At 71.1% G+C, this 57671-nt stretch carries 48 protein-coding genes; 27 read left to right on the top strand and 21 right to left on the bottom strand.

What is annotated here, in order from left to right; all coding sequences use genetic code 11:
* Window positions 1-14 precede the first annotated feature (14 nt).
* Together JKJ07_RS46630 and JKJ07_RS46625 are read right to left on the bottom strand one after the other, a co-directional pair.
* Window positions 15-1427 carry an SDR family NAD(P)-dependent oxidoreductase gene (locus JKJ07_RS46630; protein ID WP_203078227.1) on the bottom strand — a complete coding sequence of 471 codons (1413 nt, stop codon included), beginning with the start codon at window positions 1425-1427 and terminating at the stop codon, window positions 15-17.
* Between the two features lie 2804 nt (window positions 1428-4231).
* Complete coding sequence (locus JKJ07_RS46625; protein ID WP_203078226.1) at window positions 4232-5146, bottom strand: LysR family transcriptional regulator; 915 nt, start codon at window positions 5144-5146, stop codon at window positions 4232-4234.
* 71 nt (window positions 5147-5217) lie between these two features.
* On the opposite strand from JKJ07_RS46625, the gene JKJ07_RS52125 reads away from it, so the two are divergent.
* Both JKJ07_RS52125 and JKJ07_RS46615 read left to right on the top strand, forming a co-directional pair.
* Window positions 5218-6099, top strand: coding sequence for a DMT family transporter (locus JKJ07_RS52125; RefSeq protein WP_203078225.1), 882 nt, complete (start codon window positions 5218-5220; stop codon window positions 6097-6099).
* A 90-nt stretch (window positions 6100-6189) separates the two neighbouring features.
* Window positions 6190-6927, top strand: coding sequence for an SDR family NAD(P)-dependent oxidoreductase (locus JKJ07_RS46615; protein WP_203078224.1), 738 nt, complete (start codon window positions 6190-6192; stop codon window positions 6925-6927).
* Between the two features lie 5 nt (window positions 6928-6932).
* Here JKJ07_RS46615 and JKJ07_RS51440 read toward each other — a convergent pair whose 3' ends face one another.
* Window positions 6933-11930 (bottom strand): MMPL family transporter, encoded by a 4998-nt coding sequence (locus JKJ07_RS51440; protein ID WP_307834807.1) that lies wholly within the window; start codon window positions 11928-11930, stop codon window positions 6933-6935.
* Window positions 11931-11993: 63 nt separating this feature from the next.
* A complete protein-coding gene (locus JKJ07_RS46605) occupies window positions 11994-12872 on the bottom strand; it encodes a hypothetical protein (protein ID WP_236031357.1) in 879 nt (292 codons plus the stop codon).
* Window positions 12873-13102: 230 nt separating this feature from the next.
* On the opposite strand from JKJ07_RS46605, the gene JKJ07_RS46600 reads away from it, so the two are divergent.
* Window positions 13103-13711, top strand: a complete 609-nt coding sequence (locus JKJ07_RS46600) for an FKBP-type peptidyl-prolyl cis-trans isomerase (protein ID WP_203078223.1) — start codon at window positions 13103-13105, stop codon at window positions 13709-13711.
* Between the two features lies 1 nt (window position 13712).
* Here the strand turns inward: JKJ07_RS46600 and yaaA are convergent, their stop codons facing one another.
* Together yaaA and JKJ07_RS46590 are read right to left on the bottom strand one after the other, a co-directional pair.
* Entirely contained in the window at window positions 13713-14510 is a 798-nt protein-coding gene (gene yaaA, locus JKJ07_RS46595; protein WP_203078222.1) for a peroxide stress protein YaaA, read from the bottom strand.
* A gap of 9 nt (window positions 14511-14519) precedes the next feature.
* Entirely contained in the window at window positions 14520-14864 is a 345-nt protein-coding gene (locus JKJ07_RS46590; RefSeq protein WP_203078221.1) for an STAS domain-containing protein, read from the bottom strand.
* Window positions 14865-15059: 195 nt separating this feature from the next.
* Between JKJ07_RS46590 and pgm the strand changes: the two genes are divergently transcribed.
* On the top strand, window positions 15060-16703 hold the full coding sequence (gene pgm / locus JKJ07_RS46585) for a phosphoglucomutase (alpha-D-glucose-1,6-bisphosphate-dependent) (protein WP_203078220.1): 1644 nt from the start codon (window positions 15060-15062) through the stop codon (window positions 16701-16703).
* Between the two features lie 73 nt (window positions 16704-16776).
* Window positions 16777-19128: a putative bifunctional diguanylate cyclase/phosphodiesterase gene (locus JKJ07_RS46580; RefSeq protein WP_203078219.1), complete on the top strand. Its 2352-nt coding sequence runs from the start codon at window positions 16777-16779 to the stop codon at window positions 19126-19128.
* On the opposite strand, the gene gnd is transcribed toward JKJ07_RS46580, so the two are convergent.
* Window positions 19125-20564 carry an NADP-dependent phosphogluconate dehydrogenase gene (gnd, locus tag JKJ07_RS46575; protein WP_203078218.1) on the bottom strand — a complete coding sequence of 480 codons (1440 nt, stop codon included), beginning with the start codon at window positions 20562-20564 and terminating at the stop codon, window positions 19125-19127. The genes JKJ07_RS46580 and gnd overlap by 4 nt on opposite strands.
* Window positions 20565-20739: 175 nt before the next feature.
* Between gnd and JKJ07_RS46570 the strand changes: the two genes are divergently transcribed.
* The 3 genes from JKJ07_RS46570 (at window position 20740) to JKJ07_RS46560 (ending at window position 25029) form a co-directional block, all read left to right on the top strand.
* Window positions 20740-21054, top strand: coding sequence for a type II toxin-antitoxin system PemK/MazF family toxin (locus JKJ07_RS46570; protein WP_203078217.1), 315 nt, complete (start codon window positions 20740-20742; stop codon window positions 21052-21054).
* A gap of 187 nt (window positions 21055-21241) precedes the next feature.
* Entirely contained in the window at window positions 21242-23122 is a 1881-nt protein-coding gene (locus JKJ07_RS46565) for a SpoIIE family protein phosphatase (RefSeq protein ID WP_307834806.1), read from the top strand.
* Window positions 23123-23151: 29 nt separating this feature from the next.
* On the top strand, window positions 23152-25029 hold the full coding sequence (locus JKJ07_RS46560; RefSeq protein ID WP_203078215.1) for a substrate-binding and GGDEF domain-containing protein: 1878 nt from the start codon (window positions 23152-23154) through the stop codon (window positions 25027-25029).
* On the opposite strand, the gene JKJ07_RS46555 is transcribed toward JKJ07_RS46560, so the two are convergent.
* Window positions 24983-25882: a ricin-type beta-trefoil lectin domain protein gene (locus JKJ07_RS46555; protein WP_203078214.1), complete on the bottom strand. Its 900-nt coding sequence runs from the start codon at window positions 25880-25882 to the stop codon at window positions 24983-24985. The two genes, JKJ07_RS46560 and JKJ07_RS46555, sit on opposite strands and share 47 nt — an antisense overlap.
* 139 nt (window positions 25883-26021) lie before the next feature.
* Between JKJ07_RS46555 and JKJ07_RS46550 the strand changes: the two genes are divergently transcribed.
* The 4 genes from JKJ07_RS46550 (at window position 26022) to JKJ07_RS46535 (ending at window position 29291) form a co-directional block, all read left to right on the top strand.
* Window positions 26022-27191 carry an acyltransferase family protein gene (locus tag JKJ07_RS46550; RefSeq protein WP_203078213.1) on the top strand — a complete coding sequence of 390 codons (1170 nt, stop codon included), beginning with the start codon at window positions 26022-26024 and terminating at the stop codon, window positions 27189-27191.
* Window positions 27172-28425 (top strand): erythromycin esterase family protein, encoded by a 1254-nt coding sequence (locus JKJ07_RS46545; protein WP_203078212.1) that lies wholly within the window; start codon window positions 27172-27174, stop codon window positions 28423-28425. Before JKJ07_RS46550 ends, JKJ07_RS46545 begins: the two co-directional genes overlap by 20 nt.
* A gap of 72 nt (window positions 28426-28497) precedes the next feature.
* The gene (locus tag JKJ07_RS46540; protein WP_203078211.1) at window positions 28498-28839 is read left to right on the top strand and encodes an ArsR/SmtB family transcription factor; all 342 of its coding nucleotides are present in this window, start codon (window positions 28498-28500) and stop codon (window positions 28837-28839) included.
* Window positions 28836-29291, top strand: a complete 456-nt coding sequence (locus tag JKJ07_RS46535; protein ID WP_307834805.1) for an SRPBCC family protein — start codon at window positions 28836-28838, stop codon at window positions 29289-29291. Before JKJ07_RS46540 ends, JKJ07_RS46535 begins: the two co-directional genes overlap by 4 nt.
* 10 nt (window positions 29292-29301) lie before the next feature.
* Here JKJ07_RS46535 and JKJ07_RS46530 read toward each other — a convergent pair whose 3' ends face one another.
* Window positions 29302-29715 (bottom strand): nitroreductase family deazaflavin-dependent oxidoreductase, encoded by a 414-nt coding sequence (locus JKJ07_RS46530; protein ID WP_307834804.1) that lies wholly within the window; start codon window positions 29713-29715, stop codon window positions 29302-29304.
* 391 nt (window positions 29716-30106) lie between these two features.
* Between JKJ07_RS46530 and JKJ07_RS46525 the strand changes: the two genes are divergently transcribed.
* The 4 genes from JKJ07_RS46525 to pstS all read left to right on the top strand — a co-directional run bounded on the left by JKJ07_RS46525 (window position 30107) and on the right by pstS (window position 33837).
* Window positions 30107-30526 carry a hypothetical protein gene (locus tag JKJ07_RS46525; RefSeq protein WP_203078210.1) on the top strand — a complete coding sequence of 140 codons (420 nt, stop codon included), beginning with the start codon at window positions 30107-30109 and terminating at the stop codon, window positions 30524-30526.
* Window positions 30527-30995: 469 nt separating this feature from the next.
* Window positions 30996-31313: an STAS domain-containing protein gene (locus tag JKJ07_RS46520; protein WP_307834803.1), complete on the top strand. Its 318-nt coding sequence runs from the start codon at window positions 30996-30998 to the stop codon at window positions 31311-31313.
* Window positions 31314-31397: 84 nt separating this feature from the next.
* The gene (locus JKJ07_RS46515) at window positions 31398-32702 is read left to right on the top strand and encodes a GlnX family signal transduction membrane protein (RefSeq protein ID WP_307834802.1); all 1305 of its coding nucleotides are present in this window, start codon (window positions 31398-31400) and stop codon (window positions 32700-32702) included.
* A gap of 91 nt (window positions 32703-32793) precedes the next feature.
* A complete protein-coding gene (pstS, locus tag JKJ07_RS46510; protein WP_203078209.1) occupies window positions 32794-33837 on the top strand; it encodes a phosphate ABC transporter substrate-binding protein PstS in 1044 nt (347 codons plus the stop codon).
* A gap of 135 nt (window positions 33838-33972) precedes the next feature.
* On the opposite strand, the gene JKJ07_RS50840 is transcribed toward pstS, so the two are convergent.
* From JKJ07_RS50840 to JKJ07_RS46480, 6 genes are all read right to left on the bottom strand, one after another.
* Window positions 33973-35229: a helix-hairpin-helix domain-containing protein gene (locus tag JKJ07_RS50840; protein WP_236031351.1), complete on the bottom strand. Its 1257-nt coding sequence runs from the start codon at window positions 35227-35229 to the stop codon at window positions 33973-33975.
* Window positions 35230-35505: 276 nt separating this feature from the next.
* Window positions 35506-35769 (bottom strand): GlsB/YeaQ/YmgE family stress response membrane protein, encoded by a 264-nt coding sequence (locus JKJ07_RS46500; protein ID WP_203078208.1) that lies wholly within the window; start codon window positions 35767-35769, stop codon window positions 35506-35508.
* A gap of 48 nt (window positions 35770-35817) precedes the next feature.
* The gene (locus tag JKJ07_RS46495) at window positions 35818-36594 is read right to left on the bottom strand and encodes an ABC transporter ATP-binding protein (RefSeq protein ID WP_203078207.1); all 777 of its coding nucleotides are present in this window, start codon (window positions 36592-36594) and stop codon (window positions 35818-35820) included.
* A 29-nt stretch (window positions 36595-36623) separates the two neighbouring features.
* Window positions 36624-37388, bottom strand: a complete 765-nt coding sequence (locus JKJ07_RS46490; RefSeq protein WP_203078206.1) for an ABC transporter permease — start codon at window positions 37386-37388, stop codon at window positions 36624-36626.
* Window positions 37385-38140, bottom strand: coding sequence for an ABC transporter permease (locus tag JKJ07_RS46485; RefSeq protein WP_307834801.1), 756 nt, complete (start codon window positions 38138-38140; stop codon window positions 37385-37387). The genes JKJ07_RS46490 and JKJ07_RS46485 overlap by 4 nt, the downstream gene beginning before the upstream one ends.
* Window positions 38137-39063: an ABC transporter substrate-binding protein gene (locus JKJ07_RS46480; protein WP_236031350.1), complete on the bottom strand. Its 927-nt coding sequence runs from the start codon at window positions 39061-39063 to the stop codon at window positions 38137-38139. The genes JKJ07_RS46485 and JKJ07_RS46480 overlap by 4 nt, the downstream gene beginning before the upstream one ends.
* Window positions 39064-39211: 148 nt before the next feature.
* Between JKJ07_RS46480 and JKJ07_RS46475 the strand changes: the two genes are divergently transcribed.
* From JKJ07_RS46475 to JKJ07_RS46465, 3 genes are all read left to right on the top strand, one after another.
* The gene (locus JKJ07_RS46475; RefSeq protein ID WP_203078203.1) at window positions 39212-39991 is read left to right on the top strand and encodes an IclR family transcriptional regulator domain-containing protein; all 780 of its coding nucleotides are present in this window, start codon (window positions 39212-39214) and stop codon (window positions 39989-39991) included.
* Between the two features lie 304 nt (window positions 39992-40295).
* Window positions 40296-41633, top strand: coding sequence for a glycoside hydrolase family 10 protein (locus JKJ07_RS46470; RefSeq protein WP_203078202.1), 1338 nt, complete (start codon window positions 40296-40298; stop codon window positions 41631-41633).
* A gap of 1 nt (window position 41634) precedes the next feature.
* Window positions 41635-42921: an extracellular catalytic domain type 1 short-chain-length polyhydroxyalkanoate depolymerase gene (locus tag JKJ07_RS46465; protein ID WP_203078201.1), complete on the top strand. Its 1287-nt coding sequence runs from the start codon at window positions 41635-41637 to the stop codon at window positions 42919-42921.
* Window positions 42922-43025: 104 nt separating this feature from the next.
* Here JKJ07_RS46465 and JKJ07_RS46460 read toward each other — a convergent pair whose 3' ends face one another.
* The 3 genes from JKJ07_RS46460 to JKJ07_RS46450 all read right to left on the bottom strand — a co-directional run bounded on the left by JKJ07_RS46460 (window position 43026) and on the right by JKJ07_RS46450 (window position 45881).
* Entirely contained in the window at window positions 43026-44153 is a 1128-nt protein-coding gene (locus JKJ07_RS46460) for a hypothetical protein (RefSeq protein ID WP_307834800.1), read from the bottom strand.
* Window positions 44150-44866, bottom strand: a complete 717-nt coding sequence (locus JKJ07_RS46455) for a TIGR03943 family putative permease subunit (protein ID WP_203078200.1) — start codon at window positions 44864-44866, stop codon at window positions 44150-44152. Before JKJ07_RS46455 ends, JKJ07_RS46460 begins: the two co-directional genes overlap by 4 nt.
* A gap of 73 nt (window positions 44867-44939) precedes the next feature.
* Window positions 44940-45881 (bottom strand): permease, encoded by a 942-nt coding sequence (locus JKJ07_RS46450; RefSeq protein WP_438871518.1) that lies wholly within the window; start codon window positions 45879-45881, stop codon window positions 44940-44942.
* A 298-nt stretch (window positions 45882-46179) separates the two neighbouring features.
* Here JKJ07_RS46450 and JKJ07_RS46445 point away from each other — a divergent pair, with 298 nt between their 5' ends.
* Window positions 46180-46746: a Uma2 family endonuclease gene (locus JKJ07_RS46445; protein WP_203078198.1), complete on the top strand. Its 567-nt coding sequence runs from the start codon at window positions 46180-46182 to the stop codon at window positions 46744-46746.
* A gap of 6 nt (window positions 46747-46752) precedes the next feature.
* Here JKJ07_RS46445 and JKJ07_RS46440 read toward each other — a convergent pair whose 3' ends face one another.
* Together JKJ07_RS46440 and JKJ07_RS46435 are read right to left on the bottom strand one after the other, a co-directional pair.
* A complete protein-coding gene (locus JKJ07_RS46440; RefSeq protein ID WP_203078197.1) occupies window positions 46753-47910 on the bottom strand; it encodes a 4-hydroxybenzoate 3-monooxygenase in 1158 nt (385 codons plus the stop codon).
* Window positions 47911-47949: 39 nt separating this feature from the next.
* Entirely contained in the window at window positions 47950-48681 is a 732-nt protein-coding gene (locus JKJ07_RS46435) for an IclR family transcriptional regulator (protein ID WP_307834799.1), read from the bottom strand.
* An 81-nt stretch (window positions 48682-48762) separates the two neighbouring features.
* Here JKJ07_RS46435 and pcaH point away from each other — a divergent pair, with 81 nt between their 5' ends.
* The 7 genes from pcaH to JKJ07_RS46400 all read left to right on the top strand — a co-directional run bounded on the left by pcaH (window position 48763) and on the right by JKJ07_RS46400 (window position 55013).
* Window positions 48763-49488 (top strand): protocatechuate 3,4-dioxygenase subunit beta, encoded by a 726-nt coding sequence (pcaH, locus tag JKJ07_RS46430; protein ID WP_203078195.1) that lies wholly within the window; start codon window positions 48763-48765, stop codon window positions 49486-49488.
* Entirely contained in the window at window positions 49485-50027 is a 543-nt protein-coding gene (gene pcaG / locus JKJ07_RS46425; RefSeq protein ID WP_203078194.1) for a protocatechuate 3,4-dioxygenase subunit alpha, read from the top strand. Before pcaH ends, pcaG begins: the two co-directional genes overlap by 4 nt.
* A 79-nt stretch (window positions 50028-50106) precedes the next feature.
* A complete protein-coding gene (locus JKJ07_RS46420) occupies window positions 50107-51345 on the top strand; it encodes a lyase family protein (RefSeq protein WP_203078193.1) in 1239 nt (412 codons plus the stop codon).
* Window positions 51345-52697: a bifunctional 3-oxoadipate enol-lactonase/4-carboxymuconolactone decarboxylase PcaDC gene (pcaDC, locus tag JKJ07_RS52500; RefSeq protein WP_268919447.1), complete on the top strand. Its 1353-nt coding sequence runs from the start codon at window positions 51345-51347 to the stop codon at window positions 52695-52697. The genes JKJ07_RS46420 and pcaDC overlap by 1 nt, the downstream gene beginning before the upstream one ends.
* 79 nt (window positions 52698-52776) lie before the next feature.
* Window positions 52777-53433, top strand: coding sequence for a 3-oxoacid CoA-transferase subunit A (locus tag JKJ07_RS46410; protein WP_203078192.1), 657 nt, complete (start codon window positions 52777-52779; stop codon window positions 53431-53433).
* Window positions 53434-53470: 37 nt separating this feature from the next.
* The gene (locus JKJ07_RS46405; RefSeq protein WP_307834798.1) at window positions 53471-54112 is read left to right on the top strand and encodes a 3-oxoacid CoA-transferase subunit B; all 642 of its coding nucleotides are present in this window, start codon (window positions 53471-53473) and stop codon (window positions 54110-54112) included.
* Window positions 54113-54251: 139 nt separating this feature from the next.
* Window positions 54252-55013 carry a phosphatase PAP2 family protein gene (locus JKJ07_RS46400; RefSeq protein ID WP_307834797.1) on the top strand — a complete coding sequence of 254 codons (762 nt, stop codon included), beginning with the start codon at window positions 54252-54254 and terminating at the stop codon, window positions 55011-55013.
* Here the strand turns inward: JKJ07_RS46400 and JKJ07_RS46395 are convergent.
* Window positions 54979-56520 (bottom strand): amidohydrolase, encoded by a 1542-nt coding sequence (locus tag JKJ07_RS46395; RefSeq protein WP_307834796.1) that lies wholly within the window; start codon window positions 56518-56520, stop codon window positions 54979-54981. The two genes, JKJ07_RS46400 and JKJ07_RS46395, sit on opposite strands and share 35 nt — an antisense overlap.
* Between the last annotated feature and the right edge of the window lie 1151 nt (window positions 56521-57671).

Raw genomic sequence — 57671 nt, 5'->3', positions numbered from 1 at the left:
GGCTCGTTCGCGTCCTACCAGGCGACCGGCGCGTAGTCCTTCAGGAAGACGCCGTACAGGTCCTCGCCGGCCTCGCCGCGCACGATCGGGTCGTACACCCGGGCCGCGCCGTCCACGAGGTCGAGCGGGGCGTGGAAGCCCTCCTCGGCCAGGCGCATCTTTGTCGGGTGCGGCCGCTCGTCGGTGATCCAGCCGGTGTCCACGCTGGTCATCAGGATCCCGTCGGAGAACATGTCGACCGCGCTCGTGCGGGTCAGCATGTTCAGCGCGGCCTTCGCCATGTTCGTGTGCGGGTGCCCGGCCCCCTTGTAGCCGCGGTTGAAGATGCCCTCCATCGCCGACACGTTCACCACGTACCGCCGGGGGAACGGCGACAGCTTCATCGCGGCCCGCAGCCGGCTGACCAGCACGAACGGCGCCGTCACATTGCACAGCTGAACCTCGAGCAGTTCCAACGGGTCGACCTCGTGCACCCGGTCGCTCCAGCTGTTCGTCGGCGTCGTGTCGGGCACCAGCCCACCCGCGTCGATCGCGACCGACCGCGCGGTCAACGCCATCTCGGTGACCTGCTGCGGCGTCAGCACCGGCGCCCCCGTGGTCAGGGCCGCCGCCGGCGACACCCCCGCGGTCCCGAAATACTCAAGCTCGGGAAGCGGCCCGTTCGGCAACGACTCCGACTCGGCAGCGGCAATGGCCGAATAAGAGCCGGGCGTACGCCGTACGGTCTGCGCCGCGTTATTGATGATGATGTCGAGGAACCCGCGCGCCGCCACCGAATCGGCCAGCCCCACCACCTGAGCCGGATCCCGCAGGTCGAGCCCGACCACCCGCAGCCGGTGCAACCACTCGGAACTGTCCGGCATGGCAGTGAACCGCCGCACCGCATCGTGCGGAAACCGCGTCGTGATCGTCAGATCGGCCCCGTCCCGAAGCAACCGCAACGCGATGTACATGCCGATCTTGGCCCGCCCACCCGTCAGCAGGGCCCGCCGCCCACTCAGGTCGGTGCGCGCATCCCGCCGCTCGTGGTTCAGCACCGCACACTCCGGGCAGAGCTGGTGATAGAAGGCGTCAACCTGCGTGAACCGCTGCTTGCAGACGTAACACCCACGCGCCTGATGCAACACCCCCGCCGTCGCGGCCCGGGCCGTACTACGCAGCGGAATCCCCGCCGTCTCATCGTCGATCCGCCCCGGCGCCCCCGTAGCGGTAGCCTCGGTGACCGCCCGATCGTTGGCCAGAATCGCGTCCCGCCGCTCCCGCCGCCGCTTGTGCTTGACCGTCTTGAAGAGCGCGGCAGTGGCCCGCCGCACGGCCACCGCATCGGGGTGCTCCGTCGGCAACGCCTCCACCTCAGCAATCACCGCAAGACACAGCGCCAGCCGCTCAGCATCCACCCCAGCGGTCGTTACCGCTTCGCCCGTCATCCGACTGCCCACCCCTAAATTCCCGACCCAACGCTGGAACTTTACTGAGCCCCCCACCAGATCGACCCCCCAAGCCCCCGCTGAAGACATCCACCCCCTCCCTCCACCCCTTCTCAGCGGCCCTTTTCGCCAGCAGCCCGCCCGAGCTAGTCGCTCCTTCTCGGCGGCCCGTTTCGCCAGTAGCTCGCCTGAGCTCGTCGCCCCTTCCCGCGGCCCCGGCGCCGGGGTGGGACCGCACGGACTGGCCTTGCCCTTGCCCGCATGGCCAGCCGAAGTAAGTAAGTACTCACAAACGGGGTTCCTCGTCTGTTCTGCGTATGCCGACGCTCGTCACGCTGCTTGAGGGTGTTGGTGGTGGCCCCCCGAAGGGTGTCTGTGGTGGCCCTCTCGAGTCGTCCCGGGGCGTCGGGAGGTCTTCGCCTCACCGAATCCGACCTGGTGTTCAACGACGACGATCGAGTGGGGGCGTGGAGCGGCGGCCTTGACGATGTCACCCCGCGACCTGGTGCTGCGGCCCGAGCCGACGGCAGACGGCAGACGGCAGTGAGTAAGTACTCACAAACTGCGCTGGGGTCCAGGAGTTGGCGAAGCGCGGACAGAGGCCGTCGTTGTGCAGCCCACCCACCTCGGTTCGCCGACGTTCCAGCCTGGACGCAGTGGTGGGCCAGGAGCAGCGTTGACTCGCCATCGCGGCCTCGGGTTCCATCGCGAGGGGCCGCCCGCTGGCCGCGGTCGACAAGGCCGTTGCCGGGGTGCCGACCCCCCCCGGACGCGGGCCGGTCGGCGCCTGGCTCCGAAGGCCTGCGCCACAAGAAATGGATCGGTCCACGGGCCGGAGGCCAACGCCGTGCCAAACCCTTCGGGTCGACGTAGACGCCTCCGGCAACTAACCGCCGACAAACTCCGCCAGGTGACGTCAGCCCACCGACAGCGCGGAACCCCTTGCCGCGACCCGAGCGAGCGACACCAATGCGCCGGCCAGATCCAACCAAAATCGCATTGACCCGGCCACCCAACTTCCGCGCGCCAAACAAACCGTCCATTCTGTCAACCTTGACCACAGCATGATGAGTTGCACCCACCGAAACCCTGAAAACGGCATCGAGTTTCACCGCAACCACCCGCAGGCAGCAACCACACAATCTCATTAAAATGCAACGAGCGCGAGCCAGACGCAAAACCGGAAGCGGCACCCCCAACGGAGTCGACCATCGACTACACACAACGGGTCGCGACGACGTATTGACGGCTGACCGCACAGGTTCAGCGGACGTTTTCACCGAGCGCTGCACGACCGGGCTCCGAGCAGGCACATCGCGCAAAGAAGGACTCACAGTCGGAGGCTGCCCAGACGGCCAGACCTTGTCAGGGTTCCGCTCCGCCCACCGCACCTTCTCCGCATGCCGCCGCTGCAAACCCCACGCCCGCCGCCGCTCATGCTCCCGCCGAAACTCATCATTACCCGGCGAATAATTACGCCTCTTGGTCCGATCCCGCATCCCAGCAATAGTGGCCCGGCTGAACAACGACATCTGACCCATGCGTATATTATCCGCCCGCTGACACGCGTAACGTCAGTGTCGATCATGCCATTCTACGGGGATCATGAATGGCTCGAAGCGCGACGTGGATCGGTGCGGTGATGTCGAATTCCGCGTGGCTTGGCGAATTACATAACGGCGATAGTGAGGGCTGAAGGAAGGTGAGGAGTGAGGGAGAACAAAGGGTGAGGCGGAAGCGAGGGGGTGAGGTCGAGGAGGGGTGAGGGCGAAGGCGAGGAAGGGGGCGAGTGGCGGGGTGTGCGCTGCGGGCGAGAGGGAGCGGTGAGGGGTGAGGGAGAACAAAGGGTGAGGCGGAAAGCGAGGGGGTGAGGTCGAGGAGGGGTGAGGGCGAAGGCGAAAAAGAGAGCGAGTGGCGGGGTGTGCGCTGCGGGGGAGAGGGAGGGGGTACGGACTGAGGGCGGACCTTCGGGCGAGGGTGCGGGCTGAGCCGTGGGGCGGGGGGCACTGCGGGCGAGAGGGAGCGGTGAGGGCTGACGGCGAAGGGCGAAAGGTGAGCACAGCGAGCTGAGGGCGAGGGACGGGGTGCGTGCTGACGGACAGAGTGAGCGGAGCTGGCTGAGGGCCGACGTTAGGGCGAGGCGTGCGGACCGAGGGCGGACGTCAGGGTGAGGGCGCGGGCTGAGGGCGAGGGGCGAGGGGAGGGCTGAGCGCGAGAGGTGAGGTCAAGGGGTGAGAAGTGAGGGCGCGGGCTGAGGGCGACGGTGGAGGGCGAAAAAGCTGACGGTGGGAAGCAGGTAAGGGCGCGGGGAGTGCGGCATAAAGGGCTAAGTCCCGGTGGCGGGCGGCGCTGCGGGGTGAAGGTCTTAGCGGAAGGGCCGGGGGCGGTGGGCTCGTGGCAGGTGACCGGAAGGCGGGGTCGCGGCCGGCGGTAGTGGGTCGGACGGGCTGATGTTCTCGGCAGGTGGCGGTAGGCGGCGTAGGGGGAGTTAGACCGTGGTTGGTGAGCGTGGAGGAGGGCGCCTGTCGCCTACGACAGGGGCAGGGGGCGGGGTGGCAACCGATATGGCGGCCATGCAGCTGAGTCGACGGTGGTGGAAATAGCGAGGCCGACGGTGGTGTGCGGTGTGGGCGGAACGGAGGGGGTCGGCTGGTGGCGAGGGCGCAAGAGCTGACGGTGGCGGGCGAGGCTGCGGAGGTGGTCAACGGCGGCAGAAGGGCAGCGAGCCCGGCGGAACGGCAGGAGCGGCGCAAGGCGGTGATGAAGCCCGCCCGCGGCGGTTGACCAGAAGGGGCGCGGCGTTGTCAGGCGGGGACAGGCAAGGCGGCGACAGTCTCCCGCAATGACTGGACCAGGGCGTCGGTCAGTGGGTTGGGGCGGCGGCGTTGGGGTGTGACGATGCCGATGTAGCGGCACGGGCAAGGTGGGGCCAGTGGCACCGTGGCCAGCCCGCCCTGGGCGGCCGTCAATGCCACCTGGGGGATCATGCTGATGCCGACCTCGGCGCGCACCAGGGACTGGGCGAAGACGTAGTCCGTGCCCCGGCATGCGGTTCGGATCTCGTAGCCGGCCAGGGCCGCGTAGTGGTCGAGCATGTCGACTATTTCGAGGCAGCCGTGGACCCAGCGTTCGCCTGCCAGTTCGGCGATCGTGAGGGATTCGCGGCCGGCCAGGGGGTGGGCGGCGGGGAGCACGATCCACATGGGGTCGTCGAGCAGGGGTGTCCAGGTCAGGCCGGAGCGGTCACCGGGGCGTACGGGGGGAAGGTCGTCGAAATGGTAGACGAGCGCGAGGTCGGCCGCGCCCGAGCGCACCAGGGGCAGGGCGTCGGCGGGCTCGTTCTCGAGGACCGTCAGCTCGACGCCGGGGCGGTCGAGGGCAAAACGGGTCAGCGCCGGGGGCAGCAGGCGTTGGCCGCCGCTCGTGAACGTGGCCACCGTGAGGCTGTCGGGCGTTCCCAAACGGGCGATCTCGCGCTCGGCCTGGGACAACTCGGCCGCGATGGCGTCGCCCGCGTCGACCAGCACGCGGCCCGCCGCCGTCAAGGTCACCCCGCGCGTGCTGCGTTGCACGACGGCCGTGCCGCCCAATTCGCGTTCGAGCGCGCTGATCTGCTGCGACACCGCCGACGGGGTCAGCATGAGCGACACGGCGGCCTGGTTGAAGCTGCCGAGCCGGGCGACCTCCCGCAGCACTGCCACACGACGTACGTCGATCATAAGCTCACCTAACGACGACCTCAGCAAGTAACTACTACCGCTTACTACGGTACGGGGGCAAGGTCGTGGGTGTGAATCGTCGCGCCTGGCTTCTTTTCCTCACCGTCTCGGTGCTCTGGGGCATCCCCTACTTCCTGATCAAGGTCGCCCTCGAGGACCTGTCGCCGATGCTGGTCGTGTTCGGCCGTGTCGCGATCGCCGCGCTCGTGCTGCTGCCGATCGCCGCCGCCCGCGGCTCGCTGGCCAAGCTGCGCGGCCGCATGGGCTGGGTGACGGTGCTGGCCGTGGTGCACATCCTCGGCCCGTTCCTGCTCATCACGTACGGGGAAACGCACATCAGCTCCTCGCTGACCGGCCTGCTCATCGCGGTCGAGCCGGTCGCGATCGCCCTGCTCATGGCCCGCACCGAGCGGCTCACCCCGATCCGGGTGGCCGGCCTCGTGCTCGGTTTCGGCGGCGTGGCGCTGCTGGTCGGGCTCGACCTCTCCGGCGACCGGCTGGGCCTGCTGGGCGCGGGGATGGTGCTGGTCGCGGCGCTCAGCTACGCCGTCGCCACCATGATCGTGCAGCGCCGCCTGTCCGACGTGCCCGCGGAGTCCCTGGTCGGGGCCACGACCGGCATCACCGCGCTTGCGCTCGCGCCGTTCGCCGCCTTCTCACTTCCTTCCCACCCCGTACGGCTTGAGGCCTGGACGTCCCTGGCGGCGCTCGGCCTGCTGTGCACCGCGCTGGCCCTGCTGGCCTTCTACCAGCTGATCGGCGAGGTCGGCTCGACCCGGGCCGGTCTGGTGACGTACGTGAACCCGGTTGTCGCGGTCCTGCTCGGGGTCGCGCTGCTCAACGAGAGCTTCGGGATCAGCACGTTCGCCGGATTCGCGCTGGTCGCCGCCGGATGCTGGCTCTCGACCCGCCCGGTGCCCGAGACGGTCGAGCTCGAACTTGCCCGCGTCTAGCACCCCGGACCGGCGTGGCCGAGCGACCCAGCGCCAGCGGGCCGCTCGGCCACGTCCCATTTTGTCGATCGACAGCTTATGGTGACCGGCATGGGGCAGCGGATTCTGGTCACCGGGGCGCGGCGGGGCATCGGCGCGGCCATCGCCGTCGGGCTGGCCCGTCCCGGGCACAAGCTCGTGCTGCATCACCTGGCCGCCGCCGACGAGGCCGAGGGCGTCGCCCGGCTCTGCCGCGACCTCGGCGCCCAGGCCACCCTGCTCGACGCCGACCTGGCCGACCCGGGAGCCGTCCGCGACCTGGCCGAACGGGCCGGCCCGATCGACGTGCTCGTCAACAACGCGGCCAAAGCCTCCAACGTGGACTTCGCGAAGCTCCCGCTGGCCGAGTGGCAGCAGACGTTCGCGGTCAACGTCACCGCGCCGATGCTGCTGGCCCAGGCGCTCAGCGTGGGCATGGCCGAACGGGGCTGGGGCCGCATCGTCAACGTCGTCTCGCCGACCGTGCGCCTGGGTGGCCCGTCCGGTCCCGCGTACGTGTCGAGCAAGGCCGCCCTGATCGGGCTCACCCGTTCGCTGGCCCGCGCGCTCGGCCCGTCCGGCATCACCGTGAACGCCCTGTCGCCGGGCGCGATCCGCACCGAGGGCGAGGTCGAACTGGCCGCGGGCCGCGACGAGCAGGCCCACGCGCCGCTGGTGGCCACGCAGGCCCTGCCCCGGGCGCTCGTGCCCGAGGACGTGGTGGCCGCCGTACGCCTGCTGGTCTCGGACGGCTCCGGCGCCATCACCGGCCAGGTGCTCGAGGTCGGCGGCGGCCTCGTCTTCCGCTGACGGACCTACTCGGCGGGCTCGTCACCCTCCGGCTTGCGGCGCGGCGACGTCACCTGGTCGGCCAGCGTCGCGGGCCGGCGAGCGGGCTTGTGCTCGGCCAGGCTCTCGGGGCGCTTGCGTTCCGTCGTGGGCCGCCGGGTGTATTGGGCCAGGTCGGCGGGGCGGGTTTCGCGCAGGTGGTCGCCGAGGTCGGCCGGCCGCGTCGTGCGCAGGTGGTCACCCAGGTCGGCCGGGCGTCGCTGCGCGGGAACAGCGGGCGCCTGCGGCACGGGCGGCTCGGCCTGCTTCCGTACGGGGAGGGGCTGCTCGCCGACCTGACGCCTGGGCAGCGGCTCCCGCACCGGCGGCGTGCTCGCTGCGGGCTCGGTCACCGGTCGCGTGTTCGCTGCGGGCTCGGTCACCGGTCGCGTGTTCGCTGCGGGCTCGGTCACTGGCCGCGTGTTCGCTGCGGGCTCGGTGGCCGGTCGCGTCGCCGCGGGTTCCGTCACCGGTCGCTTCGGCAGGGACTCGGCCGGGCGGCGCTTCGGGAGCGGGTCGCCGGCTCGGCGCTGCGGCGCGGGCTGGGCGGTGCGGCGGGGGAGAGGCCCGTCGTACGGGGCCGGGCCCGGATCCTCGGGCACCGGCGCGGGCTCGTCGAAGATCGTCGGGCGGCGCTGCACCGGGGGTGGGGTGGGCTCGGACGTGCGCCGGGCCGGGAAGAGGTCGGAGAGGCGGCTGGCCGTGCCGCTGCCGCTGGTGGGCGGCTCGATCAGCGACGACGACGGCGGCTCGGCGGGCCGCACCGGACGCTTCGGCAGCGGTTCGGCCACCGGCTTGGCAACCGATTCGGCGCCCGGGCTGGCTGCCGGCTCGGCCACCGATTCGGCTCTCGGGTCGGCTACCGGCTCGGCCGAGGCGACCGGCACCGGCGGCGCGGTGGGCGTGCCCGGAATGATCGGCGTGGACGGCTTCGACGGCGTCTTCGGCTCGGCGGGCGGGGCCGACGACTCGAGGCGGCGGGCGCGCGCGATGTCAGGCGCGGCCATCCGGCGGGTCGACTCGAGGCCGGGCAACGTGAGCCGGCGGGTGGCGTCGAGATCGGGGGCGTCGAAGCTGCGGGTGACGGCCGGATCGGCGTCGTCCCCCGCGGACACCGGCTCCTCGGCCGGCTCGGGCCGGGAGACCGGGTCGGACTCCGGGGTGACGATGACGCCGGAAGTCTCCGGATCCGGGGACTCGAAGGCCCGTACGGCCTCGCGGTTGGGCGCCTCGAAGATCGCGGTGGCGTCCAGGTCGGGCGCGTCGAAGCTGCGGGTCAGGTCGAGCTCGGGCAGCGAGACGCTGGCGGCGGGCTCGAAATCGGGCCGGTCACCGAAGTAGGGCACCGGCGGTTCGGCCGGAAGCTCCAACGAGCTCGCGAACGTCCCCGCCGCCGAGGGCCCGAAGAAGAAGTCGTCCGGAGCGGAGTAGTCGGTGTATTTGCTCACCGACTCCGACCGGTAGACCCCGGGCTCGGGATAGAAGGGCACCGGCAGGTTGAGCGAGGCCGCAGCCAGCGGCGGATCGGGCTCGACCAGCTCGGCGTCGACGACCTCGGCCTCGTCAGCAGCGACCGGTTCCTCGTAAGCCGGGTAGGACGCGGCGTCGACCAGCCGATCGTCAGGCACGGCAGCAGCCGGCGCATCGTCCGAGACCGCGGCGACCGCCTCGTCCTCCCCGAACGCAGCAACCGGCCCGCCATCAGGAACGGCGGCAATCGGCTCGGCGTCCGGGATGGCGGCGACCGGCTCGTCGTCCGGAGCGGCGGCAACTGGCGTGTCATCCGAGGTGGCGGCACCTGGCATGTCGTCCGGAACGGCGGCGATCGGCTCGTCATGCGGGACGGCGCCGATCGGCTCATCGTCCGGGACGGCGGCGACCGGCTCATCGTCCGCGATGGCGGCGATCGGCTCGTCATCCGGGACGGCGGCGAACGGCTCGTCATCCGGGACGGCGGCGAACGGCTCATTATTCGTGATCGCGGCAGCTGGCTTCGGATCGGCGGCCGGAGTGTCACCCGGCTGGTCCCGATCGGTGGCCGTGCCGATCACAGGCGTTGCCGCGACAGCCGGCGCCGAGACCGAAGCCTCGCCCAACTCCGACTTTTCCGTAATTTCGGATTTGGGGTCGAGATTGGAAGAGGGCGCGGCGGTGGCAGTGGGGGCGCCGGTGGCAGAGGCGGAGGCGGACGCGGGGTTGGGGGCGGAGGTGGAGGAGCTAGAGACGGCGGCCTCGGAGGATGCGGCGACGAAGTCAGAGGCAGAGTCGCTCGCGGGGGCCGAGTCGGAGGTGTTGTCTCCGGCTGAGGCAGTGGGGCCGTCGCCAGCAGGGGTGAAAGTGGGGTCCGTGGCATCGGCGGAGTCACCCGCGGGGGTGTTGTCGCTGACTGAGGCGGCGGCAGGCGTGGATGTGGAGTCCGCAGCGTCGGCGGAGTCACCCGCGGGGGTGTTGTCGCTGACTGAGGCGGCGGCAGGCGTGGAAGTGGAGTCCGCAGCGTCGGCGGAGGCAGCGACGGAGTCACCCGCGGAGGCAGGCGTGGAAGTGGAGTCCGCAGCGTCGGCGGAGGCCGCGACGGAGTCACCTGCGGAGGCAGGCGTGGGAGTGGAGTCCGCGGCGGCGGCATCAGAATCGGCCGGATCGTCCTCGATGATTTCGGCGTCGACGACGTCGTCCTCGACCCGCGGGATGACCTGCGTGGCGGCCTCACGCGACGACAACGCCTGCGCCATCCCAGGCGGCAGCAGCAACACCCCCGCCGCTTCCCGGTCCCACTCGGCCTTCTTCTTGGCTGCTGACGGCCCCGGCGGCAGAGCCAGAACGGCAGTAACCTCACCAACCGCATGCCGCCCCGACGGCAGCGCCGGCTGCTCCCCCGCGTGCTCGGCCAGCCCGGCCCGCTCCTGCAGCCGCTTCAACGGCCCCGGGGCCCACCACACGGCGTTGCCCAGCAGCCCCATCACGGCCGGCACCAGCAGCATCCGCACCACGGTGGCGTCCAGGAACAGGGCCACGATCATGCCGACGCCCACGAACCGCATCGTGGTCACCGACGACAGGGCGAACGCCCCGGTCACCACGATCAGCAGGAGCGCCGCCGCGCTGATGACTCGGCCGGTGCGGGCCAGGCCGACCGTCACCGCCTCGGGCGTCGAGGCGCCGTGGGCGCGGGCTTCCACCATGCGCGAGAGCAGGAACACCTCGTAGTCGGTGGACAGACCGAACACCACGGCCGCCATCAGCACGACGATGCCGGCTTCCAGCGGGGCCGGGGTCACGCCGAGGAAGCCCGCGCCGTGGCCGTCCTGGAAGATCCAGACCAGGACGCCGAAGGTGGCGCTGAGGCTGAGCGCGCTCATCACCACGGCCTTGATCGGCAGCAGGATCGAGCCGAAGGCCAGGAACATCAGGATCAGGGTGGCCCCGACCAGCATGCCGACCATCCACGGCAGCTTGGCCGCGGTGGCCGACAGGCTGTCCACGTTGCGGGCCGTGGTGCCGCCGACCAGCAGTTCGGCGCCGTTGGGCACGGGCAGCGAGCGGATGTCGTCGACGACCTGACGGGCCTCGACGCTGAACGGGTCGGTCGACTTCAGGGTCGCGGTGAAGACGGTGATGTCGCCGGCGCGCTGGGCGGGGCCGAGCTGGGCGATGCCGTCGATCTGGCGCAGCGTGACGGCGAACGCCGAGGTGTCGGCCTGGCCGCGCAGCACGATCGGCACGTCGTCGCCGGTGAACTGCGGATAGCCGGCCTTGAGGGTCTCGATCGCCACGCGGGCCGGGTCACCGGCGGGCAGCGTACGCTCGTCGGCCTCGCCGAAACGGACACCGGCGATCGGCGCCGCCAGGATCAGCAGCCCGGCCAGGATCGGCAGCACGAAGAGCACGGGGCGGCGCAGCACGGCCGCGGCCAGCCGGCCCCAGAACGATTCCTCGGAGCGGACCGGCTTGCCGGAGAACCGGCCGGGCAGCCGGATCGGCAGTTTGTCGACGCGCGGGCCGAGCAGCGCGAGCATCGCCGGCAGCAGGGTCAGCGAGAGCACCGCGGCCAGACCGACCGCGGCCAGACCCCCGTACGCGAGGGATTTGAGGAACCCTTGCGGGAACAGCAGCAGACCGGCGAGCGCGATCATCAGCAGTGACGCCGAGAAGACGACCGTGCGCCCGGCCGTCGCGACCGTGCGGCTCACGGCCTCGGCCGGTGCGCGGCCCGCGGCTTGTTCCTCGCGGAAGCGGCCGACCATGAACAGGCCGTAGTCGATGGCCATGCCCAGGCCGAGCAGGCTGGCCACGTTGACCGCGAATGAGTTGACCTCGTGCACGTTGGCTACCGCGTGCAGGACCCCGAGCGAGCCGAGCACCGCGGCGCCGCCGACGAGCACGGGCAGCGAGGCCGCCACGAGCGAGCCGAACAGGAACAGCAGCAGGATCAGCACGACCGGCAGCGAGATGATCTCGGCGCGGGCCAGGTCTTGCGTGGAGCGGGTGGAGGTGGCGTCGGAGAGCACGACCCCGCCGGAGAGCTGCACCTTTGTGCCCTCGACGGCGAACTTGTCGTCGATCTCGCGGAACGCCTCGAGCTTGGCGCCGTCGTCCGCGCCGGCCAGCGTGACGATCGCGATGCCGCTGGTCTTGTCCTTCGCCGCGAACTGCGAGGACTTCGTCTGCCAGTACGAGGTGGTGCCGGTGACCGCCGACTTGGGCAGCAACGCCAGCCTCGTCCGGATCTTCTTGCCCAGCTCGACGTCGTCGATCTTGACCTTGTCGGGCGTGTAGAGAACGACCAGGTCGCCGCCCTGCGCGCCGAACGCCTTCTCGACCGCCTCGGCAGCCTGCGACGACTCGCTGTTCGGGTCCTGATATCCGCCCTCGGTGAGCTGGCCGAAAACACCGAGCCCCCAGACGCCCGCGCTGATCACCGCGACGAGCGCGACGGACAGCACCGGCCACCGGAAGCGGGCGACCCACGATCCCCAGCCCGCGAACACGTCAACCCCTCTGATCGTTCCTCACTACCGCCGGGTCCCGGCTGGCGTGTTTATGAGACCACTTCACGAAAGCGTCGCCGCTTCCAGGGTTACCCCTGCGCAACCCTTCCCGTACGCACTGTCGGTGCTCCACGTGAGCCGCAGCTGGCCGGATCTCGGCGCCTGGTAGGCCACGGTCACCACGGCGGTACGCAGCGTGCCACCACGGTTGTCGAGAACGGTAGAGCCGGTCGAGTCGCCGGTACTCAGCCGGGCGGTCAGCTTTCCGCGCGCGGAGACCGACCCGACGTAGAGCTTGAGGATCCGCGGGGTGGTGCCGGCGGGCGCGGTGAGCGTGAACCCGTTGCCCTGGCCGCAGGTGCGGATGCCCGTACGGGTGCCGGTCGTGCTGGCCACCGGGTCGCCGCCGCTCCACGTGAACGTCTGCTGGCTCAGCGAATGCCGGAAGCGGGGCGCGGTCGGGGCGCCCTCGAGGATCCGGAAGTCGCCACCCTTGTCGCGTTCGAGCGAGAACGTCCCGTCGAGCCCCCAGTGCACCCAGTCGCTCTCGCCCTCGGCCGACAGATCAACCTTTGCCGGTACGGGCCCCTGCGCGATCCGGAGCTGGTCGCGTGAGGGGGCGCGGGTGGCCGGCGGCGGGGTCGTCTTGGGCGGGGTCGGCGTGGGGCTGCCGAGCGGGATCAGGCCCTGGCTCGGTGGGGTGGGCAGCCGCACGTCGCCGAGCGCGGGGGCGGGCGGGTCCAGCGGCGGGGCCTTGTCGGGGCCGTTCAGGGCGCGGGCGGCGACGAAGCCGAACCCGATGACGACGAGGACGCCCGCGAGGATCACGGCGGCGGACGAGAGGTATTCGTTCCACTCGTGCCCGGCGTTCTTCCGCCGTCCCGGGGCATCGGCGCGGTGGCTGGTCCGGCCTCGGCGGCGACCATCCGCGGTCGACGGCAACCGACCCTCCTGCAAGTGCGTTACCGGTGGTTCACAGAGCGAACTAAGGTGCGTGAGTGCTAAACAATGGCACTTCGATGCGTGACGCAGTAGAGCGAAATCAGTAACCATCCGTACGGGCGATCATCCGCCTCAGCGGTTCGGCCGAGGTTTGCCGTGGGGTTCGTCACCGCGACGGGTACCGTGTCCGAAGTTTCCGGCCCACGCCGATACAGGAGAGTCGAAGACATATGAGCACCGAGACCGCCCGCCCCATCACCGGCGACACGGCGAAGCGCCGCACGCAGGCCGTCGCCGGCGCCGTTGCCGGGGTGGCCGTCATCGCCGTCCTGGTGACCGTCTTCGTCACCGTCCGCGGCGGCTCCGACGAGCCCGCGGCCCAGCCCGCCGCCGCCCCGGCCTCCGCCGAAGCCGCGCCCGAGGCCGTGCCGACCGAGGCCGCGCCCACGGAGCCCGCCCCGGGTGCGCCCGCGCCGGTCAGCACCCCGCCCGAGCTGTCGAAGGAGCCGGTCGTCAAGCCCGGCACCGGCAAGCTGACCGAGCTCAAGGTGACCCCGCTGGTGGCCGGGCGCGGCCCCGCGGTCAAGGCGGGCCAGACGGTCACGGCGAACTACGTGCTCATCAGCTACACCAAGGGCGAGGTCATCGACTCGTCGTGGAAGCGCGGCGAGCCGTTCAGCACCCCGATCGGCACCGGCCGCGTGATCCAGGGCTGGGACAAGGGCATCCCCGGCCAAAAGGTCGGCAGCCGCATCCAGATCGACGTCCCCGCCGCCATGGCGTACGGCGACGAGCAGGGCGACCTGCGCTTCGTAGTCGACATCCTCGCGGCGCAGTAGGTCAGAGGTCGGCCACCACGATGTCCAGCTGACGAGGGCGGCCCGCGGGCGCGGGCTGCTCCTCGACGGTGTATTTCAGGTCGCGCAACGCTGTGACGATCTCGTCCACCGAGGTCGGCGCGGCGGCGGTCTCGGCCAGGGAGCGTACGAGCCGGCCTTTGGTCGCCTTGTTGAAGTGGCTGACCACCGAGCGCTTGGCCACGCCGCCGACCACCCGCTCGTGCAGCACCCGGACGGTGGCCGACGAGGCCGCGGGCGGCGTCCACATCGCGCCGTAGGCTCCCGAGCGCAGGTCGAGCACGGGCCGCCCGGCCGCCTCGCGATCGAGGGCCTTGGGCAGAGCCTTCTTCCAGTACGAGGTCATCCCGCCCAGCACCGGCAAGGTCACCCCGACCGACAGCCGATAGGCCGGGATCCGGTCGTCGAGCCGCACCACGCCCCACAGGCCCGAGAACACCACCGCTCGCGCATCCAGCCAGGCGCGGGCGGCCGGCGCCAGCGAGTGCGCGTCCAGGGCCTCGTACAGCACGCCGGTGTAGACCGAGGCGGCGGGAGCGGCGGCGGCCGAATACAGCGACGCGTTGCGGGTGACCTCGTCGGCCTGGCCGGGGGAGAGGCCGAGCACGGCCAGCGACTCGGCCGTCGCGCGGGCGCTGGTCCGCTTGCTCATCGCCACCAGGCGCGACAGCACCCGCTTGCGGGCCGTCGTCAGCGCGGGCAACCACAACGAGGCCGGGTCGACCGGGTCACCGGAGGCGGCGGGCGTCTTGCCCTCGGACGGCGGCAGCAGGATCAGCACCCCGCGAGATTAGTCGGCGTCCCGCCCGACCAGCGCGTCACCCACTGTCTGATAGACCGCGAGCCGCGGCGTCAGGCCGACCGTGTCGAGCAGCCGGCCCAGAAACTCGCTGGGGGCGGCCAGCCGCAGCCAGCCCCCGCCCTCGGCCGCCCGGTTATGGCCCACGATCAGCGCGCTCAGGCCGGTCGAGTCGCAGAATTCGATGCCGGAGAGGTCGACGACGACCCGCGGCGCCGGTCTGTCGAGCACCTGGTCGAGCGTCGTGGTCAGGGTGGTGCCGTTGTCGATGTCAAGATTGCCGCGAATTGTGACGACTACCGAGTCGTCCGCGTTCCCCACCACGGACACATGCACGACGACCTCCGGTCTGAAGATTGGGCTGCGATACCTTCTGCCCAATCGGTGACCGAAAGTCACCCGGAAGCCGAGATGCCGGGACGGAAAGGTTTCACCGGCTGGACAACCGCTTACCGAGCGGCTGTCGAGGGCATGGGATATCTATACGCTCCTAGGCAGATCCACGCTCCACGCTCCCAGGGAGGCCACCCCATGTCCGTCAACCCCCGCGCCGGAAAACCCGCCGAGCCGCGCGATCTGATCGACGTGCCCCGGGTGATCTCGCGCTACTACACCGAGCACCCCGACCCTCAGGTCGTCGGCGAGCGGGTCGCCTTCGGCACGTCCGGCCACCGCGGCTCCAGCCTCAAGAGCGCCTTCAACTCCGACCACATCGCCGCCACCAGCCAGGCGATCGTCGAGTATCGCCGCGCGCAGGGCACCGACGGCCCGCTCTTCCTGGGCCGCGACACGCACGCGCTGAGCGAGCCGGCGATGATCACGGCGCTCGAGGTGTTCGCGGCCAACGACGTCACCACGCTGATCGACAGCCGCGACGGCTACACCCCGACCCCGGCCGTGTCGCACGCGATCCTGACGTACAACCGGGAACGCTCCAGCGGCCTGGCCGACGGCGTGGTGGTGACCCCGTCGCACAACCCGCCGGCCGACGGGGGCTTCAAATACAACCCGCCGAACGGCGGCCCGGCCGACACCGACGCCACCAAGTGGATCCAGGACAGGGCCAACGAGCTGATCGCGGCCGGGCTCGAGGGCGTCCGCCGGATCCCCGCGGCCCGCGCCCGGCAGTCCGAGTCGGTCTCCGGGTACGACTTCCTCGACGCGTACGTGTCGGATCTGCCCGCCGTGATCAACCTCGACGCCATCCGGTCGGCCGGGCTGCGCGTGGGGGCCGACCCGCTGGGCGGGGCCAGCGTCGCCTACTGGGGCGCGATCGCCGAGCGCCACGGTCTCGACCTCACGGTGGTCAACCCGAACGTCGACCCGACCTTCGGCTTCATGACGCTCGACTGGGACGGCAAGATCCGGATGGACTGCTCGTCGCCGTACGCGATGGCCTCGCTGATCGAGCAGAAGGACCGCTTCCAGCTGGCCACCGGCAACGACGCGGACGCCGACCGGCACGGCATCGTCACCCCCGACGCCGGCCTGATGAACCCCAACCACTACCTGGCCGTGGCCATCCAATATCTGTTCGCCAACCGCACCGACTGGCCCGCGGGGGCCGCCATCGGCAAGACCCTGGTCTCCTCATCGATGATCGACCGGGTCGCCGCCGACCTGGGCCGCCGCCTCGACGAGGTGCCGGTGGGGTTCAAGTGGTTCGTGCCGGGCCTGCTCGACGGCTCGATCGGCTTCGGCGGCGAGGAGAGCGCGGGCGGCTCGTTCCTGCGCCGTGACGGCGGCCCGTGGAGCACCGACAAGGACGGCATCCTGCTCGACCTGCTCGCCTCCGAGATCCTGGCCGTCACCGGGCGCACGCCCAGCGAGCACTACCGCGACCTGACGGCCAAGTTCGGCGAGCCCGCGTACGCGCGGATCGACGCCCCCGCCACCCGGGAGGAGAAGGCGATCCTGGGCCGTCTCTCGCCCGAGCAGGTCACCGCCAAGGAGCTCGCGGGCGAGCCGATCACCGCCGTGCTCACCACCGCCCCCGGCAACGGCGCGGCGATCGGCGGGCTCAAGGTGGCCACCGAGTCGGGCTGGTTCGCCGCCCGCCCGTCCGGCACCGAGGACGTCTACAAGATCTACGCCGAGTCCTTCCACGGGCCCGACCAGCTGGCCCGCATCCAGGAGGAGGCGCGCGCCGTCGTGGGGGCCGCGCTGAAGGGCTGATCTGCTCAGATTTCGCGTCCGGCGGCCGACAGGAGGGCGGTAGGGATTACCGACTCAGGCCACTAGGACGCGCATGACTGGTCCCGTGGGACCCGCCGCCCGGCGTGCGGGTACCGGGCTCGCACCTCTGCTGATCGCGGCGGCCGCCACCATGACGGTCGCCGTGTGGCTGATGGTGCGCGATCCGCAGGCCGTGGTGCTCGGCTACGTCTGGGGGCCGGTCGCGATGATCGGCGCGGCCTGGTCGCTGCAGCGCATCGGCGCGATGGTCATGCTGCCCCGGGTGATGCGGGCGTTCTGGCGCCAGCTCGGGCACGCCGCGGTCATCCTGCTGATCAGCTCGAGCACGGCCCTGGCCCTGGCCAACAACAACGCCGGCATGTCCCTGTACGTGGCGGTGCCGATGCTCACCGGCATGTTCTGGACCATGACGGCGTTCCTGCGGCTGCCGGTGACCGACCGCGCGCCGCTGAGCTGGCTGCGAGTGCTGCTCGACGGGGCCACCGTGGCCGTCGCGGCCGGAATCGTCTTCTGGTACGTCGTGCTCAGCTCGGCCCCGCCCGGCACCGACCTGGCCACCCGCGCGGTGGCCGGCACGGTCGGCGTCGCCGGCGTGCTGTGTCTCGTCGTCATCGGCAAGGCCGGCGGCCGCGCCGACGGCCCGATCGACCCGGTCGCGCTGCGCCTGCTGACCGCCGCCCCCATCGTCGCGGTCACGCTGGCTGTGCTGCTGATCGCGGGCAACGACTTCGCCCGCCTGACGATCTCGGTGGGGGGCAGCCCGCTCGTCGCGTTGTCCTTCGCCGCGGCCGCCTACCGGCAACGCCGGGTGCTGGGCCGGCCCGCCGCCGAGGCCGCGCCCCGGCCCTTCCGCCGCACCCGCACCGAGGCGGTGCCGTTCCTGGCCGTCGGGGCGACCGCCGTGCTGGTCACCTACGTGTCGGTGCACGAGATGACGTCCCGCCAGCGCACCCTCATCTTCGCCTCGGTCGTGATCGCCGTGCTGGTGGCGGCCCGCGTGCTGCTCGGCCTGCGCGACAACAACCGGATGCTGGCCGGCCTGCGCGAGCAGCAGGCCGAGCTGCAGCGGCTGGCCCTGACCGACCCGCTGACCGAGCTGGCCAACCGCACCCGCTTCGTTGCCGTGCTGACCGAGCGGCTGGCCGCCCACCAGCCGGCCACCGTGCTGCTCATCGACATCGACGACTTCAAGATGGTCAACGACACGATGGGCCCGGCCCTCGGCGACCAGCTGCTCTATCAGGTGGCCCAGCGGCTGCGCGGCACCAGCGCGGCCCGCGAGCTGTCGGCCCGGACTGCCGGGTCTGCTGGGGACGAGTTCGCCGTCTTGTCGGCCCGGCTCGGTGGTGACGAGTTCGCCGTGCTGCTCGACGTCGAGGAGGTGACCTCGGCCGAGGAGGCCGCGGCCCGCATCCTGCAGGCCCTGGCCGAGCCGTTCCGGGTCGGCGAGCACCAGCTGCTCGCCCACGCCAGCCTGGGCGTCGCCATCGCCGGCCCCGGCGACTCGGCCGACGAGGTGCTGCGCAACGCCGACATCGCCATGTACGCGGCCAAGGAGGGCGGCAAGGCGGCCTGGACCCGGTTCGAGCCGCGGATGCGCCAGGACGTCGTCAACCACGCCCGCCTCGGCAGCGAGCTGCACAACGCGATCATCCGGCACGAGCTGTTCCTGCTCTACCAGCCGGTCTTCGACATCGTCACCGGCCGCCTGCACGGCGCCGAGGCCCTCGTACGGTGGAAACACCCGACCCGCGGGTTCGTCTCGCCGGGCGATTTCATCCCGGTCGCCGAGCGCTCGGGGCTGATCGTGCCGCTCGGCTCGTGGGTGCTGCGCGAGGCCTGCGAGCAGCTCGCCCGCTGGCACCGCGAGCACGGCGACGGCGCGATCAAGGCGATCAACGTGAACGTGGCGGTCCGCCAGCTGCGCGAGTCGGGCTTCGTCGACGAGGTCGCGGCCGTGCTCAGCGAGACCGGGCTGCTGCCGCAGAATCTGGTGCTCGAGGTGACCGAGTCGTCGGTCGCGGACGGCCGGCAGGTGCGCGAGACGCTGCACGCGCTGCACGAGATGGGGGTGCGGCTGGCCCTGGACGACTTCGGCACCGGCTCGTCGTCGCTCAGCCTGCTGCGCGCGTTCCCCGTCGACGTCCTCAAGCTCGACAAGTCGTTCGTCGACGGCATCACCGAGGGCGAGGACCGGGGCCGCCTCGCGGTAGCCGCCGCCGTGGCCCAATTGGCCGAGTATCTGCAGCTCAGCGCGGTCGCCGAAGGTATCGAGAGCGAGGCGCAGCTGGTCCGGCTGCGCGAGATGGGTTACCGCCTCGGCCAGGGCTTTTTCATGTCGAAGCCGTTGCCGGCCGAAGAGGCCGGCGCGCTGATGAGCACGCCGGCCCCGGTGGTGGCCTAAGCCTCGGTCTCGGGGCGGCCCTCGGCGGCCCAGAGGGTGTGGAAGCTGCCGTCCTTGTCGACTCGGCGGTACGTGTGGGCGCCGAAGAAGTCGCGCTGGCCCTGGATCAGGGCAGCGGGGAGGCGCTCGGCGCGCAGGCCGTCGTAGTACGCCAGCGCCGACGCGAAGCCGGGGGCCGGGATGCCCTGCTGGGCGGCCGTGGCCACGACCCGGCGCCAGGCGTCCTGGGCGCCGCTGACGGCGTCGAGGAAGTAGCTGTCGACGAGCAGGGTGGCCAGTTCGGGCTGCTTGTCGTACGCCTGCTTGATGAAGTCGAGGAACTTGGCCCGGATGATGCAGCCGTCCCGCCAGATCTTCGCCATCGCGCCCGGGTCGATCGCCCAGTCGTATTCCTTGCTGGCCGCCTGGATCTGCTGGAAGCCCTGCGCGTAGGCCACGATCTTGGAGGCGAACAGCGCCTGCTCGACGTCGGCCTGCAGGTCGCCGCCGTGGGCGCCGGACGACGCGGACGGGCCGGGCAGCGCCGCGTCCTTGGCCGCCGCGCGCACGTCGGGACCGCCGGAGAGCGCCCGCGCGAACACCGACTCGGCGATGCCGCTGACCGGCACGCCCAGGTCGAGGGCGGCCTGCACCGTCCAGCGGCCGGTGCCCTTCTGCTCGGCCTGGTCGACCACGATGTCGACGAACGGCTTGCCCGTCTCGGCGTCGACCTGCTTGAGCACCTCGGCCGTGATCTCGATCAGGTAGGAGCCCAGCCGGCCCTCGTTCCAGCCCCGGAACACGTCGGCGATCTCGGCCGGCGAGTGCCCGCCGACCTGACGCAGCAGGTCGTACGCCTCGGCGATGAGCTGCATGTCGGCGTACTCGATGCCGTTGTGCACCATCTTGACGAAGTGCCCGGCGCCGTCCGGCCCGACGTGCACGCAGCACGGCTCGCCGTCGACCTTGGCCGAGATGTCCTCCAGCAGCGGGCCGAGCGCCTCGTACGACTCGGGGGAGCCGCCGGGCATGATGCTCGGGCCGTGCAGCGCGCCCTCCTCGCCGCCGGAGACGCCCGTGCCCACGAAGTGCAGGCCGCGCTCCTTGAGGGCCGCCTCGCGCCGGCGCGTGTCCAGATAGTGCGCGTTACCCGCGTCGATGAGCATGTCGCCCTCTTCGAGCAGCGGGGCGAACTCGTCGATCACGGCGTCGGTGGGCCCACCGGCCTTCACCATGATGATCACGCGACGCGGCCGCTCGAGGCTGGCCACGAACTCCTCGGCGGTCTCGGCCGGGATGAACTTGCCCTCGCTACCGAACTCCTCCACCAGCTCCTTGGTGCGACCGTAGGAGCGGTTGTGCACGGCCACGGTGTGCCCGTGCCGGGCGAAGTTGCGAGCCAGGTTCCGTCCCATCACCGCGAGGCCGGTGACCCCGATCTGTGCCTTCTCCGACATCATTGACACCCTTCCCTAGCAGCAAGCCACGCCGCCTATTCTTACGGCTCCGTCATGATCAAGGTTCACCCCCGTGCCACGCTGTCAGCACAGTGGGATTTTCCGCCGGTGTGCCTCGCGGTGCCCTAAGATCGCGCGGCGGTAGGGTCTATCCCATGCCGAGCGGGACGCGTCCATGAGGCGCGGCGAGATCTGGACCATCGGCAACCGCACCGACCTGCGCTATCGAGTTCTCGTGCTCTCCGCCGACTCGTTCAACGAGCGCGACAACGCGTCGCCCTTCTGCGCGCCCATCGTGCGTCAGCGCGGGGTCAACGAGCTCCCTCCGTACGCGGTGGCGCTCACCGAACAGGATCCGATCACCGGCGTCGTGGTGGTCAACCGGATGCGCCGGCTCCCCGCCGCGGTCGGCGCGGAGCGCATCGGCATGGTCACCGGCGCGAGCATGGCCCGCCTGACCGAGGCTATGCGGTCACTCTTCGAGTTGTGAGCCTTTCTTCCGCCTTAAGTGCCCTTGTCCGTTCAACCCTCGACGCACTCCATCGGGTCACCCCCGGTCGGGTGACCGGGGCGACGTCACGCCGCAGGTAGCGAACGGTCGAGATGTTCGGCCGATGACGACCCCCGTTCCGCTGACGTATTCAAGTAAGCGGCACTCGGGACGGGGAGGACAAGGCGTGACACAGGCGTACGCGGCGGCGGTGGAGAGCCTGCGCCCCAGCGTGCCCACCGGCACCGGTGAGGCCGCGCGCCTGACCGTCGAGCGCGCGGTCGGGCTGCTGGCCGGTCGTGCCCGCTGCCGCCTGGCCGACGCCCACCGTCACCTGCTGCGCATGGCCGCCGAGGAGGATCGCGGGCTGGTCGAGGTGGCCACCGGCGTGATCCGGATGCTCGACGTGGCCGACCCCGACACCGGCGTCGTCCTCGGGCTCGACACCGACCGCGTCCCGGGCCGGCTCGGCGCGCCCCTGCGCCGGTTCGCCCCGTGGATCGGCATGGTCCAGCGGGTGCTCGACGTGGCCCCCGGCATGGCCTCCTACCTGAGCGCCGAGCGCGGCCCCGACGGCCGGCTGAGCGACCTGATCTGGGCCGCCGCCAGCCCCGACGCCGTCGCGCCGAACGGGCTGCGGGGCGCCCAGCTGATCGGGTTGCGGATGGCGGAGCACTTCCCCGAGGTGCCCGGCACCGACCGCTGGCTCGCCTACGAGCACGTGCTCGACACCGGCGTGCCGGCCGCGCTGGGCCCGTTCCCGCACCGCGACGGCACCTACTCCGTACGGGCGCACCGCCTCGGCGAGGGCCTGCTGATCAACTGGACCCGGCACGACGAGCACCCCGGCGGCATCGCCGAGCGCCTGGCCGGCACCGAGCGGCTCGGCAACCTCGGCTGGGGCGAGTGGGATCTGATCAGCGGCGAGATCTACTGGTCCGACCAGCTCTACCGGATCTTCGAGCGCGACCCGCGGCAGGGCCCGCCCGACCCGGCCGACGAGGCCGGCCTCGAGGAGGCTCTGCTCGAAGCGGATCGGCCGTTGCGGGCCGCCGCCAAGGCCCAGCTCGACCGCGGCGACCGGGTCGACGTGATCACCCGCGTCCGCGTCAACGGCCGGGTCAAGCACCTGCGTACGGTGGCCGACGCCACCCGTGACGCCGACGGGCGGCCGCTGCGCGTCTACGGCATCGTGCAGGACGTCACCGAGCAGGAGACCGGCGCCAAGCGGCTGGCCGAGGTCGAGCGGCAGCTGGTCGAGCAGCGCCGCAGCCTGGCCGCCGAGCACGAGCTGGCCGGTCGCCTGCAGCGGATCATCCTGCCCCTGCCGGAGGGCCCGATCGTGCTGCCCGGGCTCAAGGTCGCCGTGCGCTACCTGCCGGCCGGGCAGGAGAGCCTGGTCGGCGGCGACTGGTATCACGCGGCCGAGCTGCGCGACGGCTCGGTGCTGCTGGCCGTGGGCGACGTGGCCGGTCACGGCACCCAGGCCGCCACCGCGATGGCCCAGCTGCGGCACGCGCTGCGCGCCCTGGCCGTCACCACCAGCGACCCCGGTCAGCTGCTGTTCCACCTCAACCGGCTGACCTGCGAGCTCGAGCGCGAGTCGCCCGAGATGGCGGCCACGGCCGTCGTCGCCCGCTTCGACCCGGCCCGCCACGAGATCGTCTGGGCCCAGGCCGGTCACCCGCCGCCCCTGCTGGCCCGGGGCGGCCGCACGGCGCCCCTGGAGCGGCCGGCCGGCCCGATGCTGGGTGTGGTCGACGACGCGACGTATCAGACCGCCAGGGTCGACTTCCGGGTCGGCGACGTGCTGCTGCTCTACACCGACGGCCTGGTCGAGCATCGCCGCCGCGGCCCCGACGACGGGCTGGCCTCGGTCATCGCCACCGTCGACGAGGCCGTGCGGGCCTCGCCCGACCAGCCGCTGGGGCAGCTGATCTCCCGGCTGCGCCGCACCAACCCCGACGACGACACCTGCATCCTGGCCGCCCGGCCGATGACCGGACAGACCCAGGATCTGCGCAGATATCTCTCCGGAGCGGCCAAAATGTCGCATCTGCGCCGCTGACCGCGCGATTTCGGGAGATCATGTCGGCCGTGAGGGGTCGCACGTACGGTGTCCTGTCGCCCTTCGTCGGGGGCGACTATTACGGCACCATCATCGCCGGGGCGAACGAGGCCGCCGTGGCCTCCGGCGACCGCCTGCTCGCGCTGCAGACCCTCGACCCGGGCTCCTACAACGCCGACCGCAGCGGGGTGCCCGACTATCGGCGGCCGGTCGCCTGGGGCCACCTGGCCGGGGTCATCGTGCTGGCCGGGGCGATCCACGAGACGTACGCGCAAGCGGTTCTGCACGCCGGAATCCCGGTGGTGACCGTAGGGCACGAGATGCCCGGCTGCTCCGCGGTGTTCGCCGACAACAGCGCGGGTGTCCGCGCGGCGGTGCTGCACCTGATCGAGCACGGGCACGAGCGGATCGCGTTCGCCGGGCATCTGGCCCACTTCGACGTGCGGGAGCGGCGCGAGGGCTACGAGGCCGCGCTGGCCGAGCGCGGCGTCGAGCTGCCCACCGACCTGCTGATCGACGCCGGCGACAACCACGAGAGCGGCGGCGAGCTGGCCGCCGACCTGCTGTTCGCGGCCGGGATGCCGGCCACCGCGGTGGTCTGCGGCACCGACCGCAACGCGATGGGGCTGATCCGGCGGCTCGGCGAGCACGGGCAGCGCGTCCCGGCCGACGTCGCCGTGGTCGGCTTCGACGACCTGGCCGGCGCCATGTACATGCGGCCCAGCCTGTCGACCGTGCGCCAGGCCGCCGACGAGATCGGCGCGGCCGCCGTCGGGCTGCTGGCCGAGCTGGCCGGGCAGCCCCGGCCGGGCCGGATCGTCCGGCGGGTGCCGACGACCTTCGTGCGGCGCGACTCGTGCGGCTGCCCGCCGAGCGGCCTGCCGGTCACCGAGGATCTCACCCGCTATCTGTTCGGGCAGGTCGTCAGCCTCCAGGAGACGCTCAACATCCAGCACGAGCTGGGCATCGACCTGCTCGGGGCGCACGACCGCGACCCCCGCGAGCTCGGCTGGCTCAAGCGCACCACGGCCTTCGCGGGCTGCCTCGGGCTCTGGCACGAGGGCGCGGTGCCGGCGACCGACACGGAGCTGCGCGTCGAGGGGGAGTATCCGGCCGGGCGCGGGCTGGCCGGCGCCACCATGCCGGTCAGCGAGTTCCCGCCGCCCGAGCTGTTCGAGCTGGCCGACGGCGCGTCCGGCGACGCCGTGTTCGTGGTGCCGGTGCGCAGCGCGACCCGCGACTGGGGCATGCTGGCCGCGGTCGGGCACATCCAGCAGAGCACCCCGCCCGGCAGCGAGATGATGAACCAGTCGGGCGCCCTGCTGGCCGCCTCGCTCGACCGCGGCGCGATGGTGGCCGCGCTGCGCGAGCAGGAGGAGCAGCTGCGCGATGCCGCCCTGCACGACCCGCTGACCGGCCTGCCCAACCGGGTGCTGCTGGCCGACCGGATGCGCCAGGCCGCCCTGCGCGCGGCCCGGCTGGCCGGGCACCGCTTCGCCGTGCTGTTGCTCGACCTCAACGGCTTCAAGGCGGTCAACGACTCGCTCGGGCACGCGGCCGGCGACGTGCTGCTGATCGAGGTGGCGCAGCGGCTGACCGGGCTGCTGCGCGAGTCGGACACGGTGGCCCGGCTCGGCGGCGACGAGTTCGTGGTGCTGCTCGACGGGCTGCCCGCCGACGGCGCCGAGGGCCTGGTTCGCGACAGCATCGCGCTGCGGCTGACCGAGCCCTACACGATCGACGGCGGCCGCGTCACCGTCGGCGTGAGCATCGGCGTGGCCCTGAGCGGGGTCGAGGCCGACGACCCCGACCACCTGCTGCGCGAGGCCGACGCCGCGATGTATCGGGCCAAGCTGGCCGCTAAGGCAGCGTCCAGCTCTGGCTCGGCTCACCCGAGCACGCGCTGACCGTCGCCGCGGTGGCGCCGCGGCCGGGGTCGGTCAGGCAGCCGCCGCTCGCCGAGTTGACCAGCGTGCCGTCCCCGGCGGAGCGCCACTGCGACGAGTCGCCGTCTCCGCAGTCGGTCACCCGTACGGTGCCGTCGCCGGTCGACTGCGCGCACTTGCCCGCGACCCGCAGCGTGCCGTCGGCGGCCAGGGTGAACGACTGGTACGCGACCGACATGCACCCGTTCACCTGCACCGGGCTGCCGTTCGAGCCGAACAGGCTGCCCAGCGCCAGGCAGCGGCCGCTGGCGGCGGTGATCGCGCCGGTGCGGTCCGAGGCGGGCGGGGCGAGGGTGGGGTCGGTCGCCGGCACGCTGGCCGGAGGCGCGCTGGACGGGGTCAGCGTCTGGAACGACGAGCTGGGCGTCACCGTCGCGCTCGCGGAGACGCTGGCCGAAGCACTGGCCGAGGCGCTGGCGCCGGCCGAGGCGGTCGCCCCCGGTCCCACGCTCTGGGCCGGCTGCTCCAGCGGCGCCTGGCCGGGAATGGCGGGCAGCGCCGTGCCGGGCCGGGGCAGCTCGGGGTCGGCGGCCGGACCGAAGATCAGATAGCCGACCACGCCGAGGGCCAGCGCGGCCCCGCCGGCGAAGATGCCGAGCCGGGCCAGCGGGTGCAGGGTCAGCCGGGACCGCTTGGGCGGGGCAGGCTCGTCCTCGACCGCGGGCTGCACGAGCGTGTCGGCGTCCATCGGCAGGTCGGCGGTCTCGGGCCACTTCTCCGGCTGCTCGTCCGGCGCCCGCTCAGCCTCGGCCACGGCCTTCACGTACGGCCGCACCAGCACGGGATCCTCGCCCCGCACGTCGTTCTCCGCCATCAATTCTCCCCGGGCCCGGGTCCACGGTGGACCGGTAGGAGAACATACGCCACATCAGCCCGTATCGATCACCCCATTCCGGACTTTAACCGTACGTATTGGTCTGATCATTAAGCGGTGAGTGGCGTATGGTCGCCGGATGCCGCCGACCCCTCGGATGGCGTGGCTCGACGGGCTGCGGGCCGTGGCCGTCCTGCTCGTGCTCTACGCCCACCTGAGCCGGTACGTGCTGACCGACGCGCGCGCCGTCACCGCCGAGTGGCTGCACGCCGGGCCGGCCGGGGTCATGCTGTTCTTCCTGGTCAGCGGTTACATCATTCCGGCCTCGCTGGAGCGGCACGGCAACCTGCGCCGATTCTGGATCGGCCGCGCCGGACGGCTCCTGCCGCTCTACGCCGTCGTCACGGTCGCGGTGGTCGCGCTCGGCCTCTATCGCCCGGCCGATCCCGCGACCGCCGCGGTGGCCCACGCGACGATGGTCCCGTTCCTGCTCGGCGAGCCCCTGGCCATCCCGGTCTTCTGGACGCTCGCCTACGAGATGGGGTTCTACCTGCTCGTCACGGCCCTTTTCGCCGTACGGCTCCAGCGCGCCGACGCTTTCATGGCGGTGCTGCTGACCGTCGCCGCCGTGCTGACCGCGCCCCTCGCGCCCCAGGCGATCCGCACCCCGTACGCCGTTGTCGTGCTCGTCGCGGGCCTGGCCGCCGTGCTGAGCGGGCGCCGCCGGGTCGCGATCGCCGGGGGAGTGGTGCTCGGCGGGCTGGCCCTGACCCTGGCCGTCACCGGCTCGGGCCCCTCGCACGCCTGGGACGGCCTGCTCATCGTGGCCGTCATGTTCACCGGCACCACGATCTATCGCGCCGACTCCGGGCAGACCGGATGGTGGCCGGTCGCCGTCGTGGCCCCGCTGGTGGCGGCCGGGCTGCTGGCCAACTGGCTCGCCGAGCTGGCCTCGCTGGACGCGCTGACCCCGCGCTACGTGGCCCGCTCGGTGCTCACGCTCCTGGTCTTCGCGGGCGCGTTCGCGATCGGCCGGCTGACCCGCCGCCGGCGTACGCCGCCCTGGCTCGCCACGATCGGGGTGATCAGCTACTCCGTTTATCTCACCCACTACGTGGTGTTACTGCTGATGCGTCCGATCCTCGGGCACGACGCGATGGCGGTGGCGTACGTGGCGGTGGTGCTGGCCGTGTCGTGGGTGACGCATCGTTACGTGGAGCTGCCCGGTCAGCGGTGGGCGCGCCGGATGTCGGACGTATGGGACCAGCCGCAACGGGTATCCCGGCCCCATGCACCGGTACGGGGATGAGGTCGCCGCGGTCGCCCGGCCCCTGGTCGACGAGGGGGACTTCGACGTCCTGCTCGACCGGATCGGCGACGCCCGGGTCGTGATGATCGGCGAGGCCAGCCACGGGACGCACGAGTTCTACACGTGGCGGTCCGCGCTGACCCGTCGCCTGATCGCGGAGCGTGACTTCTCGTTCGTCGCCGTCGAGGGGGACTGGCCGGATTGCCAGCGCGTCGACGCCGCCGTACGGGGCTCCGCGGCGACGCCGTTGGAGGCGCTGCTCGGCTACGAACGGTGGCCGACCTGGATGTGGGCCAACGAGGAAGTCGCCGACTTCGCGGACTGGCTCCGGTCGCACAACGCCACCCGTACGGAGAAAGCGGGTTTTCACGGCCTCGACGTCTACTCGATGTGGGAGTCGCTGCGCGAGGTCATCCTCTGGCTGCGCGAGCACGACCCGGAGGCCGCCGACCACGCCGTGGACGCGTACCAGTGCCTCGCCGCGTACTCGGAGGATCCGCAGTCCTACGCCTGGGCGACCAAATTCCTGAAGGCGAGCTGCGCCGACGAGGTCGTCCGGATGCTCATCGAGCTGCGCGGGCGCGAGCTCGCCGTGTGGCAGAACGCCGAGGTCGTGGCGGGCGCCGAGCACTACTACCGGGCGATGGTGGCCGGCGGCGCGAGCTCGTGGAACGTACGGGATCGGCACATGGAAGCGACGCTGGCCCGGCTGCTCGATCACTACGGCGAGGGCTCGAAGGCCGTCGTCTGGGCGCACAACACGCACGTCGGCGACGCCAACGCGACCGACCAGGCCGAGCTGGGTGAGGTGACCATCGGCTCGCTGGCCCGCGAACGGTTCGGCGCCGGCCAGGTCGTGCTGATCGGGCTGGGCAGCCACCGCGGCTCGGTCATCGCCGGTCGCAGCTGGGGCGCGGGCATGACCGAGCTGCCCGTGCCGCCCGGCCGGCCCGGCTCGCTCGAGGACATCCTGCACGCGACCGCCCCGCCGCGGGCCCTGTTCGTCTTCCCGCCGCCGGCCGAGCGCCCCGACCTGCTGATCGACGCCGTGCCGCACCGGGCGATCGGCGTCGTCTACCGCCCCGAGCACGAGCGGCTCGGCAACTACGTGCCGTCCGTGCTGGGTGACCGCTACGACGCGTTCCTGTGGTTCGACGAGACGCGTGCGCTGCGTCCGCTGCACCCGTTGCACGTCGACACCCACGAATTCGAGACCTACCCGACTGGCGTCTAACTCCTCGACCGCTTGACACGCCACCTGGCGGGCGTATTCTCAACCTGTCAGTTTATAAACCAGGTGGTTGTCATGACGGATTTCCTCGACGGCGTCTTCGCCGCCCTCGCCGACCCGACCCGGCGCGCGATCCTCGATCGCCTCGCCACCGGTGACGCGACCGCGGGCGAGCTCGCCGCCGACTTCCCCATCAGCGCGCAGGCCGTCTCGAAACACCTCAACGTGCTCGAGGCGGCGGGCCTGATCGTCCGCACCCGCGAGGCGCAGCGGCGGTGGTGCCGCATCGTGCCCGCACAGGTGCAGGCGGTCGCCCAGTGGGCCGAGCAGTACCAGCGCCTCTGGGAGCAGCGGTACGACGCGCTCGACGACTACCTGGGCCGGCTGCAGTCCGGCCCGACCAAGGAGGAACCGTGAGCATCAACGTTCAGACCCCCACCGACACCACCCTCGTCATGAGCCGCAGCTTCGACGCGCCCCGCGAGCTCGTCTTCGCCTGCCACACCGAGCCCGAGCACCTCCGCCACTGGTGGGGCCGCGGCAACCCGCTCGACGTCGACATCGACTTCCGGGTCGGCGGCAAATGGCGCTTCGTCGAGCACGCCGACGGCCAGGAACACGCCTTCCGGGGCGAGATCAAGGCCATCGACGCGCCGAACAGCTTCACGTGGACGTTCGAATACGAGCCCATGCCCGGCCACATCCTCACCGAGCAATACGTGTTCACCGAGGAGGGCGGCAAGACCACCGTCACGTCCTCGTCCACCTTCGACACCAAGGAGGACCGCGACGGCATGATCCAGTCGGGTATGGAGGCGGGCGCCGAGCAGTCGTACCGGGCCCTCGACGCCTACCTCGCCAAGCTCTGACCAGGTGTGTTCAGCCGGCTCGGGTCAGGGCCACCACGGGAATCGTCCGGGTGACCTTGGCCTGATAGCCGGCCCACCCCGGGTCACCGGCGACCGCGCGCGCCCACGCGAGGTCCCGCTCCTCCGGCGGCAGGGGAACGGCCACGGCCTCGTACGTCTCGGCGCCGGTCTCGACGGTCACGCGCGGGTGCGCCTGCACGTTACGGAACCAGTCGGGATTGCCGGGCGCGCCGCCCGCCGAGGCGATCACGAGGATGCGCCCGGGCTCGTCGGTGAGGAAGCCGAGCGGCGTGGTGTGCTGTTTGCCGCTGCGGGCGCCGCGGGTCGTGAGCAGGATTAGCTTGCTGCCCTCGAACATCCCGCCCACCTTGCCGCGGTTGGCGCGAAACTCGTCGATGATCTGCTGATTGAAAGGGTTCGGCACTGGGGTCGCTTTCTGCTGGGCTGAATGATTGGCCTCAAAACAGAAAGCGTCGGCGGGGCACGGGCCCGCGCGCTGATCAAACGCTAGCCGGGTGCCCCACTCGGTAATGGCCAGAAGCGGCCGACCCGGCAGTCACGAGACACACGATAACAAGAAGTTCAGCCCCCTCGCCCCCAAGATCCACCGACCCCTGGGGGCCCGCCCTCCACCGGGGGCCTCCGCCACGAACCATTCTACCGATTCCGGCGGTCCGCTGAGGGTGGCCCTGTGGACAACCGGAGAATGTGGATAACCGAACGATCTCCGGTTGGGCGTGGCATGGTGGGCGCGCACGGAAGACGGGGCGTAGAACCCTTGGGCCGCGCCGGCCGACGCCGAGGAGGAGGTTCGGATGGAACGGGGCGAGATCTGGATGGCCGATGTGGACGGTCCGGTGCCGATCGTGCTGCTGAGCTCCGACCCGACGGACGGCGAGACGGAGTTCCGGGGAATGCAGATCGTTCCGGCGGCGACCCCCGAACAGCGGCGCGGTTTTGTGTTTCTCGATCCGGCCGAGCTCGACCAGGTCGAGTGGTCCTCGAGGCCTGCGGCGGAACCGATCGCCGGCATCGAGGTGCCGATCGGGGAGGAGGAAGGGCTGACGCCAGCGGGGGTGCTACGGGTCGCTCTGCCGCGGGATGGGCAGATCTTCTGCACCTGGGAGGTCACCGTGACCGCCGATCACCTCGTTGACCGGGTCGGGCGGCTCTCGGCCGGGAAGCTGCGGATGGTGAGCGAGGCGCTGCGGCTGAGTGGTCCGGGGCCGGGCTGAGTGGCGCCCGGCGGGGCCGGGCGGTGGCGCGAGGGCGGCGGCGCGAGGGCGAGGACGGACGGCGGCGCGAGGGCGAGGACGGACGGCGGCGCGGGGGCGGGCGGCGCGCGAGAGCGGGTGGCTGCGCAGAAGCGGTTGGCAGCGCGAGGGCGGTTGGCGGCGCGAGAGCGGCTGGCGGCGCGAAAGCGGGTGGCGGCGCGAAAGCGGGTGGCGGCGCGAAAGCGGGTGGCGGCGCGAAAGCGGGTGGCGGCGCGAGGGCGGCTGGCGGCGCGAAAGCGGGTGGCGGCGTGAGAGCGGGTGGCAGCGGCATAACAGGGGTGCTGAACGGGCGGGGCGGGCAATTTCCGGGAGATTACGTAGGTGGGTTTTGCAAGTGTGCAGTGAGATCAATGACAGGCCATAACGCAGGATGCATCCGCGTCGTAGAGTGGTCCGGGCGTTGAACGGAGAGTGACGGAGGGTGGCGGGCGTGCTGGACGTGCGGACGCGCGACGACGGCGCCGTCGTGATCACTCCGAGCGGTGTTGTCGGGGCGGACGAGGATGTTGAGCTGCGGCGGGTGCTGGTGCACACGGTGCGCCGCGTGCGGCCGTTTCGGCTGATCGTCGACCTGGCCCAGGTGCGCGAGCTCGACCCGCTGAACGTGGGGTCGGTCGCCGCCGCGTGTGAGCTGGGGGACGACCATCACGTGACCGTGGAGATCGTCAGCGCCCGGCTGGAGGTGGCCGAGCGCCTCGCCGCCGCGGGCGTACCTCACCAACGGTTACGACGGTTGGCGCAGAAATAAACGATTAGACAAACGCCAGGTAAACGGCCGGAATTGGATCACCCGGGCGTGAAGAGAATTGCCTGCGTGCATTACTTTGGGGCCGTGCCAGCAGTAATGGAGGCGACCCGGTCCTTGGCCCGGCGAGCCGCCCGCCCCGAGACCCCGGCCCGGTTGCGTCTCTGGGTCACCGTCACGCTTCTCGTCGCCGCCGCCCTGCTCGTCTCGGCCTGCCTGGTCATGGCCCGCGTGCAGCAGCAGGTGCGCATCATCGGCGACCAAGCCGCTCCCCAGGCCGCCAACGCGGCCGACCTCTACTTCGCCCTCAGCGACATGGACGCCCAGGTCGCGCGGCTCGTGTTGACCTCGGGCCGGGCCGAGCTGGCGGGCAGCCAGATCGACGCGCTCGGCGCCTATCAGCAGCGCGGCCGCCAGGTCGACACCGACCTGCAGCTCTCGCTGACCACGGCGACCGGCGAGGCCGAACGCGCGATCGTGCTCGACCTGATGCATGACCTCGGCGTCTATCGCGAGCGCGTGTGGCAGGCCCTGACCGCGGGGCCGTCCGCCGCCGGGTATTACACGCAGGCCACCAACGTGCTGCACCTCGACCTGCTCCCGGCCGCGACCAGGCTGCGCGAGGCCAGCGAGGAACGGCTCGATCAGGCGTACGGGGAAAAGGGTCTGACGCAGACGGTCGGCGTGATCCTGGCCGTGCTGCTCGGCGGCGCGCTGCTCGTGCTGCTGATCGGGCTACAGGTATGGCTGGCCCGGCGGTTCCGCCGCATCCTGAGCCCGGCCCTGATCACGGCCACCCTGCTGACCGTGCTGCTGCTCGTCCCGCTCACGTTTGTGCTGGTCGTGCAGGGGCGGACGCTCGGGGAGGCGCGCGACCAGCGGCTGATCCCGTTCCTCGACCTGTCGCAGGCGCGGGCGGTCAGCTACGACGCTGCCGCCGACACCTCGCGCTATTTGATCAGCAACGGGCTCGACTACTACCGGCAGGATTTCGACCGCAAGGCCGGCGCGCTCGAGGCCGGTGACAGCGGGCTGCCGACGGTCGCGGGCGGCTCCGACGTCGCGCCGTTCAACACCGAGCAGGTCGTCGAGCGCTGGCAGGCGTTCCGCGCGGGGCACGAGCGCATCGTCAAGCTGGCCGACGCGGGGCAGGAGGCCGAGGCGATCGGCCTGCTCACCGGTATCCGGCGCGGCGACGCGGCATTCGACTTCTCCTACTACGACGCGGCCGTGGCCGACATCGCGGCCGACCGCAAGGACCGCTTCGACCGGGATCTGCGCGACGTCGAGATCCTGCTCACCGGCTGGCCCTGGATCCCGGCCGGCGTGCTGGGCCTGGTGATCCTGCTGGTGCTGCTGGCCGTCCGCAAACGGTTCGCCGAATACCGATGAGCAATCAAGCATCGATGAGCGAGCAAGTGCCGATGAGCAACCAAGCAGGCGAGCACCGACAAGCAGGCGAGCACCGATGAGGGAGAGCATCTTGAAGACCCGGCTCCTCGGCCTCGCCGCGCTGCTGCTGGCCGTCGCCGCCTGCGATTCGCCCAGCAGCCCCGACCGGGCCTACATCGACTGCAGCAAGGGTTCGATCAGCGCGCAGGGCTCGTCGGCCCAGGCCAACGCGGTCAGCGCCTGGATCAAGGATTACCAGGTCAGCTGCGCCGAGGCGACTATCGAGTACGCCAGCGTGGGTTCGGGCGACGGCCGGCGCGCGTTCTTCGCGGGCACCGGCCACTTCGCGGGCTCCGACTCGCCCACGCCCGACGACGAGCAGACCCAGGCCCGCGTACGGTGTAAGGGCCCGCTGGTGCACCTGCCGATGGTGGTCGGTCCGATCGCGCTCGCCTACACGGTGGCCGGCGTCGACGACCTGCGCCTGTCCCCGGCCACGATCGCCCGCATCTTCACCGGCAAGATCACGCGCTGGAACGACCAGGCCATCAAGGCCGACAACCCGGGCGCGACCCTGCCGGAGACGCCGATCCGCACGGTCCACCGGGCCGGCAGCTCGGGCACGACCGACAACTTCACCCGGTTCCTCGCCTCGACGGCGCAGACCGACTGGGCCCTGAAGGCGAGCTCGACGTGGCCGGCGCGTGGCGGTGTGGCCGCCGAGAACAGCAACGACCTGGTCTCGGCGATCGAGCGCACCGACGGCGCCATCGGGTACGTCGAGGCCTCGTACGCGCGCTTCCACAACCTGCCGACCGCGCTCGTGGGCAACGCGTCGGGCCAGTTCGTCGAGCTCAACGACGCGGCCGCGGCCCGTACGGTGGCGGGCGCGCGCGTCGTCGGCACCGAGGGGCTGCGGCTCGAGCTCGACTATCGCATCGCCGACCCGCTCGCCTATCCGCTGGTGCTGGTCACCTACGAGATCGTCTGCAAGACCGGCACTCCGGATCTGGTCAAGAGCTTCCTCACGTACGCCTCCAGCACCGCCGGACAGAACACGGCCGCGGCGACGGGATATTCGCCGCTGCCGGAGGAGTTGCGCGCGAAGGTGGCCGAGGCGGTCGGAGGGCTGTAAACGCCGAGGCCGGTCTGGCGGGGCGCCGTGAATGCCGCCCGAAGCCGGCGGGTCGTTGTAACACCGATGCCCGGCAGAGCACGGGGTCTGCCGGGCATCGGGTAGTGCTGCGAGGGTTGGCTACCTGCGAGGGGGTCAGTTGCCGGCGAGCAGCTTCGCTCGCTCGGGCCAGGTCGGCAGGGTCGGCGCGAGCCGCAGGCCGGAGGCGGTGACGGCGGCGCGCAGAGCGGGCACGTCGGTGTCGGCCAGCTTCTCGAACGTGGTGATGCCGGCGGCCGCGAGGGCCATCGCCATCTTCGGGCCGATGCCGGGGATCTTGGTGAGGTCGTCGGGCTCGACGACGGCCACCGCGACCGGCGCGGGCACGGCGGCGATCTCCTCCGGCTCGGCCGCACCGGGAACCGCGGCCGCGACGTCCGGAGTGGAGACGGCCGGCTCGGCCATCGCGACGGGCGCGGGCACGGCGGCGACCTCGTCGGCCGCGTCGGCGCCGGGCACGGCCACGACCGGCTTCGGCTTGGCCGTGCGGGTGCGGGCCGCGCGCGGCTTCGGGGCCGGCTTGGTCGAGACCGGCGTCGGCTCGGCGACGGGCGTCGACACGACCGTCGGCTCGGCCGCGACCGCGACGGGCTCCGGCTCGGCCGGGCGTACGGGCTCGGCGGCCGGCTCGGACACGCGCTTGATGGGCTCGGTGACGGTCTCGGCGAGCGGCTCGTCGACGGCGACCGTGGCCGAGACGGGCTTGGCGGCCGGAACCGGCTCGTCGGCCGGCTCGAGGATGGGCTCCGCGACCGGCTCGGCGATGGTGACGGGCTCGGTCGCGGCGGAAACAGCGGCGGGCTCGGCGGCCGGCTCGGCGGCGGGCTCGGTAACGACGGGTTCGGCGACAGCCACGGCCGGCTCGGGCTCGCTGCCGGCGGCGGGGGCGTCGACGGCCTCCGCGACGGTGGGCTTGGCCTCGGGCTCGGTGACAACCGGCTCCGCGACAGCGACAGGCGCCTCGTCGGCGACGTGCGAGTCAGCGACGTGCGAGTCAGCGGCATGCGAGCCGACGACCTGCGAGTCAGCGACGTGCGAGTCGGCGGCATGCGCGGAAACAGGCGCGTCATCGACGTGCGCGGAGGCGGGCTCGGCGGAGGTGGGCTCGGCGGCAGGTGAAGCGGCGACGGGCGAAGCGGCGGCGGGCGAAGCGGCCACCGGCTCGGGCTTCACGGCCGTGTCGGCCTTCGGCTCGTCCTCGGTGGTCGGGGCCGCGGCGGTCGTAACCGTCGCGCTGGTGGTGGGGGCGGGCGCGTCCGTGGCGGTGGGCTTGGGGGACCGGAGTCCGCGCACAAACCACCCGGCGACGAATCCGACGACGACCCCGGCAACAAGGGAGAGGAACGATGCCATATGAAGGGCTCCGAACAATGAGAGCTGCGGATGTAGCGCGCAGCTTTGCACATCCCCCCGTTTGTGCACCATGTGGGTGGTGCTACGGAGCGATGCCCGGTTACCGGTGGTCATGCCACGGTCACCCGGGCGCCGATCCGCAAAGGCGCAAAGAACCGGAACGTCCGGTCTTCACTCCGGAAACGATCGAGCCGGCGAAAGGGAACCGGCTCGGGGCGGCGGAAGGGAACCGGCTCCGGCCGGCCAAAGGGACCGGCCGGAGCCAGCTAAAAGGACTTAACGGCGGGAGCGGGCGCCCGCGACCAGCGCGACACCCCCGGCGGCCAGCGCGACCTGCAGGGCCAGCTCGATCCAGTCGATGCCGCGGGTGTCGTCGACCCCGATCAGCGCGGCCAGGAACGTGCCGACCAGGGCGGCGATGATGCCGATGAGCAGCGTCAGCCAGATGGAGATGTTCTGTTTGCCGGGCAGGACGAGGCGGCCCAGCGCGCCGATGATGAGACCGATGACGATGGCGGTGAAAATCCCGGAGATTTCCATGACGGCTCCCTGTCGAGGCGGTCCCTCCAGCATGACCCGCGAGTGCTACTAAAGCGCCTGAGAAAGTTTGGCTTGCTGGATCTGCTCGTAGACGTGGGTGCGCAGTTCGGTGAAGCGCGGATCGGCCCGCGTGTGCAGTTGATCACGATCGGCGGGCAGGTCCACGGTGACCTCGTCCTGCACGACCGTCGGCGAGGACGAGAGCATCACGACGCGCTGCCCCAGATAGACGGCCTCGTCGATGTCGTGCGTGATGAACAGAACCGTCACCCCGAGCCGCCGCCACAGCGCGCGCACCAGATCCTCGAGGTCGGCCCGGGTCTGCGCGTCGACCGCGGCGAACGGCTCGTCCATCAGCAGCGTCGACGGCTCATAGGCGACCGCTCGGGCGATCGCCACCCGCTGCTGCATGCCCCCGGAGAGCTGCCACGGGTACGCCGATTCGGTGCCGGCCAGCCCCACGGCACCGAGCGCCTCCTCGACGAGCTCGGCCCGCCGCGTACGGGGAAGCTTCTTCTGTTTCAACGGCAGCTCGACGTTGTCGCGCACGCTCATCCACGGGAACAGGCTGCGGCCGTATTCTTGGAAGACCATCGCGAGACCCGGCGCCGGCCCGCTGACCTCGTGCCCGTCGAGGCTGATCTTGCCGCCGCTCGGCTCGAGCAGGCCCGCGATGCAGCGCAGCAGGGTGGTCTTGCCGCAGCCGGACGGCCCGACCAGGCAGACCAGCTCGCCGGTGTCGACGGTGAACGTGAGATCGCGCAACGCCTCGACCTCCCGCCGGCCGGACTTATAGGTCTTCCGCAATCCGTGGACCTCGAGCATGTCAACGACCTCTCGCGACGAAGAGCATGTCAACGACCTCTCACGACGGAGCGCAGACCGTGATACCACCGGAGCGCCCGCCTCTCGGCGAGCCGGAACAGCAGCGACAGGAGGAAGCCGAGCAGGCCGAGCAGGATGATCCCGCTCCACATCTCGGGGATCGCGAAGCTGCGCTGGAACTGGACGATCGTGAAGCCGAGCCCGTTGCTCGCGGCGAACATCTCGCTGATCACCATCAGGATGATCGCGATCGACAGGGCCTGCCGCAGACCCGCCACGATCTGGGGTGATGCCGCGGGCAGGATCACCTCGCGGATCCGGGCGGGACCACCGATCCCGTACGCCTTGGCCGTGTCGAGCTGCACGCTGTCGACCGCCCGTACGCCCTCGACCGTGTTGAGCAGCACCGGCCAGACGCAGCCGAACACGATCACGATGATCTTCATGCCGTCCCCGATGCCGGCGAACAGCATGATGACCGGCACCAGCACCGGCGGCGGGATGGCCCGGAAGAACTCCAGAACCGGCTCGACCGTGGCCCGCAGCCCGCGGCTCAGGCCGATGGCGACCCCCAGCGCCACCCCGATCACCGAGGCCAGGGCGTAACCGGCCGCGAGCCGCAGCAGGCTGGGCAGCACGTCGGCGTCGAGGCGGTCGAGCGTCCACGTCTTGCCGAACGACTGCAGGATGTCGCGCAGCGGGGGAGCGTAGAAGTTCTCGCTGCCCGCGCTGATCAGGAACCAGGCCGCGAACAGCACGACCGGCAGCCCCAGGACGTACGCGATCCGTTTCATGCGGGAACCTCCCCGCGTACGGACTGGTGCCACGCGAGGGTGCGGCGCTCGAAGAGGCGGGCGGCCAGGTTGATCGCGACGCCGAGCAGGCCGGTCACCGCGATCAGGGCGTACATGTCGGGCACCGCGCCCGAGGTCTGCGCGACCGCGATCATCTTGCCCAGGCCGGGCGCGCCGATGACGAGCTCGGCCGTCACGGCCAGCACGAGGGCCACCGACGCGGCCAGGCGGACGCCCGTGAAGACGTACGGGAGGGCAGTGGGCCAGAGGACGTTGCGGATGCGGGCCCAGGTGCCGAAGCGGAAACTGCGCGCGGTCTCCTCAGCGATCGGGTCCACGTCGGCCACCCCGTACAGGACCTGGACCAGCACCTGCCAGAACGCGGCGTAGACGACGAGCAGCAGCGTGGACCCGAGGTCGGTGCCGTAGAGCAGCACCGCAAGCGGGATCAGCGCGACCGACGGGATCGGCCGCAGGAACTCGACAGTCGAGGCGGTGGCGGCCCGCAGCACCGGCACCGCGCCGATCACGATGCCGATCACCACCCCGGCCGCGACCGCGATGGCCAGGCCGATCGCCCACCCGGTCAGGGTGTCGCCGACCGCCCGCCAGAACTCGGCGGTGACCACCTCGTCGCCCAGGGCGGCCGCGATCCGGGTGGCCGGCGGCAGATAGCCGTCGTCGACCAGCCCGAGCCGCGGCAGCGCCTCGACGAGCAGGAGAAGACCGGCCAGGCCGGCGAGTCCCTTCACGGAAGAATCTTGGCCACGTCGGGTGTGGCGCCGTCGAAGATGCCGTCGTCGGTGCCCAGCTTGGCCAGCGTCTCGACCGAGGCCTGGTTGATCTGGGTGGGCCACTTGGGCAGCATCAGCTCGCCGCGCGTCTTCTCGTCGATCTTCGTGTACGTCCCCAGGATCGTGCGCACCTCGTCGGGGTGGGCGTCGGCGTACGTCATCGACTCGTTGATCGCCTCGGTGAATCGCTTGACCAGGTCGGCGTCCTCACCCGCGAGCTTGGCCGACGTGAAGTACGCGGCCACGGTCAGGTTGGGCGCGGCGTCGACGAAGTTGGACGCCACCAGCCGCCCGCCCGCCGCCTTGACCTCCGACAGCTGCGGTTCGACCACCCAGGACGCGTCGACCTGCCCCTCCTGCAGGGCGGCGGGCGCGTTCGGGAACGGCATCTCGACGAAGTTGATGTTCTTGGGATCGCCACCGGCTTTACGAACCGATTCCCGTACGGTCGTGTCGCCGATGTTCTTGAGGGTGTTGACCGAGATCTTCTTGCCCGCCAGGTCGGCCGCCGTCTTGATCGGGCTGTCCGCCTTGACCATGACGGCGCCGAAGTCCTTGCCCTGCTCGCCCGTCGACGCGACCCCGGCCGCGACCGTCTTGATCGGCACGTTCTTGGTCTGCGCGATCAGCAGCGAGGTCATGTTGCTGAAGCCGAACTGGAACTGGCCGCTGACCACGCCGGGCACGATGGCCGCGCCGCCCTGGCCGGCCTCCATGCTGACCTCGATCTTGCGGTTCTTGAAGAACCCCTTCTCCTTGCCCAGGTAGATCGGCGCCACGTCGACGATCGGAATGACGCCGACCTTGACCTGGTCGACGCCGTCGGAATCGGTCCCGCCGGACGAGCCGCCCGACGATCCGCAGGCCGTGGCCGTGAACAAAAGCCCTGCTAAAGCTATCCCTGTGAAGACACGTCGCATTCGTAGCCTCCGGTAAGCTGTGCGCATTGCGAACGAAAGTTCTCATAGAGAACGCTAGGATGTGGGCCGTGTCACGTCAACGATCTTTATCGATTCCACAGGTTGGCCGATGAGCTCGGACCACGTCCAGTCGCTCGAGCGTGGACTCGCCGTGATCAGGGCGTTCGACGCGCGCCGCCCCGAGCTGACGCTCAGCGAGGTGGCCAAGATCTGCAACCTGACCCGGGCCGCCGCCCGCCGCTTCCTGCTCACGCTGGTCGACCTCGGCTACGTGCGCACCGACGGGCGGCTGTTCAGCCTGACGCCGCGGGTGCTCGAGCTGGGCTACGCGTTCCTGTCCAGCCTGTCGCTGCCGGACGTGGCCGCGCCGCACCTCGAGCGGCTGGTGTCGCAGGTGCACGAGTCCTCCTCGCTGTCCATTCTGGACGGGGACGACATCGTCTATGTGGCCCGGGTGCCGACGAGCCGCATCATGGCCGTGTCGATCAATCTCGGCACTCGGTTTCCCGCGTACGCGACGTCGATGGGCCGCGTGCTGCTGGCCGCGCTGCCCCCGGCCGAGCTCGAGGCGTACCTGGGGCGGGTCACGCTCGACCGGCTGACCGGCAAGACGGTCGCCACCGCCGAGGTGCTGCGGGCCGAGCTGGCCCGGGTGCGGGCCCAGGGGTACGCGATCGTCGACCAGGAGCTCGAGGAGGGGCTGCGGGCGATCGCGGCCCCCATTCACGACCGGGCCGGGGTGGTGGCCGGCGCCGTCAACATCTCGGTGCACGCCGCGCGGGCCACTGTGGACGTCATGCGCCGCCGCCTGCTGCCACCGCTGCTCGCCGCCACGGCCGCCATCGACGCCGACCTACGCCTCAACGGCCGCAACGCCGCCCGCGCCTGACCCGCGCAACCGCCACCGCGCTCCGCGCCCCCGCGCGGCGTTCACATTCTCCGGCCGTACGGGGAACCGGTCTTGCCCTCAAGCACCGAAACTTTCGGACCCAGGCTGACCGTTTTAGTCATATATAGGCCGACCGGGAGCGTGCCCATCGGCAATCGGAAACAACATTGGGCGTTGTGGTTTCCGGAACTTGTCGTTAACGTTTCGATCGATCCGGGTCACTTTCTGCTGTAGCGGTTCGCGGGGCGCATCCACCGGCGCCCCCGTCCCGTGCCGTCCCCCATCACAGCTCGAAGGACACCTCATGAAACGCTTCCGGCACGTCCTCGCCGGTTCCCTCGGCCTGCTCGTCGCGGCCGGCGCCCTGACCGTCGCCTCCACCGCGAACGCGGCCACCACCCTCGGCGCGTCCGCGGCCGCCTCGGGCCGCTATTTCGGCACGGCCGTCGCGGCGTACAAGCTCAGCGACTCCACCTACTCGGGCATCCTCAACCGGGAGTTCAACTCGGTCACCCCCGAGAACGAGATGAAGTGGGACGCCACCGAGCCCACCCAGGGCCAGTTCAGCTACGGCTCGGCCGACCAGATCGTGGCCCGGGCCAAGAGCATCGGGGCCAAGGTGCGCGGCCACGCCTTGGCCTGGCACTCGCAGCAGCCCGGCTGGGCGCAGAATCTGAGCGGCACCGCCCTGCGCAGCGCCATGCTCAACCACGTCACCCAGGTCGCGACCCACTACAAGGGCCAGATCGACTCGTGGGACGTGGTCAACGAGGCGTTCGCCGACGGCAGCTCGGGCGCCCGGCGCGATTCCAACCTGCAGCGCACCGGCAACGACTGGATCGAGGCCGCCTTCCGGGCCGCGCGGGCCGCCGACCCAGCCGCCAAGCTCTGCTACAACGACTACAACACCGACGGGCAGAACGCGAAGAGCAACGCGGTCTTCGCGATGGTGCAGGATTTCAAGTCGCGCGGCGTCCCGATCGACTGCGTCGGCTTCCAGTCCCACTTCAACGCGCAGTCCCCGCTGCCGTCCGACTATCAGGCCAACCTGCAGCGGTTCGCCAACCTCGGCGTCGACGTGCAGATCACCGAGCTCGACATCGAGGGTTCCGGCGCGGCCCAGGCCACCTCGTTCGCCGCCGCGACCCGGGCCTGCCTGGCCGTGACCCGCTGCAACGGCATCACCGTGTGGGGCATCCGCGACTCGGACTCGTGGCGGGCCAGCGGCACCCCGCTGCTGTTCGACGGCAGCGGCAACAAGAAGGCCGCGTACGAGTCGGTTCTCGCCGCTCTGAACGGCGGGACGACCACCCCGCCGACAACACCGCCCACGACACCGCCGACCACCACCCCGCCCCCGACCGGTTCGGGCTGCACCTCGACGATCTCCCTGAACCAGTGGAACGGCGGGTTCGTCGCCACAGTCAAGGTCACCGCGGGCGCCACCGCGTTGAGCGGCTGGACCGTCAACGTCACCCTGCCCTCGGGCGCGGCCGTCACGAACAGCTGGAACGCTCAGGCCAGCGGCGGCAGCTTCAGCAACGTGGCCTACAACGGCTCGGTCAACGCCGGGGCCAGCACCGAGTTCGGCTTCCAGGGCACGGGCACCGGCCCGTCGGTCTCCTCCTGCACGGCGCGCTGACATGCGGCGCCTCTGGATCGTGGTCACCGCCGTGGTGATCGCCGCGCTGGGCCTGGCGACGCCCGCCCAGGCCGCCTCCCTGCAGGAGGTGACGGGCTTCGGCACCAACCCGACCAACCTCCGCATGCACCTGTACGTCCCGGATCGGCTCGCCGCGACCCCAGCGCTGCTGGTTGCCGTGCACTACTGCACCGGTACGGGTCCGGCCTTCTATTCCGGTACGGAGTTCGCCTCGCTCGCCGACCAGTACGGCTTCATCGTCATCTACCCGTCGGCCACCCGCTCCGGCCAGTGCTTCGACGTGTCCACGCCGGGCGCGCTCACGCACAACAGCACGAGCGACCCGGCCGGCATCGTGTCGATGGTCCGCTACGTGCAGCAGCGCTACGGAACCGACGTCAACCGTACGTTCGTCACCGGCGCGTCCTCGGGCGCGATGATGACCAACGTCCTGCTGGGCGACTATCCGGACGTGTTCGCGGCCGGGTCGGCGTTCATGGGGGTGCCGTTCGGCTGCTTCGCCACGACCGACGGCTCGATGTGGAACAGCACCTGCTCGTCCGGCCAGTCGATCAAGACGCCGCAGGCCTGGGGTGATCTCGTCCGCGCGGCCTACCCCGGCTACACCGGCCGGCGCCCGCGCATGCAGGTGATGCACGGCGTCAACGACACCACGCTGCAATATCCGAACTTCGGGGAGGAGATCAAGCAGTGGACGAACGTGCTCGGTGTCTCCCAGACGCCGGTGCTCACCGACACCCCGCAGAGCGGATGGACCCGTACGCGATATGGGTCGACGGCCGTGCAGGCGCCGGTCGAGGGCATCAGCGTCGCCGGGACCGGCCACAACCTGCCCCTTGCGGGCATGGCGCGGCTGGCGATCGCCTTCTTCGGACTGGACGGCTCGACACCCCCGACGACGCCCCCGCCGACGACGCCTCCGCCCACCACCCCGCCGCCGACCGGTGGTGGCGCGTGCCGGGTGACCACGACGGTCAACGCTTGGAACACGGGGTTGACCGCGCAGGTGACGGTCGCCAACACCGGCACCGCGGCGGTCAACGGCTGGAACCTCGGCTTCACCCTGCCCGCCGGCCAGACGATCACGTCGGGCTGGAATGCCACCTACTCGCCCACGTCGGGTGCCGTCACCGCCCGCAACGTGAGCTACAACGGCACGATCGCGGCCGGCTCTTCGGTCTCGATCGGCTTCCAGGCCAACCACACCGGGAACAACGCCGCGCCGACCGGCTTCACGCTCAACGGCGCGACGTGTTCCACGACCTGACCGGACGCCCGGTGTCGGGCTGATCCGGCGCCGGTCAGGTCAGGGTGCCGCCGTCGGGACCGTCCCCACGGCGGCGCCCTCTTGCGCGGGCCCGCGCCGCCGGCCTACACCGTGCGCAGGTCGAGCGTGTGCCAGGTGATCTCCTCGTCGCCCGTGGTGGTCGACCACCAGAGCATGCCGCCGCGGGAGAACGCGCCGTCCGCATTGGCCGCGACGTCGACCGTGCGGCCGGTGGCGATGTCATAGACGACCAGCGCCGCCGCCCCGGTCACGTCGGTGTCGGGGCCGGGCTCGGCGAGGATCTCGAAGCGGTCCAGCACGGCGACGTCGGTGATCGCGGCCTGCGCGGCCCCACCGGCGATCTTGCGGCGGTCGGAGCCGTCGGGGCGCAGCAGGTCGATGCGGGCCAGCGTTTCCTCGCCCATCACCATCGACCGGCACCACACCGGGCCGCAGGTCAGCAAGTCCATCGCCCCGCCGCCGGCGATCGGGGTGTCGCGGCGGGTGGCCAGGTTGCGCAGCCGCGGCTCGCCCGACGTGGAGCCGTCGTCGACCAGCCACGGCCAGGCCGACATCGACCACTGGCCGGGCTCGACACGTACGGTGGCCTTGCCCCCGCCGATGGGAACCGACCGCACCTCGGTCTGCTTGTCGGCGTCGCTCGGCGCGGCCGTCCAGTGCACCTGCCCGTCCGCGACCACCAGGTCGTACTGGTTGCCGAAGAACACCGCGTGCCCCATGTCGGCGAGCAGCATCCGGGCCGGGCCGCCGCTGACCGCCGCCGCCCACAGGCTCGTCTTGCTGCCGGTCATCGACTCCACCCAGAAGACCTGGCCGTCGCTCGCCGTGAACGCCTCGAACTGCGGGTTCCCGGTCAGTGTCAACCGGCGCAATTCCCGGACCTGTTTCCCCGTACGGATGAGGAGCCGCTGCTCGGATCCCGCCGGGGTGGGCGCCGTGCCGATCGCGGTGGTCGCGTCGAGGAACATCGTCGGCGAGAACAGCGGGCCGTCGGCGAGCCCGGCCGGCATGTCGGCGCGCTTCGCCTCGGGCCAGGCGGCCTGCACGCCGGTTCGAGTGGGTACGACCGGGGGCTTGTCGTCGCGCGGGTTGCCGACGAGCAGCGCGGTGCCGGCGGCCAGGGCCACGGCGAGCGCGACGGCCGTCGTCCAGCGTCCGCGTCCCCGTCCCCGTGCTTTCGAGGGCGCGGGCTGCTCGATCGTCGCGGTCACGCGTACGGCTGCTTGGGTTGGGGAACCTCCTGCCACGACTTGACCTCGAGGAAGGCCACGTCGACGTTGTTGACCGGGTCCTTGCCGCGCTGCCCGGTGTAGACGCCGGTGACCTGGACCCACGTGTCGGCGGGCACGTCGATCGGGGCCCGGCCGGTCAGCCCGAGCTTGATCGGCCGGCCGTCGGCGGCGCAGCACGAGAGCACCATCCGGGCCAGCATCGGGGCGCCGTCCGGAGCCGTGGTGATGAACCCGGTCAGCTTCAGGTCGCGGCCGGTGAGGCTCTTGCCCTCGTCGAACAGCGCGCGCGAGGCGTAGTCGATCAGGCTCAGCTCGACGGTCGAGCCCTCGGGCAGCGGGGGATAGTCGGAGTCGCCGACCGGGGCCGCCGCCACGCTGCCGGCTTGATTCGCCGCGTACGACCCGAGGGCCGGCGGCGCCACCAGCAGCAGCCCGAGCACCGGCAGGATGAGCAGCCAGCCGACGCCGGGCCCGTGCTCGCTGTGACCGTGCCCGTCGTCGTCGTGCTCGGCCGGGAACCGCCACGAATACCAGATCGTCATGACTGCCGCCGCCACCAGCAGCACGCCGGTGGCGATCAGGAAGGGCCGCAGCCCCTCCTTGACGTAGCGCAGGTAGAGATCGGTGAACGAGGCGCGCAGGATCGCACCCCCGAAGAGCAGCAGAATGACGCCCTGGGTCAGCCTGTTCATTGCGGCACTCCGCTGCGCTTTGTGCCGGTCTGAACCCGGGTGCTGAGCCTGATGATGCCCTCGCTCCGCTCGGTCATAGCAGCACCGCCCCGAAGAGGGTCGCGACCAGCACGGCGACGACGAACGTGGCCGGCGCGAACCGGGAGGCGAACCGGCGGCCGAACACGCCGGTCTGCATCGAGATCAGTTTGAGGTCGACCATCGGCCCCACCACCAGGAACACCAATCGTGACGTGAGCGAGAACTGGCTCAGCGAGGCGGCCACGAACGCGTCGGCCTCGCTGCAGATCGAGAGCAGGACGGCCAGCACGGCCAGCGCGAGGATCGCGAGCACCTCGTTGGCGGCCAGGCCGGTCAGCCAGGCCTCGGGCACCACCACGTTGATCGTGGCCGCGGCGGCCGCCCCGATCACCAGGAACCCGCCCGCGTGCAGCACGTCGTGCCGGCAGGCGGCCCAGAACGCGCGGGCCTGCGACAGGTCGTCCAGCTCGGGCCGGTGCGGCAGCCGGATCCACTCGGTCTTGCCGAGGCGCAGCCAGAGCCAGCCGATCAGCACCGCCACGACGAGGCTGGCCACGCCGCGGGCGACCGCCATCTCGGGCCGCCCGGGAAACGCGATCACCGTGGCCGTCAGCACGATCGGGTTGATCGCGGGCGCGGCCAGCAGAAACGCGAGCGCGGCGGCCGGCGTGACCCCGCGCCGGATCAGCGAGCCGGCGATCGGCACGCTGCCGCACTCGCAGCCGGGCAGCACGACCCCGGCCAGGCTCGCGGTCGGCACGGCCAGCGCGGGATGGCTGGGCAGGGCCTTGGCCCAGAACGACCGCGGCACGTAAACCGCGATCACGGCCGAGAGCGCCACCCCGAACGCCAGGAACGGCGCCGCCTGCACGAGCACCGACACGAACACGGTCGTCCAGGTCTGCAGCGCGGGCCCGGAGACGAGCTCGGACAGCGGCCCCCGAAACACGACGAGCAGAACCAGCAGCCCCGCCAGGATTTCGAGCGACCCGATCTTGCGCTCGGGCTTCTTCTCCGGCGGACCTTCAGGGGGCTGCGCCGGTGCGCTCCAGTCGATCCCCTCGGGGTCGAGGTCGGTCGATGGGGTCGAGGACAAGGGTTGCTCCAATGCGGTCGGCCGCGCCCCAACTTACCCGCCCCGGCCCACCCCGCCAGTGCCTCACCCGAGGGAATCCCACCCGCATTGAACTGCGCATATGTTCATCTGTGCATGAGTCAGACCGATGCCGGTGGCCGGGTTGTGTTCACGGTATCTTGAAGCCGGTAGCCGACCACGTTTTCAGGAGGTGTGCATGACTGCCGAGATGGTCGCGCCGGCCTGGATGCATCAGCAGGTCACGGCGGAGCAGTACGACTCCTGGACGGAAGAGCAGTGTGCGGGCATCGAAGTCGTGGATGGGATGGTTCTCGTGAGTCCGAGCGCGTCCGCACTGCACAACCGCCTAGGCCGGCTGCTGGCGAACGCCTTGGACGCTGCAGGGGGGACGGATTGGAACGCCGACACAGACTTCGATGTCCGGTTCCAGGACGTACCGCTGGCCAATCGTCGTCCTGACGTCACCGTATATCGGGCGGATGCCATCAGACTCACTCCGATACGAGCCGAGCATGTGCTCCTCCTGGTCGAAGTCGTCTCGCCGGGGTCGGAGACGACCGACCGGATCCACAAGGCGGACCAGTACGCAAAAGCGGGAGTTCAGTTCTATTGGCGTGTTGAGCAAGCCACCACCGGTGCGCCGATCGTGTATACGTACATCCTCGACCCGGCGACTGCCCGTTATCGCGACGGCGAGGTCTTCACCAGCGTCGTGAAGACGGACGTGCCCTTCGCCGTCGAGGTCGATCTCGGACGGATCTGATTCCGGTCAGAAGCCGATGGGCAGGCCCGCGTAGTTCTCGGCCAGGCCCGTGGCGCCGGCCTCGCTCGAGGTGACCCAGCGCAACTGGGAGAGCTGCAGCTGGGCGTCGAACGGGTCGCCCGAGGCGTGCAGCATCGTTGTCATCCACCACGAGAAGTGGGTGCAGCGCCAGACCCGGCGCAGCGCGTCGTCCGAATAGCTGTCGGCGAGCCGCGGGTCCCGGTCGATCAGCAGGGCCACCAGCGCCCGGCTCAGCAGGGTCACGTCGGCGATCGCCAGGTTGAGGCCCTTGGCGCCGGTCGGGGGCACGATGTGCGCGGCGTCCCCGGCCAGGAACAGCCGGCCCCGCCGCATCGGGGTCTGCACGTAGCTGCGCATCGGCAGCACGCTCTTGTCCGTCACCGGGCCGGGGGTCAGCTTCCAGCCGTCCTGCCCGTGCCCGAGCCGTTTCGCCAGCTCGGCCCAGATCCGGTCGTCGGGCCAGTCGGCGGTGTCCGTCCCGTTCGGCACCTGCAGATAGAGCCGGCTCACGGTCTCCGAGCGCATCGAGTGCAGCGCGAACCCGTCCGGGTGCCACGCGTAGATCAGCTCGTCGGTCGACGGGGCCACATCGGCCAAAATCCCGAGCCACGAGTACGGATAAACGCGCTCGAACTGCTGGTCCGGCGTGGCGGCGGCCCGGGACGGCCCGAACGACCCGTCGCAGCCCGCGATCACTTCCGCGTCCAACCGTTGCGCCACACCTGACGAGTCCACGAATGTCACGTACGGGTGCTCTTGCAGGGAATGCAGCTCCACGTCGGAAACCTCGTAGAAAACCTGTGCCGTCCCCGCCGCGACCAGGTCTTTCTGCACCTCGGTCTGGCCGTAGACCCACACGCTGCGCCCGGCCAGGTCGACGAAGTCGAGGTGGTGCCGCTCGCCGGGCAGCTGCAGATAGATGCCGCGATGCTCGTGGCCCTCGGCGCGCAGCCGGTCGCCCAGCCCCACCGACTCGAGCAGCTCGACACTCGAGCTCTCCAGGATGCCGGCCCGGATCCGCGCGGCCACGTACTCCTGCGAGCGCGTCTCGATCACCACCGCCTCGACGCCGCCGCGGTGCAGCAGGTGGGCGAGGAGCAGACCGGCCGGGCCGGCGCCGACGATGGCGACCTGGGTACGCATAGGCCCAGCCAACGGCAGCCGCGCCGCACCGGCAAGGGCCTATTTCCACTGACCGGAAGCCATCGTCCGGGCGATCCCGCGCGCCGCCACCTGCAAGGCGGCCACCAGCCGGGCCTGCTCGCGGCGCAGATCGGGCACGACGATGCCCAGCGCGGCCACCACATCGTCGGCCGGACCCCGTACGGGAACCGCGACCGAGCAGGCCCCCAGGCTCATCTCCTCGCCGGTGGTGGCGTACCCGTCGGTTCTGACCTTGCGGAGCTGCTCGGCGAGCCGGGCCGGTTGGGTGACCGTGTACGCCGTGATCCGCACCAGCCGGCCGAACGCCTCCTGCCGCACCTGTTCGGGGGCGTACGCCAGAAGGACCTTGCCCACCCCCGTGGCGTGCAGCGGAAGTCGCGAGCCGACCTTGCTCACCACCGGCACCGACACGTGCCCGGCCAGCCGATCGACGTAGAGCACCTCGCAGCCGTCGCGGACCGCCAGATGCACGGTCGCCAGCGTGGCGCCGTAGAGGTCGTGCAGGAACGGCGACGCGGCCTGGCGCAGCCCCGACTGCACCGGCGCGAGCAGCCCGAGGTCCCACAGCCGGCGCCCGATCACGTATTCGCCCGAGGCCAGCCGGGCCAGCGCGCCCCACTCGCGCAGCTCGCCGACCAGCCGGTGCGCGGTCGCCAGGGGCAGCCCGGAACGGCGGCTGAGCTCGCTCAACGTGAGGCTGCGATGCTCCGGGTCGAACGCCCCGAGCAACGCGAGAGCCCGTGAGGTCACGCTCGCAGCCATGCCGAGCCCTTCCGCTGGATGGAAGCCAAGTATCGTCTCGCGACCTTCGCCTGGTCTAGCGTCGCCAACGTGACGACCCAGGCGGACATCAATCGCGAGATCGATCAGTTGCGCGGGAGCGGCGGACCCCAGCCGCGGCTCGACTACCCGCCCTACCGCAGCAGTGTGCTGCGGCATCCGACACGCGACCGGCAGCTGGTCGACCCCGAGGGCGTCGAGCTGTGGGCGCCCTGCTTCGGGGCGGCCGACGTCGACGACGCCGAGGCCGACCTGACCATCCAGCGCGCGGGTGAGCCGCTGGGGGAGCGGATGGTCGTCACCGGGCGGATCACCGACGGCGACGGACGACCCGTACGGGATCAGCTTGTGGAGATTTGGCAGGCCAACGCGTCGGGCCGCTACTGGCACCAGCGCGACCAGCATCCGGCCCCGCTCGACCCCAACTTCGTCGGCGCGGGCCGCTGCCTGACCGGCGCCGACGGCGTGTACTCGTTCCAGACGATCAAGCCGGGCGCGTATCCGTGGCGCAACCACGTCAACGCGTGGCGGCCCGCGCACATCCACTTCTCACTCTTCGGCACCGACTTCACGCAGCGCCTGGTCACGCAGATGTACTTCCCGGGCGACCCGCTGTTCGACCTCGACCCGATCTATCAGTCGATCACCGACCCCAAGGCGCGGGAGATGCTCGTCGCGTCCTACGACCACGAGCTGACCACGCCCGAGTATCGCCTCGGCTACCGGTGGGACATCGTGCTCAGCGGCACCCACCGCACGCCCCTGGAGGAGCAGTGACCTTCGCCCCGGGCCAGACCGTCGGCCCGTTCTTCCACCTCGGCCTGCCCTTCGAGGGCGGCAATCTCCTGGTTCCCACTGCCCACCCCGATGCCGTACGTCTCCACGGGCGGGTCTTCGACGGCGAGGGCGCCGGGGTTCCCGACTCGGTGATCGAGATCTGGCAGGCCGACCCGTCGGGCCGCGTGCCCCGCGGAACCGGCTCCTTCCACCGCGACGGGTTCACGTTCACGGGGTGGGGGCGGGCGCAGACCGACGGCGACGGGCACTACTGGTTCTCGACGCTGATCCCGGGCGTGACCGAGCCCGGCCGGCGCCCGTTCATCGCCGTCACCGTGTTCGCCCGCGGCCTCACCGACCGGCTCTTCACCCGCGCCTACCTGCCCGGCGACGAACCGGAGGCGCTGCTCGACGGGCTGGAACCGGGCCGCCGCGATACGCTGATCGCCACGCGCGAGGAGCGTGGGCTGCTCTTCGACATCCACCTGCAGGGCGAAGGTGAGACGGTGTTCCTGAGCTATCCGCGGCAGGCCCGATGAGTCTGCTCCCCGGCCGGCGCCTGTCCGCCGGTCGCCGCCGGCTCTGCGGCCGTTGCTTGCCGGCCCGTCATCGGCGCCCATGAGCGATCTGCTCTGGCCCGGGGACGCGCGGGCGGGCGACCTCTGCACCGACGCGAGCGTGCTGGCCGCGCTGTTGCGGGTCGAATCGGCCTGGATCGACGTCGATCTCTCGGGACTGGCCGGGCCGGACGACCTGCCCTTCCTGAGCTCGGCGGCCGAGGAGGGCGGCAACCCGGTCATCCCGCTGCTCTCCCTGCTGCGCTCGCGCTTCTCCGACCCGCGGCTTCATGCCGGCCTGACCAGCCAGGACGTGCTCGACACGGCCCTGATGCTGTGCCTGCGCGACGCATCCTCCGCCCTCCGCGGCTGTGTCGAGGCGCAGATCAGCACGCTGGCCGCCCTGGCCGACCGGCATCGTCACACCGACATGGCCGGGCGCACGCTCACCCAGCACGCCGTGCCGATCACGTTCGGGCTCAAGGTCGCGAGCTGGCTGCAGGGTGTGCTCGACGCCCGCGACGCCCTGGCCGCGGCCACCCTCCCGATCCAGCTCGGCGGGGCGGCCGGCAGCCTGGCCGCGGTCGTCGCGATCGAGGGCTCACCCGACCTGGCCGTGGCCCGAGTGGCCGCCACTGCCGCCCGGCTCGGCCTGCCCCTGCACCAGCCCTGGCACACCGGCCGGGCCCCGCTCACCCGCTTCGGCGACGCCCTCGTGACCTGCACCGACGCCTGGGGCCGGATAGCCAACGACGTGCTGCTGCTGACCCGCCCGGAGCTCGGCGAACTGACCCTGACCGGCGGCGGTTCGTCCGCGATGCCCAACAAGCGCAACCCGACCCTGGCCGTCCTCGTCCGCCGGGCCGCACTGGCCGGGCCGCCGCTGGCCGCGACCCTGCACACGGCGGCCGCGAACATGATCGACGAACGCCCCGACGGCGCCTGGCACGTCGAGTGGTCCACGGCGCGCACACTCACCCGCCGTACGGTGGCCGCGGGGTCGCAAACCGCCGAGATGCTGGCCGGTCTGCAAGTCAACACCCAGCGCATGGCCGCCACGCTCGCCGCCGCCCGCCCCGGCATCGACGCCGAACAACGCAAATACGCCGCCCCCTCCTCCCACGCCGCCGCTTCCTCGCGCGCCGACCCCTCTTCGGGCGCTGCCTCCTCGGGCGCTGCCTCCTCCTCGCGCGTCGCCTCCGACGCCTCCTCGCGTGGAGCTGCCGGCGCTGACGGCTCCTATCGTGGGGCTACCGACCAGATCATCGATGCCGCGCTGGCGCGAGCGGGGGAGAAGTAATGCTGACCGCAACCACAATCGTCGACGCCCCCGGCCGCCCGTTGCTGCTGCTCGGGCCGTCCCTGGGCACCTCGGCCGAGACGCTGTGGCGGCGTTGCGCCGAACGGCTCCGCGGCGAGCACCACGTCGTCGCCTGGGACCTGCCCGGCCACGGCGTCTCACGGCCCGCGCCCGGCGGCTTCGGGATCGCCGGCCTGGCCCGCGGTGTCCTCGCGCTCGCCGACCAGATCCGCCCGGACGAGCCGTTCCGCTACGCGGGCGTGTCAGTGGGCGGCGCGACCGGCCTGCAGCTGCTGCTCGACGCGCCGGACCGGGTCGAGGCGGCCGCGCTGATCTGCACCGGCGCCAAGATCGGCGAGTCGACGGGGTGGCGGCAACGAGCCGAGACCGTACGCGCGGACGGCACCCCCGCCGTGGTCGGCGCCTCGCAGCAGCGGTGGTTCGCGCCCGGCTTCGCGCAGCAGTCGCCCGGCATCGTCGCCGGCCTGCTCACCGCCTTGCGCGCCACCGACCCGGAGAGCTACGCGCTGGTCTGCGAGGCGCTGGCCGCGTTCGACGTCCGCGACCGGCTCGCCGAGATCAAGGCCCCGGTGCTCGCGATCGCCGGCGCCGACGACCAGCCGACCCCACCCGACAACCTGGCCCGGATCGCCGCGGGGGTGCGCAACGGCCGTCTCGTCGTACTGGAAAATGTCGCCCACCTGGCCCCCGCCGAGAAACCGGGCGAGGTCGCGGCCCTGCTGGACGAGCATTTCGGCGGCCCCGCCACCCTTGACCGGGTGCGCGACGCCGGCCTGCGCGTGCGCCGCCAGGTCCTGGGTGACGACCACGTCGACCGCGCGATCGCCGCCACCACCGACTTCACCCGCGACTTCCAAGACCTGATCACCGCGTACGCCTGGGGCGAGATCTGGACCCGCCCCGGCCTCGACCGCCGCAGCCGCTCCATGATCACCCTGACGGCCCTGATCGCCCTCGGCCACCACGAGGAGCTGGCCATGCACGTACGGGCAGCCCGCACCAACGGCCTGACCGACGACGAAATCAAAGAAGTGTTGTTGCAGACCGCGATCTACTGCGGCGTCCCGGCCGCCAACGCCGCCTTCCGAGTTGCCCAACAGGTCCTCAACACCCCGTCAACCCCCTCCCACCCGGCCACCTCACCATCGCCCGACTCCCCGTCCGCCCCATCCACCTCGTCCGCTCCTTCCGCCGGCCCCGGCTCCCCGGCCGCTTCCTCCGATCCGGCCCCCCATTCCGACTCCACCGATATCTCCCGCCCCGCCATCCCTTTGACCGTCATCCCCTCCTTTCCCGATTCCCTCTTCTCCCGCCCCGGGGATGATCAATGACGGCGTCGATCCTCACCCCTTCCGTGTCTGTCATCCCCTCGCTCCCTGCCTTCCCCTTTTCCGACCTTGGGGATGATCAATGACGGCGTTGATCATGGAGGCGGCCGAGGCTGTCGCGGCGGTCAAGGACGGTGACACCGTGCTGGTCGGCGGGTTCGGGATGGCAGGGATGCCGGTCGAGTTGATCGACGCGCTGATCGCGCACGGCGCCGGCGACCTGACGATCGTGAGCAACAACGCGGGCAACAGCGACACCGGGCTCGCGGCCTTGCTGGCGGCGGGCCGCGTACGGAAGGTCGTTTGCTCTTTCCCTCGCCAAGCCGACTCGTGGGTGTTCGACGGGTTGTACCGCGCGGGCAAGATCGAGCTCGAGGTCGTCCCGCAGGGCAACCTGGCCGAGCGGATGCGCGCCGCCGGGGCCGGGATCGGCGCGTTCTACAGCCCGACCGGGGTCGGCACGCCGCTGGCCGAGGGCAAGGAGTCGCGGGTCATCGACGGTCGCGAGTACGTCCTCGAGTTCCCGATCCGCGGTGACGTGGCGCTGATCCGCGCGCACGTGGCTGACCGGATGGGCAACCTGGTCTACCGCAAGACCGCGCGCAACTTCGGCCCGGTGATGGCGACCGCTGCCGCCGTGACGATCGCCCAGGTCTCCTCGATCGTCGACGTCGGCGAGCTCGACCCCGAGGTGATCGTGACCCCGGCGATCTACGTGAATCGGCTGGTGTCGGTGTGATCCCGTTTCGTTCGCTCGTCCGCCCGGTGGTGATGTCGTGAGCTTGTCCCGCGAGCAGATGGCCGAGATCGTCGCCCGGGACATTCCGGACGGCGCCTACGTCAACCTGGGCATCGGCCAGCCCACGATGGTCGCCGACTATCTGCGCCCCGACAGCGGCGTCGTCCTGCACACCGAGAACGGCATGCTCGGCATGGGCCGCCCCGCGACCGGCGACGAGATCGATCCCGACCTGACGAACGCGGGTAAGCAGCCGGTCACCGAGCTGCCCGGCGCCTCGTACTTCCACCACGCCGACTCGTTCGCCATGATGCGGGGCGGGCATCTCGACGTCTGCATCATGGGCGCGTTCCAGGTGTCCGCGACCGGTGACCTGGCGAACTGGTCGACCGGCGCCCCCGACGCCATCCCGGCCGTCGGCGGGGCGATGGATCTGGCCATCGGCGCCAAGCAGGTCTTCGTGATGATGAGCCTGTTCGCCAAGGACGGCTCCCCGAAACTTGTGCCCGAGTGCACCTATCCGCTGACCGGCCGTGCCTGTGTGAGCAGGGTCTACACCGACGTGGCCACGTTCGCCGTCGGAGCGGACGGCGTCCGGATCGTCGAAACGTTCGGGATCTCGGTCGATGAGCTGACCACCCGCCTTTGCATGCCCTTGGTATCTTCGCCGTTCACTTGATCTTTGAGTTTGCGTCGTCCGTCGTTGGTTGTGGCTGTGTGATTCGTTTCGCAGTGTGAAACATTGCGCTGAGTGCAACAACTGGACGATCCTGGGAAACCGGCTTCGGTTCTCCCGGCGAGGTCGTCCGGAGGTGCACGTGAACGGCATTGCTGTGCGTCGTGCGCTGCGGGAGTTCGCTCTCGTGGCCGCGCTGTTCCTCGCGTACAAGATGGGTCGTCTGCTGGTCGACGGCCACGTCAGCGAGGCGATGAACAACGCGACGGCGGTCTGGCACTTCGAGCGGGCCCTGCACCTGCCCAGCGAGGCCGGCCTGCAGAACACGCTGCTCGGCCACGAGTGGTGGGTGCGGATAGCCAACAGCTTCTACGCCTACGTGCACTTCCCGGCCACGGCGGCCGCGCTCATCTGGCTCTATGTCCGCAAGCCCGAGACGTACCTCTGGATGCGCCGCACCCTGGCCACCCTGACCGCGTTCGCGCTGGTCATCCACGCTCTCTACCCCCTCGCCCCGCCGCGGATGCTCTCCGGCGTCGGCATCGTCGACACCGGGCACCTGTTCGGCCCGTCCGTCTACGGCGCCCCCTCCAGCGACACCCTCTCCAACCAGTACGCGGCCATGCCGTCGCTGCACGTCGGCTGGGCCGTGGTGGTCGCCCTCGCACTGATGACCACCACCGCCGGCTGGAAGCGCTGGCTGTGGCTCGCCCATCCCGCGATCACGCTGCTGGTCGTGGTGGTGACCGGCAACCACTACTGGGTCGACGCGATCGCCGTCCTCGGCCTGCTCGGCGTCGTGCACGCCCTGGTCCCGCGCGCGGCCACGGCCCACATCCCGGCCCAGCGCCGCCCCGCCACGGTCGCCGTCAGCCGTACACCCTCCTCCCGTCCACGAAGGTGAGCTCGACCTTCGCCGCCCCGATCTCCTCCCGCGGCCGCACGAACAGGTCGCGATCGAGCACGACCAGGTCGGCCCGGAAGCCAGGTCGCAGCCGTCCCGTGTCGTCGCGCCGGTTCACGTACGCCGATCCCGCCGTGTAGGCCTCCAGCGCCGTGGCCAGGTCGAGCCGCTGCTCGGGCAGGAACGGCTCGCGCCCCTCGTCCGGCAGCGCCCGGTTGACCGCCACGTGGATGCCCTGCAACGGATCCGGCGTGCTCACCGGCCAGTCGCTGCCCCCGGCCAGCCGCGCCCCGCTCTGCAACAGATCGCCGAACGGGTATTGCCGGTTCACCGCCGCCGGATCGAGGAACGGGATCGTCAGCTCGTCCATCTGCGGCTCGTGCGCCGCCCAGTACGGCTGCATGTTCGCCGTCGCCCCCAGCTGCGCGAACCGCGGCACGTCGGCCGGGTGCACCACCTGCAGATGCGCCAGGTGAGGCCGGGTGTCACTTGGCCCGTTCGCCGAACGGGCCGCCTCGACCGCGTTGAGGGCATCCCGCACAGCCCGATCGCCCAGCGCGTGGAAATGCGCCTGGAAGCCCAGCTTGTCGAGCTCGGTCACATAGCGGGGCAGCGCCTCCGGGTCGATGAACGACATGCCCCGGTTCGCCGTCGCATGCCCGCAGGCGTCGCGGTACGGCTCTGTCATCGCCGCCGTGAAGTTCTCCGCGATGCCGTCGAGCATCAACTTCACCGTGTCACAACGCAACCGCCCCGCCGTCAGCTCCGCCCGCCGCTCGACCAGCCGCGCGACCTGCTCCAGACCGAGGTCCCGATCCCACCACAAGGCGCCGACCACCGTCGCGATCAGCGTGTCGTCCCGGACGGCTTTCGCGTACGCGTCGGAGACGTCGGCATATCCGTTGGCGGCCGCGAGCATGGCGTCCTGCCAGGCCGTGATGCCCAGCGACAGCAGCAACTGCTGGGCCCGCATCAACCCCTCGTACTTCTCGGACGCCGTCATGTCGGGCACCTCGACCAGCTCCATCGCGCCCTCCTGCAGCGCGCCGACCGGGGTGCCGTCGCCCTCCCGGTCGATCCGCCCGCTGGCCGGGTCGGGCGTCGAGGCCGTGATGCCGGCCCGCTCGAGCGCCACCGTGTTCACCCAGGCGGCGTGGTGATCGCGGTTGAGCAGATAGACCGGCCGATCCGACACCACGGAGTCGAGCAGCCGCCGATCCGGAATCCCGTTCTCGAAACTCTCCATCGACCACCCACCCCCGAGAATCCACTCGGCCCGCGGATTGGCCGTCGCGTAGTCGCGCACCCGCCGCAGATACTCATCCCGATCGGTGGTCCCGGTCAGATCACACTGCCCCAACTCCACCCCACCCATCACGGCGTGGATGTGTGCGTCCTGAAACCCCGGGATCAGCAGCCGCCCACCCAGCTCGACCACCTCGGTGCCCGCGCCGATGAGCTCACGCAGCTCCTCGCCCCCGACCGTCAGGATCCGCCCGTCCTTCACCGCCAGCCAGCTCGCCCTTTGCCGCTCCGCCCCGCCGCCACTCGCCCCGCTCCCGCCGCCCTCGCTCGCACCGCTCCCGCTCGCCCCGCTCCCGTTCGCGCCACCCCTCCCGTTCCCGCCGTTCCTGCCGCTCCCACCCGTGAAGACGTTCCCCCCAGCAAAGACCAGGTCAGCCTGAGTCATGAACAGCTCCATCCACCCGAACCCCCACACGCCGCCCTGGCGCCAGACCCCTCCATCCCACACCTTCAGCCAAGATCGCGGGCACCCCTGTGGACAACTCCGCAGACCCTCCAACCGTGCCTGTGGACAACGCCCATCCCACCCACCAAATCCGCTACCCTCCCCGCCCACGCACCCGCTTACCAGTCAACAACCGCAGACCCCAGGGTGGGCGGCTCTGGTGGTGGGTGCCCCACCCATGGGGGGTGGGTCGACTAGGGGCCGTTAACCCCGGGCGGGTGGGCCGGCTAGGAGTCGTCACCCAGGGCGGGTGGGCCGGCTAGGAGTTGTGACCCCCGGGTGGGCGGGCTGGCTAGGAGTGGTTACCGCGTACGGGAGTGCAGGTCCCGCCCGTTCACCGCTGGGCGGGTCGGCTGGGAGTTGCTCCCTGGGCGGGTGGGACGACTGGGAGTGGTCACCACGGGGCCGGCGTCCACGGGGTTGACCTGGGGTGATGCACACCATGGGGGGTCGATTTGGCGGTTCGGGGAACAGCGGGTAATGTTTTCGGAGCCGCCAGGGAGACGGGCGAGCGAGCGGGACTCTTCGGAGGACCGGCGCGGCCGTCCTGGAGGAAACCACCTAACCCAGCAGGGTTGATTGGTGTGCCGTTCGCGGCTCGCCGAGAATTCTGCTGAATGGTGGTGCCCAAAGCAATTCGGGCACGGCGAATTCGGGTCTCGACCCGGATTTGGCGGACCGGAAAGCAGCGGGTAAGGTTTTAGAAGTGCCCCGGAGCGGTTAGCCGGGTGTGGTTGTTCTTTGAGAACTCAACAGGGTGCTTGATAAGCCAGTGCCAATCAAGTAATACCCCGGCCGGCTTGCCTCGTTTTTGGATGGGGTTTGTCGGTGGGAGATTCCTTTGGCAGTTGTTTAACTGCCGGGACGCTTTTCCACAGTTTTTGTTGGAGAGTTTGATCCTGGCTCAG

The sequence above is a fragment of the Paractinoplanes lichenicola genome (assembly GCF_016785085.1).
Lineage (GTDB): Bacteria > Actinomycetota > Actinomycetes > Mycobacteriales > Micromonosporaceae > Actinoplanes > Actinoplanes lichenicola.
Note: the sequence above shows the minus strand (reverse complement) of the source record. Positions and strands in the feature narration are given on the sequence as shown.

What these genes read in the sequence shown, in the direction of transcription:
- JKJ07_RS46630 (WP_203078227.1), bottom strand. Translation starts at nt 1,427, where the DNA reads ATGACGGGCGAAGCGGTAACGACCGCTGGGGTGGATGCTGAGCGGCTG.
- JKJ07_RS46625 (WP_203078226.1), bottom strand. Translation starts at nt 5,146, where the DNA reads ATGATCGACGTACGTCGTGTGGCAGTGCTGCGGGAGGTCGCCCGGCTC.
- JKJ07_RS46615 (WP_203078224.1), top strand. Translation starts at nt 6,190, where the DNA reads ATGGGGCAGCGGATTCTGGTCACCGGGGCGCGGCGGGGCATCGGCGCG.
- JKJ07_RS46600 (WP_203078223.1), top strand. Translation starts at nt 13,103, where the DNA reads ATGAGCACCGAGACCGCCCGCCCCATCACCGGCGACACGGCGAAGCGC.
- pgm (WP_203078220.1), top strand. Translation starts at nt 15,060, where the DNA reads ATGTCCGTCAACCCCCGCGCCGGAAAACCCGCCGAGCCGCGCGATCTG.
- JKJ07_RS46580 (WP_203078219.1), top strand. Translation starts at nt 16,777, where the DNA reads ATGACTGGTCCCGTGGGACCCGCCGCCCGGCGTGCGGGTACCGGGCTC.
- gnd (WP_203078218.1), bottom strand. Translation starts at nt 20,564, where the DNA reads ATGTCGGAGAAGGCACAGATCGGGGTCACCGGCCTCGCGGTGATGGGA.
- JKJ07_RS46570 (WP_203078217.1), top strand. Translation starts at nt 20,740, where the DNA reads ATGAGGCGCGGCGAGATCTGGACCATCGGCAACCGCACCGACCTGCGC.
- JKJ07_RS46555 (WP_203078214.1), bottom strand. Translation starts at nt 25,882, where the DNA reads ATGGCGGAGAACGACGTGCGGGGCGAGGATCCCGTGCTGGTGCGGCCG.
- JKJ07_RS46550 (WP_203078213.1), top strand. Translation starts at nt 26,022, where the DNA reads ATGCCGCCGACCCCTCGGATGGCGTGGCTCGACGGGCTGCGGGCCGTG.
- JKJ07_RS46545 (WP_203078212.1), top strand. Translation starts at nt 27,172, where the DNA reads ATGCACCGGTACGGGGATGAGGTCGCCGCGGTCGCCCGGCCCCTGGTC.
- JKJ07_RS46540 (WP_203078211.1), top strand. Translation starts at nt 28,498, where the DNA reads ATGACGGATTTCCTCGACGGCGTCTTCGCCGCCCTCGCCGACCCGACC.
- JKJ07_RS46525 (WP_203078210.1), top strand. Translation starts at nt 30,107, where the DNA reads ATGGAACGGGGCGAGATCTGGATGGCCGATGTGGACGGTCCGGTGCCG.
- JKJ07_RS50840 (WP_236031351.1), bottom strand. Translation starts at nt 35,229, where the DNA reads ATGGCATCGTTCCTCTCCCTTGTTGCCGGGGTCGTCGTCGGATTCGTC.
- JKJ07_RS46500 (WP_203078208.1), bottom strand. Translation starts at nt 35,769, where the DNA reads ATGGAAATCTCCGGGATTTTCACCGCCATCGTCATCGGTCTCATCATC.
- JKJ07_RS46495 (WP_203078207.1), bottom strand. Translation starts at nt 36,594, where the DNA reads ATGCTCGAGGTCCACGGATTGCGGAAGACCTATAAGTCCGGCCGGCGG.
- JKJ07_RS46490 (WP_203078206.1), bottom strand. Translation starts at nt 37,388, where the DNA reads ATGAAACGGATCGCGTACGTCCTGGGGCTGCCGGTCGTGCTGTTCGCG.
- JKJ07_RS46475 (WP_203078203.1), top strand. Translation starts at nt 39,212, where the DNA reads ATGAGCTCGGACCACGTCCAGTCGCTCGAGCGTGGACTCGCCGTGATC.
- JKJ07_RS46470 (WP_203078202.1), top strand. Translation starts at nt 40,296, where the DNA reads ATGAAACGCTTCCGGCACGTCCTCGCCGGTTCCCTCGGCCTGCTCGTC.
- JKJ07_RS46465 (WP_203078201.1), top strand. Translation starts at nt 41,635, where the DNA reads ATGCGGCGCCTCTGGATCGTGGTCACCGCCGTGGTGATCGCCGCGCTG.
- JKJ07_RS46455 (WP_203078200.1), bottom strand. Translation starts at nt 44,866, where the DNA reads ATGAACAGGCTGACCCAGGGCGTCATTCTGCTGCTCTTCGGGGGTGCG.
- JKJ07_RS46445 (WP_203078198.1), top strand. Translation starts at nt 46,180, where the DNA reads ATGACTGCCGAGATGGTCGCGCCGGCCTGGATGCATCAGCAGGTCACG.
- JKJ07_RS46440 (WP_203078197.1), bottom strand. Translation starts at nt 47,910, where the DNA reads ATGCGTACCCAGGTCGCCATCGTCGGCGCCGGCCCGGCCGGTCTGCTC.
- JKJ07_RS46420 (WP_203078193.1), top strand. Translation starts at nt 50,107, where the DNA reads ATGAGCGATCTGCTCTGGCCCGGGGACGCGCGGGCGGGCGACCTCTGC.
- pcaDC (WP_268919447.1), top strand. Translation starts at nt 51,345, where the DNA reads ATGCTGACCGCAACCACAATCGTCGACGCCCCCGGCCGCCCGTTGCTG.
- JKJ07_RS46410 (WP_203078192.1), top strand. Translation starts at nt 52,777, where the DNA reads ATGACGGCGTTGATCATGGAGGCGGCCGAGGCTGTCGCGGCGGTCAAG.